At 73.2% G+C, this 54,833-nt stretch carries 61 protein-coding genes and 1 riboswitch (2 of these 62 cut by a window edge); of the genes, 22 read left to right on the top strand and 39 right to left on the bottom strand.

Annotation, left to right across the window (positions count from 1 at the left end; genetic code table 11):
- Positions 1-734 carry the 5' portion of a pyruvate, phosphate dikinase gene (ppdK, locus tag OG799_RS00555; RefSeq protein ID WP_406041959.1) on the bottom strand. It extends 1,975 nt beyond the left edge of the window, so only the first 734 of its 2,709 coding nucleotides appear in the window; it begins with the start codon at positions 732-734; its stop codon lies beyond the left edge, outside the window.
- A gap of 312 nt (positions 735-1,046) precedes the next feature.
- Between ppdK and OG799_RS00550 the strand changes: the two genes are divergently transcribed.
- Together OG799_RS00550 and OG799_RS00545 are read left to right on the top strand one after the other, a co-directional pair.
- Positions 1,047-2,876 (top strand): beta-N-acetylhexosaminidase, encoded by a 1,830-nt coding sequence (locus OG799_RS00550; protein WP_406041957.1) that lies wholly within the window; start codon positions 1,047-1,049, stop codon positions 2,874-2,876.
- Between the two features lie 811 nt (positions 2,877-3,687).
- Complete coding sequence (locus OG799_RS00545; RefSeq protein WP_406041955.1) at positions 3,688-4,341, top strand: C39 family peptidase; 654 nt, start codon at positions 3,688-3,690, stop codon at positions 4,339-4,341.
- A gap of 143 nt (positions 4,342-4,484) precedes the next feature.
- Here OG799_RS00545 and dusB read toward each other — a convergent pair whose 3' ends face one another.
- The 4 genes from dusB to OG799_RS00525 form a co-directional block, all read right to left on the bottom strand.
- Entirely contained in the window at positions 4,485-5,657 is a 1,173-nt protein-coding gene (gene dusB / locus OG799_RS00540) for a tRNA dihydrouridine synthase DusB (RefSeq protein WP_406041953.1), read from the bottom strand.
- Positions 5,658-5,720: 63 nt separating this feature from the next.
- Positions 5,721-7,100 carry a glycine--tRNA ligase gene (locus tag OG799_RS00535; RefSeq protein ID WP_406041951.1) on the bottom strand — a complete coding sequence of 460 codons (1,380 nt, stop codon included), beginning with the start codon at positions 7,098-7,100 and terminating at the stop codon, positions 5,721-5,723.
- Positions 7,101-7,212: 112 nt separating this feature from the next.
- A complete protein-coding gene (locus tag OG799_RS00530) occupies positions 7,213-7,773 on the bottom strand; it encodes a hypothetical protein (RefSeq protein ID WP_406041949.1) in 561 nt (186 codons plus the stop codon).
- Between the two features lie 25 nt (positions 7,774-7,798).
- Entirely contained in the window at positions 7,799-8,140 is a 342-nt protein-coding gene (locus tag OG799_RS00525) for an antibiotic biosynthesis monooxygenase family protein (protein WP_406041947.1), read from the bottom strand.
- 27 nt (positions 8,141-8,167) lie between these two features.
- Here OG799_RS00525 and OG799_RS00520 point away from each other — a divergent pair, with 27 nt between their 5' ends.
- The 8 genes from OG799_RS00520 to OG799_RS00485 are packed head-to-tail and all read left to right on the top strand — an operon-like array spanning position 8,168 to position 12,604.
- Entirely contained in the window at positions 8,168-8,425 is a 258-nt protein-coding gene (locus OG799_RS00520; protein WP_406041945.1) for a DUF6703 family protein, read from the top strand.
- Positions 8,426-8,479: 54 nt separating this feature from the next.
- Entirely contained in the window at positions 8,480-9,412 is a 933-nt protein-coding gene (locus OG799_RS00515) for a metal ABC transporter substrate-binding protein (protein ID WP_406041943.1), read from the top strand.
- Positions 9,409-10,170, top strand: a complete 762-nt coding sequence (locus tag OG799_RS00510; protein WP_406041941.1) for a metal ABC transporter ATP-binding protein — start codon at positions 9,409-9,411, stop codon at positions 10,168-10,170. The genes OG799_RS00515 and OG799_RS00510 overlap by 4 nt, the downstream gene beginning before the upstream one ends.
- A 1-nt stretch (position 10,171) precedes the next feature.
- On the top strand, positions 10,172-11,041 hold the full coding sequence (locus OG799_RS00505; RefSeq protein WP_406041939.1) for a metal ABC transporter permease: 870 nt from the start codon (positions 10,172-10,174) through the stop codon (positions 11,039-11,041).
- 43 nt (positions 11,042-11,084) lie between these two features.
- The gene (locus tag OG799_RS00500) at positions 11,085-11,384 is read left to right on the top strand and encodes a metalloregulator ArsR/SmtB family transcription factor (RefSeq protein ID WP_109803252.1); all 300 of its coding nucleotides are present in this window, start codon (positions 11,085-11,087) and stop codon (positions 11,382-11,384) included.
- A complete protein-coding gene (locus tag OG799_RS00495; protein WP_406041937.1) occupies positions 11,381-11,773 on the top strand; it encodes a Fur family transcriptional regulator in 393 nt (130 codons plus the stop codon). The genes OG799_RS00500 and OG799_RS00495 overlap by 4 nt, the downstream gene beginning before the upstream one ends.
- 48 nt (positions 11,774-11,821) lie before the next feature.
- A complete protein-coding gene (locus OG799_RS00490) occupies positions 11,822-12,427 on the top strand; it encodes a hypothetical protein (RefSeq protein WP_406041935.1) in 606 nt (201 codons plus the stop codon).
- Between the two features lie 9 nt (positions 12,428-12,436).
- Entirely contained in the window at positions 12,437-12,604 is a 168-nt protein-coding gene (locus tag OG799_RS00485) for a hypothetical protein (RefSeq protein ID WP_406041933.1), read from the top strand.
- A 215-nt stretch (positions 12,605-12,819) separates the two neighbouring features.
- Here the strand turns inward: OG799_RS00485 and OG799_RS00480 are convergent, their stop codons facing one another.
- The 5 genes from OG799_RS00480 to OG799_RS00460 form a co-directional block, all read right to left on the bottom strand.
- Positions 12,820-14,769: an acyl-CoA dehydrogenase family protein gene (locus OG799_RS00480; RefSeq protein ID WP_406046163.1), complete on the bottom strand. Its 1,950-nt coding sequence runs from the start codon at positions 14,767-14,769 to the stop codon at positions 12,820-12,822.
- Positions 14,770-15,024: 255 nt separating this feature from the next.
- On the bottom strand, positions 15,025-15,528 hold the full coding sequence (locus OG799_RS00475; RefSeq protein ID WP_406041931.1) for a DUF6328 family protein: 504 nt from the start codon (positions 15,526-15,528) through the stop codon (positions 15,025-15,027).
- Positions 15,529-15,656: 128 nt separating this feature from the next.
- Positions 15,657-16,406 carry a sugar isomerase domain-containing protein gene (locus OG799_RS00470; protein WP_406041929.1) on the bottom strand — a complete coding sequence of 250 codons (750 nt, stop codon included), beginning with the start codon at positions 16,404-16,406 and terminating at the stop codon, positions 15,657-15,659.
- Positions 16,403-17,215: an aminoglycoside N(3)-acetyltransferase gene (locus OG799_RS00465; RefSeq protein WP_406041927.1), complete on the bottom strand. Its 813-nt coding sequence runs from the start codon at positions 17,213-17,215 to the stop codon at positions 16,403-16,405. Before OG799_RS00465 ends, OG799_RS00470 begins: the two co-directional genes overlap by 4 nt.
- Positions 17,212-18,036, bottom strand: a complete 825-nt coding sequence (locus tag OG799_RS00460) for an alpha/beta fold hydrolase (RefSeq protein ID WP_406041925.1) — start codon at positions 18,034-18,036, stop codon at positions 17,212-17,214. Before OG799_RS00460 ends, OG799_RS00465 begins: the two co-directional genes overlap by 4 nt.
- 99 nt (positions 18,037-18,135) lie before the next feature.
- A riboswitch (TPP riboswitch) is annotated at positions 18,136-18,241 on the top strand.
- A 73-nt stretch (positions 18,242-18,314) separates the two neighbouring features.
- Between OG799_RS00460 and OG799_RS00455 the strand changes: the two genes are divergently transcribed.
- The 3 genes from OG799_RS00455 to OG799_RS00445 all read left to right on the top strand — a co-directional run bounded on the left by OG799_RS00455 (position 18,315) and on the right by OG799_RS00445 (position 21,280).
- Positions 18,315-18,896, top strand: a complete 582-nt coding sequence (locus OG799_RS00455) for an ECF transporter S component (RefSeq protein WP_406041923.1) — start codon at positions 18,315-18,317, stop codon at positions 18,894-18,896.
- A 109-nt stretch (positions 18,897-19,005) separates the two neighbouring features.
- Positions 19,006-20,421 (top strand): ABC transporter ATP-binding protein, encoded by a 1,416-nt coding sequence (locus OG799_RS00450; RefSeq protein ID WP_406041921.1) that lies wholly within the window; start codon positions 19,006-19,008, stop codon positions 20,419-20,421.
- Positions 20,422-20,479: 58 nt separating this feature from the next.
- The gene (locus OG799_RS00445) at positions 20,480-21,280 is read left to right on the top strand and encodes an energy-coupling factor transporter transmembrane component T family protein (RefSeq protein ID WP_406041919.1); all 801 of its coding nucleotides are present in this window, start codon (positions 20,480-20,482) and stop codon (positions 21,278-21,280) included.
- A 19-nt stretch (positions 21,281-21,299) separates the two neighbouring features.
- Here the strand turns inward: OG799_RS00445 and OG799_RS00440 are convergent, their stop codons facing one another.
- Both OG799_RS00440 and OG799_RS00435 read right to left on the bottom strand, forming a co-directional pair.
- Complete coding sequence (locus OG799_RS00440; protein ID WP_406041917.1) at positions 21,300-21,950, bottom strand: response regulator; 651 nt, start codon at positions 21,948-21,950, stop codon at positions 21,300-21,302.
- Positions 21,947-23,146 carry a sensor histidine kinase gene (locus OG799_RS00435; RefSeq protein ID WP_406041915.1) on the bottom strand — a complete coding sequence of 400 codons (1,200 nt, stop codon included), beginning with the start codon at positions 23,144-23,146 and terminating at the stop codon, positions 21,947-21,949. The genes OG799_RS00440 and OG799_RS00435 overlap by 4 nt, the downstream gene beginning before the upstream one ends.
- Positions 23,147-23,301: 155 nt before the next feature.
- Between OG799_RS00435 and OG799_RS00430 the strand changes: the two genes are divergently transcribed.
- Positions 23,302-23,997: a hypothetical protein gene (locus OG799_RS00430; protein WP_406041913.1), complete on the top strand. Its 696-nt coding sequence runs from the start codon at positions 23,302-23,304 to the stop codon at positions 23,995-23,997.
- A gap of 120 nt (positions 23,998-24,117) precedes the next feature.
- Here OG799_RS00430 and OG799_RS00425 read toward each other — a convergent pair whose 3' ends face one another.
- Complete coding sequence (locus OG799_RS00425; protein WP_406041911.1) at positions 24,118-24,366, bottom strand: hypothetical protein; 249 nt, start codon at positions 24,364-24,366, stop codon at positions 24,118-24,120.
- 241 nt (positions 24,367-24,607) lie between these two features.
- Between OG799_RS00425 and OG799_RS00420 the strand changes: the two genes are divergently transcribed.
- The gene (locus OG799_RS00420; protein WP_406041909.1) at positions 24,608-24,904 is read left to right on the top strand and encodes an MTH1187 family thiamine-binding protein; all 297 of its coding nucleotides are present in this window, start codon (positions 24,608-24,610) and stop codon (positions 24,902-24,904) included.
- A gap of 200 nt (positions 24,905-25,104) precedes the next feature.
- Entirely contained in the window at positions 25,105-26,547 is a 1,443-nt protein-coding gene (gene gndA / locus OG799_RS00415; protein ID WP_406041907.1) for an NADP-dependent phosphogluconate dehydrogenase, read from the top strand.
- A 6-nt stretch (positions 26,548-26,553) separates the two neighbouring features.
- Here the strand turns inward: gndA and OG799_RS00410 are convergent, their stop codons facing one another.
- The 6 genes from OG799_RS00410 to recO form a co-directional block, all read right to left on the bottom strand.
- On the bottom strand, positions 26,554-27,060 hold the full coding sequence (locus OG799_RS00410; protein WP_406041905.1) for an HIT family protein: 507 nt from the start codon (positions 27,058-27,060) through the stop codon (positions 26,554-26,556).
- A 34-nt stretch (positions 27,061-27,094) separates the two neighbouring features.
- Positions 27,095-27,862, bottom strand: a complete 768-nt coding sequence (locus OG799_RS00405) for a pirin family protein (RefSeq protein ID WP_406041903.1) — start codon at positions 27,860-27,862, stop codon at positions 27,095-27,097.
- A complete protein-coding gene (locus OG799_RS00400) occupies positions 27,859-28,080 on the bottom strand; it encodes a thioredoxin reductase (protein WP_406041901.1) in 222 nt (73 codons plus the stop codon). The genes OG799_RS00405 and OG799_RS00400 overlap by 4 nt, the downstream gene beginning before the upstream one ends.
- Positions 28,081-28,227: 147 nt before the next feature.
- Positions 28,228-28,413 (bottom strand): hypothetical protein, encoded by a 186-nt coding sequence (locus OG799_RS00395; protein WP_109943664.1) that lies wholly within the window; start codon positions 28,411-28,413, stop codon positions 28,228-28,230.
- A gap of 68 nt (positions 28,414-28,481) precedes the next feature.
- On the bottom strand, positions 28,482-29,258 hold the full coding sequence (locus tag OG799_RS00390) for an isoprenyl transferase (RefSeq protein ID WP_406046162.1): 777 nt from the start codon (positions 29,256-29,258) through the stop codon (positions 28,482-28,484).
- A gap of 32 nt (positions 29,259-29,290) precedes the next feature.
- The gene (gene recO / locus OG799_RS00385) at positions 29,291-30,133 is read right to left on the bottom strand and encodes a DNA repair protein RecO (protein ID WP_406041898.1); all 843 of its coding nucleotides are present in this window, start codon (positions 30,131-30,133) and stop codon (positions 29,291-29,293) included.
- A gap of 102 nt (positions 30,134-30,235) precedes the next feature.
- Between recO and OG799_RS00380 the strand changes: the two genes are divergently transcribed.
- Positions 30,236-31,045: a DUF4097 family beta strand repeat-containing protein gene (locus OG799_RS00380; protein ID WP_406041896.1), complete on the top strand. Its 810-nt coding sequence runs from the start codon at positions 30,236-30,238 to the stop codon at positions 31,043-31,045.
- On the opposite strand, the gene OG799_RS00375 is transcribed toward OG799_RS00380, so the two are convergent.
- From OG799_RS00375 to OG799_RS00340, 8 genes are all read right to left on the bottom strand, one after another.
- On the bottom strand, positions 31,032-32,261 hold the full coding sequence (locus OG799_RS00375; protein WP_406041894.1) for an acyltransferase: 1,230 nt from the start codon (positions 32,259-32,261) through the stop codon (positions 31,032-31,034). The two genes, OG799_RS00380 and OG799_RS00375, sit on opposite strands and share 14 nt — an antisense overlap.
- Positions 32,262-32,441: 180 nt before the next feature.
- The gene (gene era / locus OG799_RS00370; protein WP_406041892.1) at positions 32,442-33,338 is read right to left on the bottom strand and encodes a GTPase Era; all 897 of its coding nucleotides are present in this window, start codon (positions 33,336-33,338) and stop codon (positions 32,442-32,444) included.
- A 47-nt stretch (positions 33,339-33,385) separates the two neighbouring features.
- Positions 33,386-33,772, bottom strand: a complete 387-nt coding sequence (locus OG799_RS00365; protein ID WP_406041891.1) for a cytidine deaminase — start codon at positions 33,770-33,772, stop codon at positions 33,386-33,388.
- Positions 33,765-35,174, bottom strand: a complete 1,410-nt coding sequence (locus OG799_RS00360; protein WP_406046161.1) for a hemolysin family protein — start codon at positions 35,172-35,174, stop codon at positions 33,765-33,767. Before OG799_RS00360 ends, OG799_RS00365 begins: the two co-directional genes overlap by 8 nt.
- Positions 35,150-35,623: an rRNA maturation RNase YbeY gene (gene ybeY, locus OG799_RS00355; protein ID WP_406041890.1), complete on the bottom strand. Its 474-nt coding sequence runs from the start codon at positions 35,621-35,623 to the stop codon at positions 35,150-35,152. The genes OG799_RS00360 and ybeY overlap by 25 nt, the downstream gene beginning before the upstream one ends.
- Before the next feature lie 18 nt (positions 35,624-35,641).
- The gene (locus tag OG799_RS00350; RefSeq protein ID WP_406041888.1) at positions 35,642-36,700 is read right to left on the bottom strand and encodes a PhoH family protein; all 1,059 of its coding nucleotides are present in this window, start codon (positions 36,698-36,700) and stop codon (positions 35,642-35,644) included.
- A 135-nt stretch (positions 36,701-36,835) separates the two neighbouring features.
- On the bottom strand, positions 36,836-38,212 hold the full coding sequence (locus tag OG799_RS00345; protein ID WP_406041886.1) for a serine hydrolase domain-containing protein: 1,377 nt from the start codon (positions 38,210-38,212) through the stop codon (positions 36,836-36,838).
- A 22-nt stretch (positions 38,213-38,234) separates the two neighbouring features.
- Positions 38,235-38,585 (bottom strand): histidine triad nucleotide-binding protein, encoded by a 351-nt coding sequence (locus OG799_RS00340; RefSeq protein WP_406041884.1) that lies wholly within the window; start codon positions 38,583-38,585, stop codon positions 38,235-38,237.
- A 70-nt stretch (positions 38,586-38,655) separates the two neighbouring features.
- Between OG799_RS00340 and OG799_RS00335 the strand changes: the two genes are divergently transcribed.
- A complete protein-coding gene (locus OG799_RS00335; RefSeq protein WP_406041882.1) occupies positions 38,656-39,417 on the top strand; it encodes an SDR family NAD(P)-dependent oxidoreductase in 762 nt (253 codons plus the stop codon).
- Between the two features lie 280 nt (positions 39,418-39,697).
- Here OG799_RS00335 and OG799_RS00330 read toward each other — a convergent pair whose 3' ends face one another.
- The 3 genes from OG799_RS00330 to hrcA form a co-directional block, all read right to left on the bottom strand.
- On the bottom strand, positions 39,698-40,432 hold the full coding sequence (locus tag OG799_RS00330; RefSeq protein WP_406041880.1) for a 16S rRNA (uracil(1498)-N(3))-methyltransferase: 735 nt from the start codon (positions 40,430-40,432) through the stop codon (positions 39,698-39,700).
- A gap of 1 nt (position 40,433) precedes the next feature.
- Positions 40,434-41,579, bottom strand: coding sequence for a molecular chaperone DnaJ (gene dnaJ, locus OG799_RS00325; RefSeq protein ID WP_406046160.1), 1,146 nt, complete (start codon positions 41,577-41,579; stop codon positions 40,434-40,436).
- A 76-nt stretch (positions 41,580-41,655) separates the two neighbouring features.
- Positions 41,656-42,678, bottom strand: coding sequence for a heat-inducible transcriptional repressor HrcA (hrcA, locus tag OG799_RS00320; RefSeq protein ID WP_406041878.1), 1,023 nt, complete (start codon positions 42,676-42,678; stop codon positions 41,656-41,658).
- A gap of 232 nt (positions 42,679-42,910) precedes the next feature.
- Between hrcA and OG799_RS00315 the strand changes: the two genes are divergently transcribed.
- Complete coding sequence (locus tag OG799_RS00315; protein ID WP_406041876.1) at positions 42,911-43,534, top strand: DUF4870 domain-containing protein; 624 nt, start codon at positions 42,911-42,913, stop codon at positions 43,532-43,534.
- A gap of 43 nt (positions 43,535-43,577) precedes the next feature.
- Here OG799_RS00315 and hemW read toward each other — a convergent pair whose 3' ends face one another.
- A complete protein-coding gene (gene hemW / locus OG799_RS00310) occupies positions 43,578-44,801 on the bottom strand; it encodes a radical SAM family heme chaperone HemW (RefSeq protein ID WP_406041874.1) in 1,224 nt (407 codons plus the stop codon).
- Between the two features lie 19 nt (positions 44,802-44,820).
- Between hemW and OG799_RS00305 the strand changes: the two genes are divergently transcribed.
- Positions 44,821-45,630: an enoyl-CoA hydratase-related protein gene (locus OG799_RS00305; RefSeq protein WP_406041872.1), complete on the top strand. Its 810-nt coding sequence runs from the start codon at positions 44,821-44,823 to the stop codon at positions 45,628-45,630.
- 117 nt (positions 45,631-45,747) lie between these two features.
- Positions 45,748-46,611: a hypothetical protein gene (locus OG799_RS00300; protein ID WP_406041870.1), complete on the top strand. Its 864-nt coding sequence runs from the start codon at positions 45,748-45,750 to the stop codon at positions 46,609-46,611.
- A gap of 46 nt (positions 46,612-46,657) precedes the next feature.
- Here the strand turns inward: OG799_RS00300 and OG799_RS00295 are convergent, their stop codons facing one another.
- The 8 genes from OG799_RS00295 to OG799_RS00260 form a co-directional block, all read right to left on the bottom strand.
- Positions 46,658-47,302, bottom strand: coding sequence for an MOSC domain-containing protein (locus OG799_RS00295; protein ID WP_406041868.1), 645 nt, complete (start codon positions 47,300-47,302; stop codon positions 46,658-46,660).
- A 46-nt stretch (positions 47,303-47,348) separates the two neighbouring features.
- Positions 47,349-48,179, bottom strand: coding sequence for a carbohydrate ABC transporter permease (locus OG799_RS00290; RefSeq protein WP_406041866.1), 831 nt, complete (start codon positions 48,177-48,179; stop codon positions 47,349-47,351).
- Positions 48,176-49,162: a carbohydrate ABC transporter permease gene (locus tag OG799_RS00285; protein WP_406041864.1), complete on the bottom strand. Its 987-nt coding sequence runs from the start codon at positions 49,160-49,162 to the stop codon at positions 48,176-48,178. Before OG799_RS00285 ends, OG799_RS00290 begins: the two co-directional genes overlap by 4 nt.
- A complete protein-coding gene (locus OG799_RS00280; protein ID WP_406041862.1) occupies positions 49,159-50,448 on the bottom strand; it encodes a sugar ABC transporter substrate-binding protein in 1,290 nt (429 codons plus the stop codon). Before OG799_RS00280 ends, OG799_RS00285 begins: the two co-directional genes overlap by 4 nt.
- A 233-nt stretch (positions 50,449-50,681) precedes the next feature.
- Positions 50,682-50,966, bottom strand: a complete 285-nt coding sequence (locus OG799_RS00275) for a GlsB/YeaQ/YmgE family stress response membrane protein (protein WP_089013026.1) — start codon at positions 50,964-50,966, stop codon at positions 50,682-50,684.
- Between the two features lie 240 nt (positions 50,967-51,206).
- Positions 51,207-51,494, bottom strand: a complete 288-nt coding sequence (locus OG799_RS00270) for a GlsB/YeaQ/YmgE family stress response membrane protein (protein ID WP_406041860.1) — start codon at positions 51,492-51,494, stop codon at positions 51,207-51,209.
- Between the two features lie 308 nt (positions 51,495-51,802).
- Positions 51,803-53,680 carry a translation elongation factor 4 gene (gene lepA / locus OG799_RS00265; RefSeq protein WP_406041858.1) on the bottom strand — a complete coding sequence of 626 codons (1,878 nt, stop codon included), beginning with the start codon at positions 53,678-53,680 and terminating at the stop codon, positions 51,803-51,805.
- Between the two features lie 119 nt (positions 53,681-53,799).
- Positions 53,800-54,336 carry a DUF4240 domain-containing protein gene (locus tag OG799_RS00260; protein ID WP_406041856.1) on the bottom strand — a complete coding sequence of 179 codons (537 nt, stop codon included), beginning with the start codon at positions 54,334-54,336 and terminating at the stop codon, positions 53,800-53,802.
- 78 nt (positions 54,337-54,414) lie between these two features.
- On the opposite strand from OG799_RS00260, the gene OG799_RS00255 reads away from it, so the two are divergent.
- Positions 54,415-54,833, top strand: the start of a protein-coding gene (locus OG799_RS00255; RefSeq protein ID WP_406041854.1) for a phosphotransferase. It continues 571 nt past the right edge of the window; 419 of the gene's 990 nt are visible here — the first part of the coding sequence; it begins with the start codon at positions 54,415-54,417; its stop codon lies beyond the right edge, outside the window.

The following is a 54,833-nucleotide window of genomic DNA, read 5'->3' as shown; positions in this document are numbered from 1 at the left end:
ACGTTGACCGCGGTGCCCAGGTCGGCGGGGATGCGCTCCTGCCGGCGGTAGACCACCGCGCGCTCGGCGTTCCACGATTCGAAGACCGCGCGGATGGCCAGGTCGAGCTGCTCCCGCGGCTCCTGCGGGAACTCCCGCCCGGTGTGCTTGGCGAAGATCTTCTTGTACGCGTCGACCAACCCGCGCAGGTCGTCCGCGTCGAGGTCGAGGTCGTTCTTCGTGCCCTTGGCGCGCTTGGCGTCGTCGAGCGCGTGCTCGAACTCCTCGCCGGGCACCTCGCAGACGGTCTTGCCGAACATCTGGATGAGCCGGCGGTACGAGTCCCACGCGAAGCGGTCGTTCCCGCCGGCCTGGGCGCTGAGGCCGACCACGCTGCGGTCGTTGAGGCCGACGTTGAGGACGGTCTCCATCATCCCCGGCATGGAGAACTTGGCGCCCGAGCGGACCGAGACGAGCAGCGGGTCCTGCGGGTCGCCGAGCTTGCGACCCATCCCCCGCTCCAGGGACTCCAGGTGGGCCTCGATCTGACCGGCCAACCCGTCCGGCTCCCGGCCGGTCGCCAGGTACGCCTTGCAGGCCTCGGTGGTGATGGTGAAGCCGGGCGGAACCGGCAGGCCGAGGTTGGTCATCTCGGCGAGGTTGGCACCCTTGCCGCCGAGCAGGTCCTTGAGCTCCTTGTTGCCCTCGGCGAAGTCGTAGACGTACTTGTGATCGACCGAATCTTGCGCTGCCACCAGAGCCTCCCACGCGCGCCGGAATTGACACTTAACGAAGGTTCAGTTGCCTCATACCCCGGGGCCGACCGCCGGTAATCCCGGCGTCATCAGCGATCGGTGGGCGAAGGCTAAGCGAACATCGAGTGGCCTGGGACCGTTCGGTGACAATAGGCACAGCCATCACGACTATCCGCGTTCGTGCTGGTTTCTGGGAACGCTTCCACGCGCAGGATCACGCAACTCCGGCTCCCCTCGTACTCTTGACGGCACTGGTTTTGTCGAACCTCACCTTTGCCATATCCGACGCAAATACACCCCGGAGCCGTCGCCGTGCCGCCCATCCCCTCCACCACCCCCGCCACCGGTCCGGACCCCGTCGGACCGGACCCGACGGGGTCCGGACCGGCCGGACTCTCCGCCCACCAGCCGACGGCGGCCGACCTGGCCCGGGTCGCCGCGCGGGCGGCCGGTGACCTGCTCGCCCCGCCCGCCCCGGTCCGCCTCGCCGACGTGATCCCCGCGCCCGAGCGGGTGGCGCCGGACCCCACGGCCGACTTCGTGCTCCCCGCCGACGCCGCGATCCGGGTCAGCCTCGACCCGGCCGCCCGCGACGTCGCCGAGCAGCTCGCCGAGCAGCTCCGCCCCGCAACCGGCTACCTGGTGCCGGTGACCGACCTGGCCGAGCCGCGGACCCGCGACCTCCTCGTGCTCACCGTCGCCGGCGCGGCGGCACCCGCCGCGACCGAGGGCGCCACCGGGCTCGGAGCTGCCGAGGTCGGGGGCGGTGCCGCGCTGGGCGACGAGGGCTACCGGCTCGACGTGGCCGACGGCGGGGTGCGGATCACCGCCGCCACCGCGGCCGGGCTGTTCCACGGCGTGCAGACGCTGCGCCAACTGCTGCCGACCGCGATCGAGAGCCCCACCCCGGTGGCCGAGCGCTGGGTGGTGCCCGGTGGGCTGATCGTCGACCGGCCCCGGTTCCCCTACCGGGGCGCGATGCTCGACGTGGCGCGGCACTTCTTCGGCGTCGCCGACGTGCTGCGGGTGATCGACCACCTGGCCCGGTACAAGCTCAACCACCTGCACCTGCACCTCACCGACGACCAGGGCTGGCGGATCGCGGTCGACTCCTGGCCGCGGCTCGCCACCGTGGGCGGCACCACCGAGGTGGGTGGCGGCCCCGGCGGTTGGTACACCGCCGCCGACTACCGCCGTATCGTCCGGTATGCCGCCCGCCGGCACGTCACCGTGGTGCCGGAGGTCGACCTGCCGGGGCACACCAACGCGGCGCTGGTCGCGTACCCCGAGCTGGCGCCGGGGAAGATCCCGCCGCCGCCGTACACCGGCACCGAGGTCGGCTTCAGCTACCTGGACCCGGCCGACGAGCGCACGTACGACTTCGTCGCCGACGTGCTCGGTGAGGTGGCCGCGCTCACCCCGGGGCCGTGGCTGCACATCGGCGGCGACGAGGCGTTCAAGGTCAAGGGCGCGGCGTACACCGGCTTCGTGGAGCGGGCGCAGCGGATCGTCGCCGGGCTGGGCAAGACCGTGGTCGGTTGGCACCAGCTTGCGCCGGCCGCGCACCTCGACGGGCGAGTGCTCCAGTGGTGGGGCACCAACGGCGACGACCCGGACATCGCGGCGGCGGTACGCCGGGGCGCGAGGCTGATCCTCTCCCCCGGCAACCACGCCTACCTCGACATGAAGTACGCCCCCGACACCCCCATCGGGCACGACTGGGCCGGCCTGATCGACGTGCGCAAGGCGTACGACTGGGACCCCGGCACGCACCTGACCGGCGTGCCGGCGGCGGCGGTGCTCGGCGTCGAGGCGCCGCTCTGGACCGAGTCGGTGACCTCGCTGGCCGAGATCGAGTTCATGCTGCTGCCCCGGCTGCCCGCCATCGCCGAGCTGGCCTGGTCGCCTCGGGTGACCCACGACTGGGCCGGGTTCCGGGACCGGCTGGCCGGCCACGGCCTGCGTTGGGACCTCGCCGCGATCGCGTTCCACCACTCCCCGGAGATCCCCTGGCCCACCGAGGCGACGCAGCGGGCGGTGCCGCGTCAACCGACCGCCGAGACGACGGATCGGACCTCCGACCAGGTCCGCCCCGATCCGGCCGGGACGCCCGGGCCTCCGCCCGCCACGAACGGAGCGTGACGACCTGCGGCCGAACCAATCGCCGTACGCACAGTGACCGGTTTCCTGTGGATGCCGGCCACGCCGCCGCCCTTCCGACCCGCCACAGACCCTCTGAACAGGCAATCTTCGACTCGGCCGCCCCGACCGGCGACCACTCCTCGCCCCCGCTTTGCTCTGCTTCAGCGGACGCAACAGTTGCCGACCGTGCCTGTTGCCTATGGTGAAGCAGAGCAAAGCAGGCGATGGGATGGTTCATAGCCCGAGCGAGGGTGACCGTCCGCAACTGCGATGCGGGCAGCCGAACCTCGGGGCCGATGGCCCCATGTCCGGGTAGACCCGGCCGAAGCCACTCCCGGCTGCGCCCTGGCGCATGCGGCCTCACGCCCGCCCTAGCCCCGCGCGACGTAAGGAAGGTGTCGCCTCGGCGCGACGGGAGGCCGCACCCTCACCGAACGCGCGCGGATCTTGAAAGCGGACGGTCCGGGGGCGTGTGGCTCGGGTGTCCGAGTCGGGATGCGCCCCGCCGAGCGGGATGTCCGGTTCCGGGTGAGGTGTCCCGTGGTCGGGGCCACCCCGACGGTGGAATGGTGGCCGGGGTCGGGGCGTTGAACATGGCATACCACCGCGGGTCTCGCCCGGTGGTGGGGCCCGGAGCCCTGGCCGTGGGAACACCCGGCCGGCCGGCCCGGTTACATCCCCCGGACGCCCGAGCAGGTCCCCCCGGATCGCCGGGCCGATCCCCCTCAAGACTTTCCCCCCTTCTTGCGTGGCACCACCGCACCCCCGTGCGGGTGTCGTGCACACCCCCAGAGCAGAGGAGCACGCCATCATGCGTACCGATCTGATCCGCGCCACCGTTCTGACCGCCGCTGGTATCGCCGCCACCGCCGGTGGCATCGCCGGCCCCGCGATCGCCGCCCACGCCGCCGACACCAAGCCGGCCGCGCAGGTGCAGACCGACCGCAAGCACCACGGCGAGCGGGAACTCAACGTCCGCTACCAGGCCCAGCCGAACTTCTACTACTGCGGCCCCGCCGCCACCCGCAACGCCCTGTCAGTGCAGGGCAAGGCCATCGACGTCGACGCCATGGCCAAGGAAATGGGCACCACCGAGAACGGCACCAACAGCGTCAACGACATCACCCCGGTCCTGAACAAGGAAACCGGTAGCAACGTCTACCACAGCGTCGAAATCCGCAGCCCCAAGGCCGACGACACCCAGACCGACAAGCTGCGCGCCGACATCGTCCACACCGTCGACAACGGCCGGGCCGTGGTCGCCAACATCGCCGGCACCACCACCGACACCGACGGCAACACCCACTCCTTCGAAGGCGGCCACTACATCAGCGTCGTCGGCTACCGCGACGACGGCCACACCGTCACCATCGCCGACTCCGCCGACCCCAACATGGCCTCCTACCGCATCACCGTCGACAACCTCGCCGACTGGATCGCCACCCGCGGCTACACCGCCTCCTGACCCACCAGCACCAACCAACGAAAGGGCCGACCCCCACACGGGGGCCGGCCCTTTCGTCGTCTCTTCCCCACCGGCCGCGAGCCGGCCCGAACCCTGACGGCCGGACCATGCACGGGTGGCGGACCGGACCTGGCGTGGCGCGGTCAGCCGCCGGAGTCGTCCAGCTCGGCGCCGTCCGGCACGGTGTCGTCGTCCCGGCTGGCCAGCCAGCCGTCGGGCAGGAAGACCTTGCCCTGGGAGTTGGTGCGGCCGCGCGGCTGGCCGAGGGTGGCCACCGGGAACGGCTCGGCCGGGTCGAGCTTGCCGAGCAGGTCGTCGAGCTGGGCCAGGCTCTCGATCATGGCCAGGGAGCGGCGCAGCTCGCTGCCGACCGGAAAGCCCTTGAGGTACCAGGCGACGTGCTTGCGGAAGTCGGTGCAGCCGTCCCGCTCACCGCGGGCCGGGTTGCGCGCGCCGGCCACGAACTGGTCGACCAGCAGCTCGGCGTGCCGGCGCATGGTCAGCGCCACCTCGCCCAGGCTGGGCAGCCGCCGCTCCGGCCGGCCGTTGAACGCGGCCTCCAGGTCGGCGAAGAGCCACGGCCGGCCCAGGCAGCCCCGCCCGATCACCACGCCGTCCACCCCGGTGTGCACCACCATCCGCAGCGCGTCGTCGGCCTCCCAGATGTCGCCGTTGCCGAGCACCGGCACGTCGAGAGCCTGCTTGAGGGTGGCGATCGCGTCCCAGTCGGCGGTGCCCGAGTAGCGCTGCCCGGCCGTACGCCCGTGCAGGGCGACCGCCGCGACGCCCGCGTCCTGCGCGGCGAGCCCGGCCTCGACGTACGTCAGATGGTCGTCGTCGATGCCCTTGCGCATCTTCACCGTGACCGGCACCCCGGCGGGCGACGCGGCGTCCACCGCGGCCTTCACCAGCCGGGCGAAGAGCCGGCGCCGCCACGGCAGGGCCGCACCGCCACCGCGCCGCGTCACCTTCGGCACCGGGCAGCCGAAGTTGAGGTCGATGTGGTCGGCGAGATCGCGCTCCACCACGATCCGCACGGCGGCGGCGGTGATCTCCGGGTCGGTGCCGTAGAGCTGGAGGCTGCGCGGCTGCTCGTCCGCGCCGAAGGCGATCATGCGCAGCGTCTTCGGGTTCCGCTCGACCAGCGCCCGGGTGGTGATCATCTCGCAGACGTAGATGCCGCCGCCCTGCTCCCGGCAGAGGCGCCGGAAGCCGATATTGGTGATCCCGGCCATCGGCGCCAGCACCACCGGCGGCCACACCTGGTGCGGCCCGAGGGTCAACGGGCGCAGCGCGGGCAGGGTCGGGGCAGTCACCGGACAAGTGTACGGGGCCCTGACCGGCACTCCTCCCGCGCCGGTCAGGGCCCCGTCACCAGCTCAGCAGCCGGGCAGGCGCTCGATCAGGTAGCGCTCGACCTGGTCCAGGGAGATGCGCTCCTGGGCCATGGTGTCCCGGTTCCGCACGGTCACCGCGTTGTCGTCGAGGGTGTCGAAGTCGACCGTCACGCAGAACGGCGTGCCGATCTCATCCTGCCGCCGGTAGCGGCGACCGATCGCCTGCGAGTCGTCGAACTCGACCACCCAGCGCTTGCGCAGGTCGGCGGCGAGCCCCTTCGCCTTCGGCGACAGCGCCTCGTTGCGGGACAGCGGCAGCACCGCCACCTTCACCGGGGCCAGCCGCGGGTCGAAGCGCATCACGGTCCGCTTGTCCACGCCGCCCTTGGTGTTCGGGGCCTCGTCCTCGTCGTACGCCTCGAGCAGGAAGGCGAGCACCGCGCGGGTCAGGCCGGCGGCCGGCTCGATCACGTACGGCATCCAGCGCTCGCCCTTGGTCTGGTCGAAGTACGACAGGTCGACGCCGGAGTGCTTGCTGTGCGTGGACAGGTCGAAGTCGGTCCGGTTGGCGATGCCCTCCAGCTCGGCGAACTCGGTGCCGCCGAACTGGAACCGGTACTCGATGTCGACGGTGCGCTTCGAGTAGTGGGAGAGCTTCTCCTTGGGGTGCTCGTAGAGGCGCAGGTTGTCCGCCGACAGGCCGAGGTCGAGGTACCAGTTCCAGCGCTCGGAGAGCCAGTACTCGTGCCACTGCTCGTCCGAGCCTGGCTCGACGAAGAACTCCATCTCCATCTGCTCGAACTCGCGGGTGCGGAAGATGAAGTTGCCCGGGGTGATCTCGTTGCGGAACGACTTGCCGGTCTGCGCGATGCCGAACGGCGGCTTCTTGCGGGCGACCGTCTCGACGTTCTTGTAGTTGACGAAGATGCCCTGGGCGGTCTCCGGGCGCAGGTAGTGCAGGCCCTCGTCGCTCTCCACCGGGCCCAGGTAGGTCTTCATCAAGCCGTTGAACATCTTCGGCTCGGTGAAGGTGCCCTTGTTGCCGCAGTTCGGGCAGTTCAGTTCCTGAAGCGAGGTCAGCGGCTTGCCGTGCTTCTCGGCGTACGCCTCCTCCAGGTGGTCGGCGCGGAACCGCTTGTGGCAGAACTGGCACTCGGTCAGCGGGTCGACGAACTCGGCGATGTGGCCGGAGGCCTCCCAGACCTTGCGGGCCAGGATGACCGCGGAGTCCAGGCCGACGACGTCGTCGCGCTGCTGGACCATGGTCTTCCACCACTGCCGGCGGACGTTCTCCTTGAGCTCCACGCCGAGCGGACCGTAGTCCCACGCCGACCGGGTGCCTCCGTAGATCTCGCTGGAGGGGAAGACGAAGCCTCGGCGCTTGGCGAGGCTGACGACGGCGTCGATACGGTCGGCTGGCATGTTTCCTCCTACGCCGGCTGGCGGTCGGCGGGGGCGATGTGGATGGAACGGTCAGTTCGGGACAACGGTACGGCGACCGGAGGCCTGAGCCCAGCAGAATACCGGGGGCGGGTCAGCTCACCCCGCAGACCTCCATGCCACCGGTCTGCGGGTCGGCCGCCAGGGTCACCTGCTGGGCCTCCTGCCGGCCGCCGCCGAGGGTCACGTCCACCGGCACGGTGAGGGTCTGCGCGTCGACCTTGCCGACCCGGTACCCGGAGATGGGCGGCTCGGCGGCGACCCGCTGCTCGAACTCCGGCCGGGACTCGCGCCGCTGGGCGTCGTCGCAGAGCCGGTCGTACGCCCGGGACCAGTCCTTCTCCACCAGGGCCTGGTAGTAGTCGTCGGTCACCGTCCGGCCCTGCTCCTCGATCGCCTGGACGTTGCTCACCGCCAGTCCGACGATGGCCGCGCCGCCCCCGCCGCAGCAGAGCAGCACGGCGAGCGCCCCGACGCCGAGGCCGAGCCAGAGCCGGGCGCGGCCGCCCTCGGTGGGCGGGGCGGCGAACGGCGGGGCCACTCCGGGACCGGCGGGGACACCGGGCTCGGCGGGCGGCCCCGGGACCGGCGGCGCGCCACCTGCGCCGGGCAGCACGGGGTGCGGGGGCGGGGCTGCCGGTCCGGGAGCGGTCATACGCCAGAGGGTAGTGCCCCCGCGGTCAGCGGTAAGGGCCCGCGGCCCGATCACTGGCGACCACGACGATCTCCCCGTCGGGTGCGGCGCTGGCGAGCGTCTCGTACGCCGACGGCTCGTCGACCGACTCGGCCAGCAGCGGCACCGCCGTGATCTTGACGTCGAAGCCGCCCAGCGCCCGCCGGTACGCCCCGACCGACTCCCACTCGGTGACCAGACACCAGTACGTCGGGTCGTCGAGCGCGCGCAGCAGTTCCCCGCGCAGGTAGCCGGGGCGGGCGGCGAGCGCCGCGAGGGCGGCGTGGGCCCGGTCGGTGAAGCCGGGGGCGACCTCGGTGTCCACCACGAACCGGTTGGTGACCAGCACCGGCGTCCTCCTCGTAGAGTCTGTGGGATGCAGCGTACGCAGAGTCTCCTGCTGGCCCGTCTGGCCCGGGTCAACCCGACGACGGTGTTCCTGGCCACGCTGGTCCTGGTGCTGGTGGGGTTCTTCGCGCCCGGCCCGGTGGGCGGCGGGCTGTTGCTGGCGCTGGCCGCGGGGCTGGTGTGGCTGATGGTGACCACCTGGCCGGTGCAGCGGCCGGCGACCCGGGTGCTCCGCCTGGTGATGCTGACCCTGCTGGTCGCGGTGGCCATGGCCAAGCTGCTCTGACATGCAATCATGCGTTTTTGACAATCAATTTCGTTGTCGCGGACAGTTGAGGGCATGACCGTCCGCTCCGTTCCGCGCCTCCTGGCGGCCGCCACCGCCCTGCTCACCCTGGCCGGCGTCGTCGCCTGTTCCGATCAGGGCGCGGGCGCCGACCCGGACCGGGTCGACGTGGTGGCCGCCTTCTACCCGCTGCAGTTCCTCGCCGAGCGGATCGGCGGCGACGCGGTCACCGTCACCAACCTGGCCAAGCCCGGCGCCGAGCCGCACGACCTGGAACTGCACCCGCGCCAGGTGGGGCAGGTCGTCGACGCGGAGCTGATCGTCTACCTCTCCGGCTTCCAGCCGGCCGTCGACGAGGCGGTCGAGCAGAACGGCGGCGACCGGGCGTTCGACGTGGCCGGCGTGCAGCCGCTGCGCGACGCGGCGGCCGGCGGCCACGAGCACGAGGGCGAGGCCGGTCACGAGAAGACCGGCGGCAAGGACCCACACCTCTGGCTCGACCCCACCCGGCTGGCCACCGTCGGCGACAAGCTCGCCGAGCGGCTCGGCAGGGCCGACCCGGCCCGGGCCGCCGACTACACCGCGCGGGCCGCGGCCCTCCGCGCCGACCTGACGAAGCTCGACACCGAGTACGCTGACGGGCTGAAGACCTGCCAGCGCCGGGAGATCGTGGTCAGCCACACCGCGTTCGGCTACCTCGCCGAGCGCTACCAGCTCGAACAGGTCGGCATCACCGGCCTCACGCCGGACAGCGAGCCCTCCCCGCAGCGCCTCGCCGAGGTGGCGAAGGAGGCTCGGGAGCACCAGGCCACCACGATCTTCTTCGAGTCCCTGGTCAGCCCGAAGGTCGCCCAGACCGTGGCCCGCGAGGTCGGGGCGACGACCGCCGTGCTCGACCCGATCGAGGGTCCACCCGCCGACGGGGACTACCTGTCGGCGATGCGCGCCAACCTCCAGACCCTGCGAACCGCGTTGGACTGCTCATGAACGCACCTGTGCTCCAGGTCGACCACGCCGCCGTCGGCTACGACGGCCGCCCCGTGCTGCGGGACGTCTCGCTGACCGTCACCGGCGGCGAGGTGGTCGCCGTGCTCGGCGCCAACGGCTCCGGCAAGTCCACGCTGATCCGGGCGGTGCTCGGGCTGGTCCCGCTCAGCTCCGGGTCGGTCACCCTCTTCGGCGCCCCGCAGCGCCGCTTCCGGCAGTGGCACCGGATCGGGTACGTCCCGCAGCGCCTCGGCGCCGGCAGCGGCGTACCGGCCACGGTGGGCGAGGTGGTGTCCTCGGGGCGGCTGGCCCGCCGGGGCGTGCTGCGCCCGGCGGGGCGGGCCGACCGCGCGGCGGTGGCCGCCGCGCTGCGCGCCGTCGGGCTCGCCGACCGGGCCGCTGACCCGGTCGCCACCCTCTCCGGCGGCCAGCAGCAGCGCACCCTGATCGCCCGGGCCCTGGCCGGCGAACCCGAACTGCTGGTCCTAGACGAGCCGACCGCCGGGGTCGACGCGGAGAGCCAGGAGGCGTTCGCCGGGGCGCTGCGCGGCTTCCGCGGCGACGGCGGGACGGTGCTGCTGGTCGCCCACGAGCTGGGCCCGCTGCGACCGTTGATCAGCCGGGCGGTGGTCGTGCACGAGGGTGGCATCTGTCACGACGGCGCGGTGCCGGAGCCGGCCGGGCACCACGCGGAACCCGACCACGACCACGTGCACCCGCACTGTGACGAGGAGCCCGCCGGGCTGTGGAGCATCTGACATGGACCTCTTCCTGCACTACGACTTCATGCTGCGTGCCCTGGTCGGCGCGCTGGTCATCGGGCTGGCCGCGCCGGCGCTCGGGATCTACCTGGTGCAGCGGCGGCTGGCGCTGATCGGCGACGGGATCGGGCACGTGGCGCTCACCGGCGTCGGCGCCGGGCTGCTGCTGAACCGTTCCCCGGTGCTGGTGGCGGTGATCGCGGCGATCCTCGGCGCGGTCGTCATCGAGCTGGTCCGCTCGCGCGGCCGCACCTCCGGCGACCTGGCTCTGGCGCTGCTCTTCTACGGCGGCATCGCCGGCGGCGTGATGCTGGTCGGGCTCTCCGACGCCAGCAGCGCGGCGCTCAACTCCTACCTGTTCGGGTCGCTGACCACCACGTCGCCGGCGGACCTGGCCACGATCCTGGTGCTCGGCGCGACGATCCTGGTGCTCATGCTGGCGCTGCGCCCGGCGCTCTTCGCGGTCTGCCACGACGAGGAGTACGCCCGGGTGTCCGGGCTACCGGTCCGGGCGCTCAATCTGCTGCTGGCGGTCACCACCGCGGTGACCGTGACGATCGCCATGCGGGCGGTCGGCGTGCTGCTGATCAGCGCCCTGATGGTGGTGCCGGTGGCCACCGCTCAGCAGGTCACCCGGGGCTTCCGCAGCACCATGACGGCCGCCATGGCGCTGGGGCTGTTCGCCGCCGGGGCGGGCATCTGGGTGGCCGCCACCGCCGACACCGCGCCGGGCGCCTCGGTGGTGCTGCTGGCCATCGCCTCGTTCCTGGTGGTGGCGCTGGCCGCGGCGGGCTGGCGGGCGCTGCGCCGGCGGACCAGCCCGGCGCCCGCGCCGGCCCCCGAGCCGCACGAGGTGGTGCTCCGGTGAGCCGCCCCCGACCGACCCTGCTGGCATTGGTTACCGTTACGGGATGACGGGCACGAATGGGTACGACGCCTTCGAGGGCGCGGGTGACCTGCTGCGTGCGCTGTCCGCGCCGATCCGGCTGGCCATCGTGACCGAGCTGGCGCAGGGTGAACGGTGCGTGCACGAGCTGGTGGAGAAGCTGGGCGCCCCGCAGCCGCTGGTCTCCCAGCACCTGCGGGTGCTCCGCGGCGCCGGCGTGGTCCGTGGCTCCCGGCGCGGCCGGGAGATCGCGTACGCCCTCGTGGACGAGCACGTCGCACACATCGTGGCGGACGCGGTCAGCCACGCCGGGGAGGGACCGTGACCGAGGGGACGTTGCGGAACACGCGGCAGCGGGCGGCCGTCAGCATGCTGCTGGCCGAGGTGGAGGGCTTCCACAGCGCCCAGGACCTGTACGCGATGCTGCGCCAGCGGGGCGAACGGGTGGGCCTGACCACCGTCTACCGAACGCTGCAGGGGCTCGCCGACGCCGGCGAGATCGACGTGATGCGCCCGCCCGGCGGCGAGCACCTCTACCGGCGGTGCAGCGAGGGACACCACCACCACCTGGTCTGCCGGGCCTGCGGGCGGACGGTGGAGGTGGCCGGGCCGGCGGTGGAGAGCTGGGCGGAGCGGGTCGCCGCCCAGCACGGCTACGCCGAGGTCAGCCACACCCTGGAGATCTTCGGCACCTGCCCGGCCTGCGTCGGCTGAGAATTCTCCCCCGTGCCCCGACGGCCGGGCCGTGGCACGCTGTCCGGCGTGAAGATCTACGCCGACCGTTTTCCCACCGCCCTCCGCCAGCTTCTCACCGACCTCCTCGTCGTCGTCTGGGTCTACGCGGCGATCCGCTTCGCGCTCTGGCTGCACGACCTGGTGCAGAAGCTGGCCGTACCCGGGCAGAAGCTGGAGGGGGCCGGCGGCGGCCTCGCCGACAACCTGGCCGAAGCCGGCGGCAAGGTCGGCCGGGTGCCGCTGGTCGGCGACGAGCTCACCGCCCCCTTCAACCGGGCCGCGGACGCCGCCCGGGCGGTCGCCGAGGCGGGCCGCGACCAGCAGGAACTGGTCGGCCAGCTGGCCCTCGCGCTCAGCATCGCGGTGCTGGTCTTCCCGCTCGGCCTGGTGCTCTTCGGTTGGCTGCCGCTGCGGGTGCGGTGGATGCGCCGGGCCGGCGCGGCGAAGGCCCTCGCGACCGCACCCGCCGGCCGGGACCTGCTGGCGCTGCGGGCCCTCGCCGGTCAGCCGCTCGGCAAGCTGACCCGGATCGCGCCCGACGTGGCCGAGGCGTGGCGCCGGGGTGACGACGCCACCGTCGACGCGCTCGCCGCGCTGGAGCTGCGCAGACTGGGACTGCGGGCCGGCCGATAAGGTGTGGCGGTGCTGGTCTTCCTGATCGTCGTCGCCGTGCTGCTGCTGGCGTACGCGGGCGTCCTGGTGAGCTTCGTCCGCAGGGGTCGCAAGATCCCGCCGCAGGCGTACCTGGTGCTGGCCCTGCTCAACGGACTCATCCTGGCCGCGGTGCTGGCCTGGGCCATCGCCCGCTGACGCCGGCTCCCGGCTCCCGGCTCCCGGCTCCCGGCTCCCGGCTCCCGGCTCCCGGCTCCCGGCTCCCGGCTCCCGGCTCCCGGCAGCATATGCCCGACGAGCGATATGCCTGAGAGGCATATTAATGACTCTCAGGCATATCGCTCGGTGGTGCCTTCGCACCCCGGCGGCGCACGGCGCGACCGGCGACCGGCGGTCGCCGGGAGTCAGCCGGGTCAGTGCACCGGAGGGATACGGCGGCGGACGTCCTCGGCCGTGGACGGGCCGGGGGTCCAACGGGCCACCCAGGGCGCGTCCGCCGGCGGGGTCGCCACGCCCTCCTCCACGGCGGCGTACCGGCCGGCAAGGATCCGCTTCGCCGCCGCCACGTCCACCGCGTCGGTGTTCGACCACAGGCCGGTGAACAGCTCCTCGATCCGCAGCCGCGCCTGCCGGCAGAACAGGTCGGCCAGCTCGACGTTCTCCGGACGGGTGTCCCGCTCGGCGTACGCCCGGACGCAGACCGCGGACATCGCGAACAGCTCCGCGCCGATGTCCACCACCCGGCCGAGGAACGCCTGCTTGCGCTCCATCTTCCCCTGCCAGCGGGACATCGCGTAGAACGTGGATCGGGCCAGCTTGCGGGAGGTCCGCTCGGCGTGCCGCAGGTGGCCGGCGAGCGGGCCGAACTCGGCGTACGCCCCGGGCGCCTGGCCCTTGCCGACGGCGAGGGTGGGCAGCCACTTCGCGTAGAAGACGCCGGCCCGCGCGCCGGCCTTCGCCTTGCGGGCGAGCCCGGCGTCCGGGTCGATGATGTCGCCGGCGACGGAGAGGTGCGCGTCGACCGCCTCGCGGGCGATCAGCAGGTGCATGATCTCGGTGGAGCCCTCGAAGATCCGGTTGATCCGCAGGTCGCGAAGGATCTGCTCGACGGCGGCGGGACGCTCACCCCGGGCGGCGAGGGAGTCGGCGGTCTCGTAGCCGCGGCCGCCCCGGATCTGGATCAGCTCGTCGGCGATCTTCCAGGCCATCTCGCTGGCGTAGAGCTTGACCAGCGCGGCCTCGATCCGGATGTCGTTGCGGTCGTCGTCGGCGAGCAGGCAGCAGAGGTCGAGCATGCTCTCCATGCCGTACGTGGTGGCGGCGATGAAGGCCAGCTTCTTGGCGACCGCCTCGTGCTCGCCGACCGGCCGGCCCCACTGGACCCGGTCGGCGGCCCACTCCCGGGCCACGTTCAGCGACCACTTGCCCGCCCCTACGCACATCGCCGGCAACGACAGCCGGCCGGTGTTCAGCGTGGTAAGGGCGATCTTCAGGCCCTTGCCCTCGCCACCGATCACGTTCTCCCTGGGCACGAAGACGTCGTGGAAGCGGGTGAGGCTGTTCTCCAGGCCGCGCAGGCCGACGAAGGCGTTACGGCGCTCCACCGTGATGCCCTCGCTGTCGCCCTCGACCACGAAGGCGGTGATCCCGCCGCGCCGGCCCTCGGTCGCCGGCACCTGGGCCATCACCACCAGCAGGGTGGCGACCGTGCCGTTGGTGGCCCAGAGCTTCACCCCGTTGAGCCGATACCCCGTGCCGTCGGCCGTGGGCTCGGCGGTGGTGGCCAGCCGGGCCGGGTCGGAGCCGACGTCCGGCTCGGTGAGCAGGAACGCGGAGACCTCACCGGCGGCGAGCCGGGGCAGGAAGCGCTGCTTCTGCTCCGGGGTGCCGAACATCTTCAGCGGCTGCGGCACGCCGATCGACTGGTGCGCCGAGAGCAGCGCGCCGATGGCCGGGCTGATCGAGCCGGCCCGCATCAGCGCCCGGCAGTAGTGCAGGTTGCTCAGCCCGAGCCCGCCGTACTTCCGGTCGATCTTCATGCCGAAGGCGCCGAGCCGGGCCAGGCCGTGGAAGACCTCGTCCGGGATGTACGCCTCCCGCTCGATGGCCGCGCCGTCCACCTCGGCGTCCAGGTACGCCCCGAACGCGCCGAGGAACTCCTCGGCCCGCGCCACGTCGTCCGGGTCGGATTGCGGCCAGGGGTTGACCAGGTCGAGCCGGAACCGGCCGAGGAACAACTCCTTGCCGAAGCTGGGCCGATCCCAGGCCGACTCCCGGGCCGCCTCGGCGACCTGACGGGCCTCCTTCTCGGACACCTGCCCCGCCTCGGCGGGCAGCGGGGCCGCGCCGCCGGCCGCGCCGATCGCGGCGGCGGTGCCGGCCGCCTCGCCCGCCGGCGTCGCGGGAGCGGTGTCCGGGTCGTCGATCGGCGCCACCCGTCCGGTGGGTCCGCCCGCGCCCGGCGTTCCGTCCGGTCGGTTGTTCTGTGTCGTGGTCACGGCTGCCCCCTCGAACCTCGGTCCGGCTGCGTCAACGTGCTCGACGAAAACGACGTTACCCCCGGGTGTTACCCAGGGGTAGCGTTCTTGGCACGTCCGATTTGGCGGGCCGCCCGCGGATCAGTCGCCGGCGAGCACCTGCGGGTCGTCGTCATCGTCGTCGATGCCGTCGTCACCCCAGCTGCGTCGGGCGAACGGCAGGATCACCCAGAAGACCAGGAACCAGACCGCGGTGACCGCGCTGAGCAGGAAGGCGATCGGCCGGCTGAGCACGAAGTCGGTGACCAGCAGGACCGCGCTGACCATGGAGATCAGCATGAAGGCCAGGCCGCCGCCGGCCATCCGGTGGGCGAACCGGACCAGCTCCGGCTTGCGGCCCTGCCGGAACAGCGCCTGGTGGAAGGCCACCGGCGAGATGATCATGGCGGTGGCCGCCGCGGCGGCCAGCAGCGCGACGACGTAGACGTCCTTCTGGAACTCGGTGGTCCGGGTGAAACCGTTGCTGAACGGCAGGGTGAGCAGGAAGGCGAAGAGGATCTGCACCCCGGTCTGCGCCACCCGCAGCTCCTGCAACAGGTCGGCGAAGTTGCGCTGCCAGCGCTGCTTCTCGGTTTCCCTGGACACCGGCTACCTCCGCGAAAACGGTACCGCCGGCGAGGAGCACCCCGTCGGCAGCAGAGCCTTTGCCCCGTCGGGCGTGCCGTGAAACCGCCTCGCGATCACGCGCGCCGGGGCCCGGCCGGGGAACCGCCTCACGCCCCCCGGCGGATCCGACCGGCGTACCGGGCCTCCAGCTCGGCGTTGTGCTCGTCGCCGCCGGTGATGTTGGCCGACAGGTAGACCGGGGGCCGCTCCCCCGCGGCCAGCAGCCGGGCCACCACCTCCGCCACGATTTGCTGGGCCAGCAGCGCGGCCGTGATCGAGGAGACCGCGCCGACCGCGCCGCCGTCGGGCAGCGGCAGGGTGGCGTCGCCGTACGGGGCGCCGTTGTCGAGCACCACGTCGGCGAAGTCGGCGAGCTTGCGCCCCGACGGGTGGCGGGACGTCATCCGTCCCGAGTGCGCGGCCGAGGTGATCGCCACCAGGGCGTGCCCCCGCTCCTTGACCAGGGACGCGAACTCCACCATGGCCCCGTTCACGCCCGAGTTGGAGGCGAGCACGAAGACGTCCTGCGGGCGTACCGGGGCCAGCTCGTAGAGCCGGTGCGCCACGGCCGGGTCGCGTTCCAGCTTCGGGCCGAGGACGTCGGCCGGCTCCTCGCCGTAGAGGACCAGGTCGCGCAGCGCGATCCGGTTGGTGGGCACCAGCCCACCGGCCCGGCCGGCGATCTCCATCGCCAGGGCCTCGGAGTGGCCGGTGCCGAACGCGTGCACCACCCCGTCGGCGCGCAACGCCTCGGCGATCAGGTCGGCGGCCCGACCCACCCCCTCGCGCTGACCGGCGGCCACCCGACCCATCGTCTCGGTCACCACCGCCAGGTACGCCTCGGCGCTCACCGTCATGCTTCCTCCGTCCGTCGGTTGCGGGCCAGCCACTCCACCGCGAAGTCGACCGCCGCCCGCTGCCTCATCAACCGGCCCGTCCCGTCGCCGACCGGCCCCAGCCGTACCGCGCCGGTGGCCTCGAAGTCGGCGCCGAGCCGGGCGAAGTCGCTCTCGTCCAGGTCCACGTCGTCCCACCACACCCACTCCCGGCCGTCGTCGCCGGTGCGCACGGCGGCCCCCACCCGCGCCCTCGGCGCCGCCGGCCAGCGGTACTCGGCCAGGTGCAGGGAGGTGTTCGAGCCGTGGTCGACGCCGAGCAGCAGCACGTCGGCGTCGAGGTCGTGGAGCCGGGCCAGCGGGGAGCCCTCGCCCAGCATGTCGGTCAGGGTGTGGTCGGCGACGATCCGTCCGGCGGCCGGGCCGAGCGCGGCGAAGGAGACCTGCGGGTGGTCGCTGCGCAGCGCGCCCGGCCAGGTGCGCACCTGCTCCGCGAGCGTGCCCATGAACCGGCTCGGCGTCAGCGCCGGGTCGAAGCCGGGCAGCTCCGCCCGGATCACCGGCCACCAGTCCTGCGGCACGGGCGGGTTGTTCCAGCCGGCCGGGTCGCTGTTCTCCGGGGTGTGGGTGGGCACGACGACCGTCCCGTCCGGGCCCAGCACGTCCCGCAGGGCCCGCACGATCGCCTCCGGGCCGCCGCAGACGAAGCCGAGGGGGCGCAGCGCCGCGTGCACCAGGAGCACACCGCCGGGGCGTACGCCGAGTTCGTGGAACTGCGCGGCGAGCGACGCGCGGGTGTGCGGCCGGGCCGGCGCGGGCGTCGCGATCACGCGGCGGCCCGGGCGAGGATCGCCTCGGCGAGCGGGCCGGGCGCCTCGTCGGGGATCCAGTGGGTGACGCCGGCGAGTTCGACGAAGCGGTAGTCGCCGGTGACGTGGGTCGCGCAGGCCTCGGCGGCGGTCCGGCCGATCGCGATGTCCCGGTCGCTCCAGACGAAGGTGGTCGGCACGGCCACCGGGCCGACGGCCTTCATGTCGGCCCCCGACATAGCCCGGTACCAGTTCAGCGCGACGGTCAGCGCGCCCGGCTCGCGCATCGGGTCGGCGTAGCGGGCCACCCGCGCCGCGTCGCCCACCCCGCCGAGCAGCTTGCGCAGCGCGGCGGCGTTCAGGGCGAGCAGCACCTTCTCGGCCTTGCCGGGCTTGCGGAACAGCGCGATGTAGGACGACCGGGCCTTCTGCCGCGGGTCGGTGGCGAGCGCGTGCCCCATCGCGGCCGGGTGCGGCACCGAGACCGCGGTGAGGGTGCGTACCCGCTCCGGGTGCACGGCGGCGAGACCCCACGCCACGATCGACCCCCAGTCGTGCCCCACCACGTGTGCGGACGCCACCCCCAGCGCGTCGAGCACCGCCGCCGCGTCGGCCACCAGCTCCGGGATCCGGTACGCCTCGACCGCCGCCGGCCGCGCGCCCGGTGCGTAACCCCGCTGGTCCAGCGCGTACGTCCGCAGCCCGGCGGCGTGCAGCGCGGGCACCACGTCGTCCCACTCGCCGCCGTGCTGCGGGAACCCGTGCAGCAGCAGGACGGGTACGCCGCCCTCGGGACCGCCGGTGCGTACCTCGAACGTCATACCTCGCGCGTCGACCCGCATGATCGTCACCCTACCCAGCGGGCCGGGCGGCGGCCGGAGGCGCGACCGCCCTGCTGGGCCGACACCCCCGGTCGGTGCTAGCGTCTGCCGAGACAACTTCACATCCGACAGGGGAGCGCACAGCGCTGAGAGTGCGGGCACCGCCCGCAGACCCTCGAACCTGATCTGGGTAATGCCAGCGCAGGGAGTTCGGTCGACCTCCAGCCGCGCCGCCGTCCGGTGACACCGGGCGCGGCGTGCGTCTTCTCCTGGTTCGTTTCACTGGACTGGGAGCAACCATGGACAACACCGCCAACCGGTGGCGCACCATCGACATCGTCATCGCCTCGGTGCTCGGGGTGGCCTTCGGCGTCATCTTCTGGGCCTGGGGCCTGCTGTGGAACGGGCCGGCGGACGCCATCCCGCTGCCCGGCCGGGCCGTCCTGTACGGCGTCTGGCTGGTGCCGGCCGTGCTCGGCGCGCTGATCATCCGCAAGCCCGGCGCCGCGTTCTTCACGCTCACCTTCGCCGCCCTGGTCTCCGTGGCGCTCGGCAGCAGCTGGGGCTGGACGCTGGTCGTGCAGGGCCCGCTGGAGGCGGCGGCGGCCGAACTCGCCTTCGCGGCCTTCGGGTACCGCAACTACCGGCTGCCGGTGGCGCTGCTCGGGGCCACCCTCGCCGGGCTCGCCGCCTCGATCTACGACGTCTTCGTCTGGTACCCGGACACCGCCTGGGGCAGCTTCCGCCTCCCCTACATCCTGATCACCGCCGTCAGTTCCCTGATCGTGGCCGGCCTCGGCAGCATCGCCCTCACCCGCGCCCTCGCCACCACCGGCGTCCTCGACCGCTTCCCCGCCGGCCGCGAACGCGCCGCCGTCTGACCGCCACCCGCCACCCGGAGTCCGCGTTGATCATGAAGTTGTTGTCCTCCGGCGCGGCGTGTCGCGACGACAACTTCATGATCACCGGACCGGAGGGGGTGGGGCGCGGGTGAGTGCGGTGGAGCTGCGGGGGTTCGGGTGGCGGCACGCCGGGCGGAAGGCGTGGGCGGTGCGGGGGGTCGATCTCCGGGTCGAGGCCGGGGAGCGGGTGCTGCTGCTCGGGCCGTCCGGGGCGGGGAAGAGCACGCTGCTGGGCGCGCTGGCCGGGCTGCTGGCGGAGGACTCCGGTGAGCAGGAGGGCACCGTCGAGGTCGACGGGCTCGACCCGCGCAAGGCCCGGGAACGCGTCGGCATCGTCTTCCAGGACCCGGAAACCCAGCTGGTGATGGCCCGCTGCGGCGACGACGTCGCGTTCGGGCTGGAGAACCGCGGCGTACCGGCCGACGAGATCTGGCCCCGGGTGGACGAGGCGCTGCGCCGGGTCGGCTTCCCCTACCACCGGGACCGGCCCACCGCCGCGCTCTCCGGCGGCGAGCAGCAGCGGCTCGCCCTGGCCGGGGCGCTGGCCCTGCGGCCCACGCTGCTGCTGCTCGACGAGCCCACCGCCAACCTCGACCCGGCCGGCGGGGCGCTGGTCCGCCGGGCCGTCGCGGCCGCCCTCGACGCCGACACCACGCTGATCCTGGTCGAGCACCGGGTCGCCGAGGCGCTGCCGCTGGTCGACCGGGTGGTCGTCCTCGAACCCGGCGGCGGGGTCCGCGCCGACGGACCGCCCGCCGCGGTCTTCGCCGCGCACGGCGACGCGCTCGCCGCCGAGGGCGTCTGGGTGCCGGGTCGGACCGTGCCGCCCCGGCACGCGACCGCGCCGGCCGGCGAGCCGCTGATCACCGCCGACCGGCTCGGCCTGCCACCCCGGCTGGCCCCCGCCGACCTTTCCGTACGGGCCGGCGAGGCGCTCGCCGTGCTCGGCCCCAACGGCGCCGGCAAGTCCACCCTGGCCCTGCTCCTCGGCGGCCTGCTCCGCCCCGGCACCGGCACGGCCACCGCCACCGCCGCCCTCACCGGTCGGGACGCGGGCACTCCCCCGCACCGCTGGCGGGCACCCGCCCTGGCCGGGCGGATCGGCTCCGTCTTCCAGGACCCGGAGCACCAGTTCGTCACCGGCACCGTCTTCGACGAGCTGGCGCTCGGCCCCCGCCGGACCGGCCAGCCCGAAGCCGCCGTCAAGGCCACCGTGGACACGCTGCTGGAGCGGCTCCGGCTGGCGAAGCTGGCCCGCGCCAACCCGTACACCCTCTCGGGTGGCGAGGCACGGCGGCTGAGCGTGGCGACGGCCCTCGCCACCGCGCCCCGCCTGCTCATCTGCGACGAACCCACCTTCGGCCAGGACCGGCGGACCTGGCGGGAACTGGTCGACCTCTTCGCCGAGCTGCGCGACGCCGGGCACGGCGTCGTCACCGTCACCCACGACCCGGACTTCGTCGCCGCACTGGCGGACCGCACCGTCACCCTGGAACGCCGATGACGACCGGCGCCGCACCCAACACCAGCCCCGACCGCACCGTCACCCTGGAGCACCCGGCATGATCGTCATCGAGCCGGTCGCCGCGCCCGGGGCGCCGCTGGCCCGGCGCAATCCGGTGGCGAAGCTGGCCGCCGCGCTGGTCTTCTCGGTCGTCCTGATCGCCACCCTGGACCCGGTGGCCCCGGCGATCGCCATCGCGATCGAGCTGGCCGTGCTGCCGCTGTTCGGCGTGCGTTACCGGGTGCTGGCCCGGCGGGCCTGGCCGCTGCTGGCCGGCGCCGCCGGCATCGTGGTCACGCTGGTGCTGTTCGCCGCGGACCGGTCGGGCCGGGTGCTGGTCGAGGCCGGGCCGGTGACGGTGACGTCCGGGGTGCTGCTGACCGCGCTCGGGCTGGTGCTGCGGATGCTCGCGGTGGCGCTGCCCGGCGTGATCGTCTTCGCCACCACCGACCCGACCGACCTGGCCGACGCGCTGATTCAGAACGCGAAGGCGCCAGCCCGGTTCGCCATCGGCGCGCTGGCCGCGTTCCGGCTGGTGCCCCTGCTCGGCCAGGAGTGGCAGATGATCAGCATGGCCCGGCGGGCCCGGGGCGTGGACGCCGGCCGCAACCCGCTGGCCCAACTGCGGCTCTTCGTCTCGACCGCGTTTGCGCTGCTGGTCGGGGCGATCCGCCGGGGCACCCGGCTCGCCGTGGCGATGGACGCCCGCGGCTTCGACGCCGGCACCCCGCGCACCGTCGCCCGCCGGCAGCGCTTCACCACGGCGGACGGGCTGCTGATCGCCGGGGCGGCGGTGCTGGCCGGCGGCGCGCTCGCGGCCAGCATCCTGCTCGGCACCTTCCGCCCCCTGCTCGGCTGACGACCCCGGGAGCCGTCCTTCACCGCCGGAGCTGCGCCACGCCGGCCTGGTACGCCAGCACGACCGCCTGCACCCGGTCCCGCACCCCCAGCTTCGCGAAGATGCGGTTGACGTGCGTCTTCACGGTCGCCTCGCCGACGAAGAGCTGGCCGGCTATCTCGCGGTTGGACAGGCCGAGGGCCATCATCCGCAGCACCTCGCTCTCCCGGAGAGTCAGGTCCGCCAGGCCGGGGCTGCTGGCGACCGGCGCCGTCGCGGTGTAGTGGTCGATCAGCCGACGGGTGATCGACGGGGAGAGCAGGGCGTCGCCGCGGGCGGCCGTCCGCAGGGCCTCGGCCAGATCCTTCGGCGGGGTGGTCTTGAGCATGAATCCGGACGCGCCGGCGCGCAGCGCCCGGTAGACGTACTCGTCGAGGTCGAAGGTGGTCAGCATGATGATCCGCACGTCGGCGCGCGCGGCCAGGATGCGCTCGGTCGCGGCGATCCCGTCGCGCCGCGGCATGTGGATGTCCATCAGCACGACGTCGGGCTGGAACCGGGCAGCGAGCAGCACGGCATCCTCGCCGTCGGCGGCGTCGGCGACCACCTCGATGTCGGGCTGCGCACCGAGGATCATCCGCAGCCCGCCACGGACCAGCGCCTCGTCGTCGGCGATGAGGACCCGGATCACGTCGTGGTCCCGGTCGTGGAGAGCGCGGAAGCCGACGCCTCGGGATCGAAGGGCAGTTCGACCCGCACCTCGAAGCCGCCGTCCACGCGGGGGCCGGCGGTGACCGTGCCGCCGAACAACTCCGCCCGTTCCCGGATCCCGGTCAGTCCGTGACCGGTGCCGTTGCTTCGGCGGCCGGGGCCCGGTCCGTCGTCGACGACGTGCAACCGCAGGGCGTTACCGCCCACGTCGACGGAGACGTCGACGGTCGACCCCGGCGCGTGCCGGGCGGCGTTCGTCAGCGCCTCCTGCAGGATGCGGTAACCGCTGACGTCGGCGGCCACCGGGACCGTCGTGAGGTCGCCCGTGACGCGCACGTCGACCCGGCCGCCGGCGATGCGTACCGCGGCGGTCAACGGGTCGATCCGCCGCAACGACGGGAGCCCTTCCGGGGCGGCCTCCGCGCCGCGGAGGATGACGAGCAGCCGGCGCAACTCGGTGACCACCTCGCGCCCGACGTCCTGCACGGCCTCGAGCGATTCGCGGGCCTGGTCGGCGTCCGAGTCGAGCACGGCCTGCGCCGCGCCGGCCTGCAGCACCATCACCGAGACGCCGTGGGAGACGATGTCGTGCAGCTCCCGGGCCACCCGCAGCCGCTCGTCGGTCCGGGCGGCGGCTTCCCGCTCGGCCGCGAGCGCGACCAGCCGGGCGGCCTGCGCCCGACGCATCCGCACGGCGTAGCCGGGGCCCAGCACGGCGAGGCCGACGAAGAGGATGAACATCCAGTCGGAGTCGCCCGCGGCGAGGTTCTCGATCCCGAGCGAGCCGAAGTAGCTGACCGCGGCGACCGCGGGCGCGGCGCGCCCACCGACGGCGATACCTGCGAAGCAGGCGGCGACCAACGCGAGCAGCGGCACGACCGGCCACTCCGGAAGCACGGGCGTGAAGCTCTGCGCGGTGAAGCAGGCGCCGGCGAGGACGGCTGCCGCCCGTGGGTACGCCGTGCAGCCCGCCACCGCGAGGCCGTAGCCGACCAGCAGCACGGTGAGCACGGCGAGCCAACCGCCGGGCAGCGCGGCGATGTCCGGCCCCTCGCCTTCGACGTAGCCCGCCAGCGGGACGTACAGCTCGGCCAGGCCGAACGCGAACAGCGCGACACCTGCGACGGCGACGGCGACACGGCGCCAGCGGGACCGGACGTCGAGGGCGGCTGACATGGTGGGAAGGGTATCGGCGGAGCCGGTGGCCCGGCGTCCACCCACGGGTGTAGAAGGGCCGGCCGGGACTCCACCAGCGGATCAACTTCGCGGCGGACGACCCGCCCGGACCCGGCTCCTAGCGTCCATCACACAGCTTCGAGAGGGAGATTCTGATGGATGACAGGACCGGATCGCGGTACGGCCGGCGGCTCACGGCGATCGCCCTGACCGCGGGCGGCGTGCTGTACGGCGTCGCGAACGCCTTCTACTGGGTGATGTTCCCGGACGACGTGTCCGAGACCGCCGGCAACGTGGCAATGGCCGCCGGGAACCTCGGGGCCTGGCGGGCGGAGACCATCCTGTTCGCACTGGCGCATCTGCTGCTGCTGCCGGCGATGGCCGGACTGGCCGCCGCCCTCGGCCGGCGCAAGCCGCTCGTCGCCGCCATCGGTGGCACCGTCACTCTGCTCGGCCTCTACTTCTCCACCGTCCACCTCTGGCATTACAACGCCTTCTTCGGTGCCCTCGCCGGTGCCAACGTCGACGCGGACGCCGCCCGGCCGGTCGTCAACGCCCTCGACAACGATCCGTTCGTGATGGCGTCGTTCGCCGTGTGGCTGCTGGGCTGGCTGATCGGGCTCCTCGTGCTGGCCTTCGGCGCCTGGCGCGCCGGCCTGGTGTCGCTGTGGGTGCCGCTCGTCCTCACCGGCGGGCAGGTGCTCGACTTCGTCACCGAGGGCGCCCCGCTCAAGATCGCGGTCAGCGTGCTGATGGTGGCCGGGTTGTTCGGCCTGGCCCGCGGTGTCGACCGCCGTCGCCCCGCCGACTCCCCCGGTGAGGCGAAGGCCGCGGTGGCCGCACACCCCTGAACCGGGGGTGGGGGGACGTGGGCGGGGTTGCGCCAGCATCGCGCGGCCCCGCCCACGTGCGTCCCGTCCCGGCCATGTGACGGGCCGGGACCCTCGGCCCGCCGCCGGCCGCCGTGCCGGTCAGCTGCGGCGGAAGGCGTACCGGCGGGTCTGGCCGGCGCGCTGGCTGCGCCCGGCGAACCGGGCGTCCCGACCGGCCGGCGGGCCGGCCTTCGGCGGTGGCGGGGTCTCCGCCTGCGTCGACGCCGGCAGGGCGACCGGCGCGGCCGGCGCCACCGCGGGCATGTCGACGTCGGGCAGGGCCACGTCCACCAGGGACGGCCCGGAGGACGGCTTGCGGGACTTCTTCGGATTGCGTTTGGCGGGCATACGCTGCCTCCTGACTAGCGGGGCGCGGGTGGCGCGGCGAGCGGGGAACGGGGCTGCCCCGGCGGGCCCGACCACGGAGGACGCCGCGACGACGGCGGCGGGTGGCATGCGGACGCCCGGAGCAGCGGCCCGCGGCGACGGCGGCGGGCCAGCTTCCGAGAGAGGGCGTCAGTTACGCATACCCGCAGGCTATCCGACGGCCCGGACGACCCGCAGCCGAATTACTGGCACGATCGGCGACATGCTGATCGCGTTCTCGATCACCCCGCTCGGCGTGGGTGAATCCGTCGGTGACCTGGTCGCCGAGGCCGTCCGGGTGGTCCGCGACTCCGGGCTGCCGAACCGGACCGACGCCATGTTCACCACCGTGGAGGGTGAGTGGGACGAGGTGATGGCGGTGGTGAAGCGGGCCGTCGACACCGTCGCCGCCCGGGCGCCCCGGGTCAGCCTGGTGCTCAAGGCGGACGTCCGGCCCGGGGTGACCGACGCGATGCACGCGAAGGTCGCCCACGTCGAGGCCCGCCTGGCCGAGGGCTGACCGCCGGACCGGCGCCACCGAGCCCGCCCCGACTGCCGGCTGTCCGCACCTGCCACCCCGCCACCCGGACGGCCGCCGGCCGGCCGGCGGCGTGACGCCGCGCTGACGGTCCGCTCACCCGGCGTCGATGAGCCGGCCCGAACCGCCGCCGAGCGCGATACGGTCGCAGGACGGGCAGCCGACGAGAGGTGGCGGTACGGATGGCACAGCAGGCGACCGCGCAGATCGGCGTGACCGGTCTGGCGGTGATGGGCCGCAACCTGGCCCGGAACCTGGCCCGCAACGGCTTCACCGTCGCGGTGCACAACCGCTCGCCGGAACGCACCCGCAGCCTGGTCGCCGAGCACGGCGACGAGGGGGCCTTCGTGCCGTCGGAGTCCATGACGGATTTCGTCGCCTCGCTGGAGCGACCCCGCGCGGTGATCGTCATGGTGAAGGCGGGCGTCCCGACCGACGCGGTGATCGACGAACTGGTTCCCCTGCTGGATGAGGGGGACATCGTGGTCGACTGCGGCAACGCGCACTTCGCCGACACCCGCCGCCGGGAGGAGGCGCTGCGCGGGCACGGCCTGCACTTCGTCGGCACCGGCGTGTCCGGCGGCGAGGAGGGGGCGCTGCTCGGCCCGAGCATCATGCCGGGCGGTTCGGCGGAGTCCTATCAGAAGCTCGGCCCGATGTTCGAGAAGATCGCCGCGCAGGTCGAGGGGACCCCGTGCTGCCGGCACATCGGCCCGGACGGCGCCGGCCACTTCGTGAAGATGGTCCACAACGGCATCGAGTACGCGGACATGCAGCTCATCGCCGAGGCGTACGACCTGCTGCGGGCCGGGTTGGCGGCGAGCCCGGCGGAGATCGCGGAGATCTTCCGGGAGTGGAACGGCGGCGAGCTGGAGTCGTTCCTGATCGAGATCACCGCGGACGTGCTGGCGCACGCCGACGCCGCGACCGGCAAGCCGTTCGTCGACGTGGTGCTCGACCAGGCGGAGCAGAAGGGCACCGGCCGCTGGACCGTGCAGAGCGCCCTCGACCTGGGCATCCCGATCACCGGCATCGCCGAGGCGACCTTCGCCCGGTCGCTGTCCGGCCACGCCGACCAGCGCGAGGCCGCCCGCCGCGCCTTCGCCGACGCGGGCGAGAAGTGGCAGGTCGACGACCGGAAGACGTTCGTCGAGGACGTGCGGCGCGCGCTGCTGGCCAGCAAGATCGTCGCGTACGCGCAGGGCTTCGACCACATCCGGGCCGGCAGCCGGGAGTACGACTGGGACATCGACCTGGGCGGCACCGCCACCATCTGGCGGGGCGGCTGCATCATCCGGGCCCGCTTCCTGGACCGGATTCGGGAGGCGTACGACGCCGAGCCGGAGCTGTCGACGCTGCTGGTGGCGCCGTGGTTCGCCGACCGGGTGCGCGACGGGGTGCCGGGCTGGCGGCGGGTGGTGGCCGACGCGGCCCGGGCGGGCGTGCCGACCCCGGCGTTCTCGTCGTCGCTGGCCTACTTCGACGCGCTGCGGGCGGAGCGGCTGCCGGCGGCGCTGATCCAGGGGCTGCGGGACAACTTCGGCGCGCACACCTACCACCGGGTGGACCGCGAGGGCACCTTCCACACCGTCTGGGCCGGCGACCGCTCCGAAGTGGGGGCCTGAGGCGGCTCAGTCCGCCAGCAGGCCGGCCAGGCGCGAGCCCAGCCGGTCGGCGAGGTCGGCCTGTTCCTCGGCCGGCACGTCCAACCAGCCACGCTCGGTGCCGAGGGCGGCGAGCTGCTGCTCCTCGTACGGCACGCCGGGCGGCAGCGGCACCAGGTGCCAGTGCACGTGCCGGTTGCCCTGTTGGCTGCCCAGGCTGAGCACGTAGAGCCGCTCGGTGGGCAGCTCCCGCTCCAGGGCGAGCCCGGTGGCGTGCAGCACCCGGTGCAGCCGCAGGTAGTCGTCGACCGGGAAGTCACCGACGACCCGTTCGAGGTGGCGTACCGGCGCGACCAGGACGTGCCCGGCCAGCCAGGGCCAGCGCGGGAGGAAGACCACGGTGGCGTCGTCCCGGTACAGCACATGGTGGTGGTACTCGGGATTGCCGGCGAGCGTCTCGCAGACGAAGCAGGCGGCGCGGACCCGGCGCAGGTAGGCGTCCTCGTCCCACGGGGTCCGCTGCTGGTCCGGCACGGGACCAGCCTGCCAGAGACGGTCGGCGGCGGTGTCAGGCCAGGGTGGCGTGCATCTCCCAGACCAGGATCTCCGCCGGCTCGGTGGCCGACACCCGCTGCCCGCCGGTCATGGTGATCCGGGCGGCGTCGCCCTCGCCGAGCCGGCCGCTGCCCTCCAGCATGACGGCGCCGACCGGCACGTAGAGGTGCAGGAAGGGCGCGTCCGGCAGCGTCACCTCGTCGCCGGGGGCGAGTCGGGCGGCGTGCAGGGTGGCGTACCGGTTGCGGATCCGGATCGCGGACGCGCCGTCGTACCGGTCCATGCCGGAGGCGACCGGGACGAGGCCGCCGCGGAGCAGCTCGTCGCCGATCTCCAGCTGCTCGTAGCCGGGGTCGACGCCCTCAGTGTCCGGGATCACCCACATCTGGACGAAGTGCACGGGGTCGGTGTGCGGGGTGGTGCCGGCCAGCCGCCAGGCGTCGTTCTTCTCCGAGTGCAGGATGCCGGTGCCCGCGCTCATCCGCTGGGCCAGGCCGGGGTAGATGACGCCGGAGTGGCCGGTGGAGTCCTGGTGCACCAGCGAGCCCCGCAGCACCCAGGTGACGATCTCCATGTCCTGGTGGGGGTGCGTCTCGAAGCCGGTGCCCGGGTGGACCACGTCGTCGTTGTTGACCAGCAGCAGCCCGTGATGGATGTTCGCCGGGTCGTAGTGCCGGCTGAACGAGAACGAGTGCTTGGAGTCGAGCCAGGACAGCCGGGTGGCGAACCGGTCGGCGGCCCGCCGGACGTCCACGGCGGGGGCCGGGGCGACGGCGGTCACCAGGCACGCTGCCCGGTCTCGGTGGGCGCCCAGGTCAGCGCCGGCTCGCCGGTGGCCAGCTCGGCGATCTCACCGGAACGCACGCTGGGCGTGTGCCCGAGTTCGGCGCAGTGCTGCTCGGCGATCTCCGCACAGATCTCGGCGACCTGCTCGCAGATCGGGCTGCCGAGGTCGGCCGCGTTCAACGCCATGATCATCTTGTACCGCAGATCCGGCATCCCCACCCCCGTGGCGGGCGCGTCCCGGCGGCGCGCCCTGCGCCGATCGTATGCGCGAGCGCCCCGCCGCCGGCTGAGAAAGCCGGAAGCGGGGCGCGGTCCGCGGGCACGGTCGGCGCCGCCTCGTCGCGGCGCCGACCGTCGACGTCACCAGAACCGGCGACGCTTGGCCTTCTGCGGCCGCAGCATGTCGGCGCCCTTGGTGAGCAGTCGGCTCACCCCGGACGGACCGCGCCGGGCCTCGAGAGTGTGGCTGAGCCGACGGGCGCCGGCCGCCGCCAGCGGCACGGCGACCGCCATGACCGCCCACTGGGCAATCCGCTTCTGAATCATGTGGGTTCACCTCCGCGATTGGCTGCTGTCCGGATTGGTACCCAGCGCGCCGCGTCGGTAAGCGTGGCTCAGATCCGGGGCGCGACCGGGTTGGGCAGCGCGCCGCCGAAGCGCCGGTCCCGCTGGGCGTACAGCTCGCAGGCGTACCAGAGGTGGCGGCGGTCGAAGTCCGGCCAGAGCGTGTCGAGGAAGACCAGCTCGGCGTACGCGCTCTGCCAGAGCAGGAAGTTGGAGGTGCGCTGCTCGCCGGAGGGACGCAGGAAGAGGTCCACCTCGGGGACCTCCGGGTGGTACAGGTATTTCCCGATGGTCTTCTCGGTGACCTTGCCCGGGTCCAGCCGGCCGGCGGCCACGTCGCGGGCGATCGCGGCGGCGGCGTCGGCGATCTCCGCCTGACCGCCGTAGTTGACGCAGAACTGGAGGGTCAGCGTCGAGTTACCCCGGGACATCTCCTCGGCGGTCTGCAGCTCGGAGATGACGCTCTTCCACAGCCGGCCGGCCCGCCCCGACCAGACCACCCGGACACCCAGGTCGACCAGCTGGTTGCGGCGGCGACGGATGACGTCCCGGTTGAAGCCCATCAGGAAGCGGACCTCGTCCGGCGAACGCCGCCAGTTCTCGGTGGAGAAGGCGTACGCCGACAGGTAGGGAATGCCCAGCTCGATCGCGCCCTCGATGGTGTCGAAGAGGCTGTGCTCGCCCTGCTCGTGGCCCTTGGTGCGGGGCAGGCCACGCTCCTTGGCCCACCGGCCGTTGCCGTCCATCACCACGGCGACATGCTTCGGCAGCGCCTCGGCGGGCAGCGCCGGGGGCCGGGCACCCGACGGGTGCGGGGTCGGTGGCACCGGCTCGCGCCGGCCGGCCCTGGTCGATCGGATCACTCGGTCTTCTCCCTGTTCACACCGTCCGCCTCCGCGACCGCGCCGACCGGCGGCGGGACCGCGGTGGCCGCCGGGGCACCCCGGTCGACCAGCGGCAGCGAGCGTAGCGCGCGCTCCAGGTGCCACTGCAGGTGCGCCGCGACCAGGCCGCTGCACTCCCGGCGTACGCCGGTCCCGGTGGCGTCGGCGAGCACCCAGTCGCCGGTGGTGAGCGCGGACATCAGGTCGATGGTGGCCGGCGCCGGGTGGGCCGCGCCGGGCGGCCGGCAGTCCGGGCAGACCGCGCCCCCGGCCGGTACGGAGAACGCCCGGTGCCGGCCCGGCGTGCCGCAGACCGCGCAGGCGGTCAGGGCCGGCGCCCAGCCCGCGAGGGCCATCCCGCGCAGCAGGTACGCGTCGAGCACCAGCGTGGTGGCGTGCTCGCCGCGGGCCAGGGACTTGATCGCGCCGAGGGTGAGCTGAAACAGCCGCAGCGACGGCTCCCGCTCGACTGGGGTGAGCCGCTCCGCCGTCTCCGCGATTGCGCTGGCCGCGGTGTAGCGGGGGTAGTCGCCGAGGAACCGCTTGCCGTACAGGTCGATCCCCTCGACCTGACTGACGGTGTGCAGCGAACTGCCGTGTTCGCCCTTCGGGTCGCCGGCGAGCTGGAGGTCGACGTGGCCGAACGGCTCCAGCCGGGCCCCGAACTTGCTGGTGGTACGCCGGATCCCCCGGGCGACCGCGCGCAGCCGGCCGTGCCGACGGGTGAGCAGGGTGATGATCCGGTCGGACTCGCCGAGCTTCTGCACACGCAGGACCACCGCGTCGTCGCGGTAGAGCTGTCGGCGGTACCCGGCCATCCGGTCATTCTCCCTCGGGGTGCGATCTCAGGGTCGGTTCGGGGTGGACGGGCGGTCGGACCCCGATGTGCCGGCCCCCGGTCCGGCCGTAGCGTGCTGGCCATGGCTCTGCACCAGACCCTCGCTCCGTCCCGGAGCACCGCACTGCGCCGGACCACGGTCGCCGCCACCGCGGCCACCCTGATCCTGCTCTCCGGGTGTGACACCCTCTCGTTCCGCCGGCTCGACTTCGACAACACCGAGGCGGTGAAGATCACCCGGATCACCGTGCTGCCGGGATCCGGTGACGTCACCGTCCGCGCCTCCGGCACCGCCGCGGAGGTACGGATCAAGCGGATGCTGCGCTACCAGGGCGGCCAGCCCGACGCGCGGTACGAGATCAAGGGCGACGAGCTCGTGCTGGACGCGGACTGCGGGAACCGGTGCAGCGTCTCGTACGAGGTGACCGCCCCGGAGGGGGTGACGGTCCGCGGTGAGACCGGCGCCGGCAACGTGGAGCTGACCCGGGTCGGCCCGGTGGAGATGAAGGTCGGCTCCGGCGACATCAGGGTGACCGGCGCCGCCGGCCCGGTCCGCGCCGAGACCGGCTCCGGCAACATCGAGGTGGTCGACGTGGCCGGCCGGGTGGAGCTGCGCGCCTCCTCCGGCGACATCAGCGCCCGGCGGCTCGGCGACCAGGTGGACGCGGAGGCCAGCTCCGGCAACGTCACGGTGGAGCTGGATCGACCGGCGTCCGCCCGCGTCCACGCCTCCAGCGGAGACGTCGAGCTGACGGTGCCCGCCGGCCGGTACCGGGTGCGGTCCAGCACCGGCTCCGGGGACGCCGACCTGGGGGTCGCCGACGACCCGACCGCGTCCCTGCTGCTCGATGTCGGCACCGGCAGCGGGAACGTGACACTCAGCCAGCGCTGAGCTCCGTGCCGGCGGCCTCCCGCGCGCCCCGCTGGGCGGGGATCCGGCCACGGACCGGGCCCCCTCGGGGCGCCGACGGGACCGGCGACCGCCGCGCGGCCGGCGGGTCGCCGAGGCGGGCAGCGGCCCTCCCCACCCCGACCGCGACCGGCTCGGCCGCGGCTCCGGCCCGGGCGGGGCTGGCCGGGGCGACGGCCCGGCGGGCCGGCGTCGAGCGGGAACCTCCCGGTAGCCACTCCGGCGGGCGGCGGGCCGCCACGTCCTCGACCCAGCCCACCAGCAGGGCGACCAGGCCGACCAGGGCGAAGACCAGCACCACCCGGATCGCCAGGCCGAGCGGGTCGCGGGGGCCCCAGCCGACCAGGCCGACCAGTGGGGTGAGCGCCACGACGAACGACATGTGCCAGAGGTAGACGGTGAGCGCCCGCCGGTTCAGCACCGTCACCGCCCGGCCGAGGGCGGGGATGCGGTCCACCCACTCGGCGCGGGCCGGCGCCCGGCCGATCACCACCAGGATGAACGCCGCGGACCAGAGGGCGTTGCCCAGGTGGATGTCGTTGAGGTCGTAGCCGCGTGGGCCGGGATGGGTGACGATCCAGCCGATGCCGGCGCCCCCGAGGGCGACCGCCACCATCACCAGCACCCGGTTGGCGAGCCGGGCCAGCAGGCCGTCGTGGTGGGCGAAGCCGAGCAGCCACGCGCCGAAGTAGAGGCCGAACTCGCGCAGCACGGTCGGCGCGGCCGGCAGCACGCCGAACTCGATCGCCGCGAGCAGGGCGTACGGGGCGAGGAGGGTGGGCAGCGGGACGCGGCGGAACAGCCACCGGGCGAGCGGCGAGGCGAGCACGAACCACAGGTAGTCCCGCAGGTACCAGATCACGCTCAGCGCCACCGCCCCCCAGCCGTTGGCCGGCGGGTCGCTGACCGGGAGGAGCCAGAGCAGCACCTTCGGGGTCAGCGGCAGACCGGTGAGCAGCATCGCCGGTACGAAGACCGCGGCGAGGACCCAGAGGGACGGCAACAGGCGGCGCAGCCGGCGCAGGACGGCCGCGGGGCCGGTCCGGTCCAGGGAGGCGGCCATCAGCGAGCCGGCGAGCGCGAACATCACCGACATCGCCGGGAAGATCAGGGTCAGGGCCGCCAGGCCGGTGACGTGGTAGACGACGACTCGGACGATGGCCAGGAAGCGGAGCAGGTCGAGGTATCGATTTCGCATCAGCCTGCATCTATGTCGGGGGCGGGGGTAAGCGTCCCCTACCCTCCGACCGGCCCCGACGAAACGGCGAGCGGGCGGGGCGAAAAGTGAAACTTGCCATAAGCTCGACCGATCCCGACCCACGCCGGACAACGCCGAAACCGCCGGCCCCGGAGGTGGGACCGGCGGTTCGACGTACGGTCAGAAGCCGAGCTTGCGGAGCTGCTTCGGGTCGCGCTGCCAGTCCTTCGCCACCCGGACGTGCAGGTCCAGGTAGACCCGGGTGCCGAGCAGCTCCTCGATCTGCTTCCGGGCGGTGGTGCCGACCGCCTTGAGCCGGCTGGCCCGGTGCCCGATCACGATCGCCTTCTGGCTGGGCCGCTCGACGTAGACGTCGGCGTAGATCTTCATGACCTGGCCCTCGGGGATCATCTCCTCCACCACCACGGCGATGGAGTGCGGCAGCTCGTCCCGGACCCCCTCCAGTGCCGCCTCCCGGATCAGCTCGGCGACCAGCACCTGCTCCGGGTCGTCGGTGAGCATGTCGTCCGGGTAGAGCTGCGGCGACTCGGGCAGGTAGCCGGTCATCACGTCGACCAGGGTGTCGACCTGGTGGCCGGAGACCGCGCTCACCGGCACCACGGCGGCGAACTCGCCCATCTCGTTCACCGCGAGCAGCTGCCCGGCCAGCTTCTTCTTGTCGACCAGGTCGGTCTTGGTCACCACGGCCAGCACGGTCGCCTTCAGCTCGGCCAGCTCACCGGTGATGAACCGGTCGCCCCGGCCGATCGGCTCGTCCGCCGGGATGCAGAGGCCGATCACGTCGACCTCGCTCCAGGTGGAACGGACCAGGTCGTTCAGGCGCTCGCCGAGCAGCGTCCGGGGACGGTGCAGGCCCGGGGTGTCGACCAGGACCAGCTGCGAGTCCGGGCGGTGCAGCACGGCCCGGATGATGTGCCGGGTGGTCTGCGGCTTGTTCGAGGTGATCGCGATCTTCGTGCCGACGATCGCGTTGGTCAGCGTCGACTTGCCGGCGTTCGGCCGCCCGACAAAGCAGGCGAAACCCGCCCGATAGGGACGGGGCTCCAGGTCACTCACGCGAGGCGCCACGCTGCGGTGTCTGATGGTTCGCTCGCTCCGCTCGCTCACTCGACCACCGTGCCGAGGACGGTGCCGTCCGGCGCGGCCACGTGGATCGGCGCGTCGACGGCGAGGTCGCGAACCGCGGCATGCCCGGCGCCGTCCAGCGTCGACGCCTCGGTCACCACCACGGCGGCCTCCAGCCGGCTCGCGCCCGCGGCCACCGCCGAGGCGACCGCGAGCTGCAGCGCGGTCAGGGTGAGCGAGGGCAGGGCCACGCTGGCCGCCGCGTACGTCCGGCCGTCCTGGTCGCGGACCGCCGCGCCCTCCACGGCGCCGACCCGGCCGCGGGCGCCCCGGGCCAGGATGACCAGCTTGCCGTCCTCGGCGCTCAGCTCGGCCGGATCGGACGGGGTGGGCCGGGCGGCCGGCACGGCGGGTGACTCAGGCATCGGCGGTTTGCCTCTCCTCGGATCGGTTCTGGGTGCCGCGGGACTCGGCGTGCTCGCCGCGCCCCGCGCTGTCCTGCGCATCGGTCGGCTCGATCCGGCTCACCAGCACGGTGTCTATCCGGTTGCGCCGACCGGTGGTGCCCTCGGCGATCAGCCGCAGCCCGGACACCTCGGCCTCGGCCCCGGGGATCGGGACCCGGCCCAGCGACTGGGCGAGCAGACCGCCGACCGTCTCCACCTCGTCGGTGGGGAGTTCGGTGTCGAAGAGCTCGCCGAGATTCTCCACCGGGAGGCGGGCGGCGACCCGGACCGCCCCGTCATCCAGGCGTTCGACCGGTGGGCGTTCGACATCGTACTCGTCGGTGATCTCGCCGACGATCTCCTCGAGGATGTCCTCGATGGTGACCAGGCCGCCGGTGCCGCCGTACTCGTCGACGACGATGACCAGGTGGTTGCGGGCCGCCTGCATCTCCGACAGCAGGTCGTCGACCGGCTTGGACTCCGGCACGAACGTCGCCGGGCGCATCAGCTCCGACACCGGCAGCTCGTCGGCGCGCGGGTCGCCGCCCTGGGTACGCCGGATCAGATCCTTCAGGTAGAGCACGCCGAGCACGTCGTCGACGCTGTCGCCGATCACCGGGATGCGGGAGAAACCGGAGCGGAGGAAGAGCGCCAGCGCCTGGGAGAGCGTCTTGCCCTCCTCTATCCAGACCATCTCGGTACGCGGCACCATCACCTCGCGGGCGATGGTGTCACCGAGGGCGAAGACCGAGTGGATCATCTGCCGCTCGCCGTGCTCCACGACGCCGCGCTGCTCGGCCAGGTCCACCAGCTCCCGCAGCTCCACCTGGGTGGCGAAGGGCCCCTCCCGGAAGCCACGCCCCGGGGTGACCGCGTTGCCGATCAGGATCAGCAGCGAGGCGAGCGGGTTGAGCGCCCGGCCCAGCCAGCGCACCAGCGGCGCGACCGCGCGGCCCACCGCGTACGCGTGCTGCCGGCCGAGGGTGCGCGGCGCGACGCCGACCACCACGAAGCTGACCACGGTCATCGCGCCGGCGGTGACCAGGGCGGCCCGCCAGCCGGCGCCGAAGGTGTCCACCGCGACCAGCGCCACCAGCGTGGTGGCCGTCAGCTCGGCCAGCAGCCGGAGCAGGAGCAGCAGGTTGAGATGGCGGACCACGTCACCGGCGACCGCCTGGAGGGCGCGGGCGCCGCGCGCCCCGTCCCGGGCCAGTTCGGCGGCCCGGGCCGGGGAGACGGCGGCCAGCGCCGCCTCGGTCATCGCGATGAGGCCGGCGAGCACCACCAGCCCCGCCGCGAAGACGATGAGCTGGAGGTCAGGCAGGCCGGCGGTGGGAGCCGCCGCCAGGATGGTCATCACCGGGACCGGGTCGACCGCCAGCTGGACAGCAGGCGGGCCTGGAGCGCGAACATCTCCCGCTCCTCCTCCGGCTCGGCATGGTCGTACCCGAGCAGGTGCAGCACGCCGTGCACGGTGAGCAGGTGCAGCTCGTCGGCGGGCGAGTGACCGGCGGTGGCCGCCTGCTTGGCCGCCACCTCCGGACAGAGCACGATGTCGCCGAGCAGGGCCGGCTCGCCGCCGGCCGAGGCGGTCTCGCCCGGGCCGTGGTCGACGCTGCCCTCGTCCATGGGGAAGGCGAGCACGTCGGTGGGACCGTCGCCGCCCATCCAACGATGGTTCAGCTCGGTCATGTATTCGACGTCGACCAGCAGCACGGAGAGCTCGGCGAGGGGGTTGACCCCCATCTCGTCGAGGGCGTGCCGGGCGACGGCGAGCACGGCGTCGGTGTCGACCTCGACACCGGACTCGTTGGCGATCTCGATGGACAACTGTCTTCCTCTGATGGATTAGCGGCGCCGGCCGGCCCGACCGCCCTGGGCGGTCCGCCCCGGTACGGCGTGCACGCTCTGCGCCTGCTGGTTCTCCCGCTCGGCGTCCCAGCGGGCGTACGCGTCGACGATCTCCCCCACCAGCCGGTGGCGGACCACGTCGGAGCTGGAGAGCTGGGCGAAGTGCACGTCCTCGACGTTCTCCAGGATCTCCCGGACCACCCGCAGGCCGCTGGTCGTCCCGCCGGGAAGGTCCACCTGGGTGACGTCACCGGTGACCACGATCTTGGAGTTGAAGCCGAGCCGGGTGAGGAACATCTTCATCTGCTCGGGCGTGGTGTTCTGCGCCTCGTCCAGGATGATGAACGCGTCGTTCAACGTACGCCCCCGCATGTACGCCAGCGGCGCCACCTCGATGGTGCCGGCCGCCATCAGCTTCGGGATGGTCTCCGGGTCGAGCATGTCGTGCAGCGCGTCGTAGAGCGGACGCAGGTACGGGTCGATCTTCTCGTTGAGCGTGCCCGGCAGGAAGCCCAGCCGCTCTCCCGCCTCGACCGCCGGCCGGGTCAGGATGATCCGGTTGACCTGCTTGGCCTGGAGCGCCTGGACGGCTTTGGCCATCGCGAGGTACGTCTTGCCGGTGCCGGCGGGGCCGATGCCGAAGACGATGGTGTGCGAGTCGATGGCGTCGACGTAGCGCTTCTGCCCGAGCGTCTTGGGCCGGATGGTGCGCCCGCGCCGGGACAGGATGTTGAGCGTCAGGACCTCGGCGGGCCGCTCCGCGCTGCCCTGCTCGAGCATGCCGACGGTACGCCGGACGGCGTCAGTGGTCAGGGTCTCGCCTTTCTCGATGAGTTCGAGGAGCTCACTGAAGAGGCGCTCGGCGAGGGCGTTGTCCGCGGGGGCGCCGGTGATGGTGATCTCGTTGCCACGCACGTGGACGTCGCTGTTGACCGAGCGTTCGACGAGTCGCAGGATCTCGTCGCCCGCGCCGAGCAGGTTGACCATGATCTTGGCGTCGGGGACGGTGATCCTGGTCTGCACCCGGGGCGGGCCGGGAGGTGGGGTGCCGGTCATAGATCGGGCCCGTCGGGCCCTGCGCCACCTGCTTCCGATTTCGGCGCCGGGCCCTGCTGGCGCGGCGGACGGACGTTACTCCCATCGTATCGGGTCAACACCGTACGCACCTCGCCCATTTCCCGTGGTCAGTGATCAACTCCCGGTGCGGAAGTCGTACCCGTCGAAGGTCTCCTGGCAGCGGGTGAAGCGGTAGGTGGCCCAGTGCATCCGGACCACCACGCCCCGGTCGTCCCGGGTCAGCCGGAGCAGCTCGCCCACCTCCCGGCCGGCGACGGTCCGGAACACGTCGGGCCGGTCCGGCAACGGCGCGAAGACGGCCGGCGGCTTGCCCGCCGGGTCGTCCGCGCCGCGGGCCCGCAGCGCCCCGTCGTGCCAGGAGAAGACGTACTCGAAGCCCTCGCCCCACCAGCGGCCGAGCAGGCCGCGCAGGTGTTCGGGGGCGGGCCGGCCGGGCCGCCACGGCTCGATCTCGGCGGGGTCGTGCTCGGCGGCGGCGGCGAGCAGCTGGTGCGGCAGGTCGAAGACCTCGACGCCGGTACCGGAGGAGCCGAGCACCGCGCAGCCCATCGCGCCCGCCGTGCCGTCGCCGCCGCGCCGGCCGTAGACGGCGGCCAGGAAACCGGGCATCGCCCCGTCGTGCCCCACGTGCAACACCCGCTGCGGCTGCGGCACCAGGATCAGGCCGAGCCCGAAGCCGGCCGCCCAGAGCGTCTCGTCGGTGGTGGTCAGCGGCCAGCGCATCTCGTCGAGGGTGGCCGGGGCGAGCACCGCGCCGGCCGGGTCGAGCGCCGCCGGGTCGGCGAGGAAGGCGGCCCAGCGGGCCATGTCCGGCGCGGTGCTCCACAGCTGGGCGGCCGGGGCCACCGCCCCGAAGTCGGTCGGCGGCTCGGGGTGGGCCTCGTCGGAGTACGCGTCGACCAGGAACCCGGTCGCGGCCCGGCCGCCGGGCGTCGGGCCCGTGGCGGTCAGCCCGAGCGGGACGAGCACCCGCTCGGCCAGCACCTCCGCCCAGGTCCCGCCGCGCAGCCGGCCGACCAGCTCGCCGAGGAGCGCCATGCCGAGGTTGGAGTAGTGGTAGCGCCGGCCGGTCGGCAGCACCCGCTCCACCCGGGCGAGGTCGGCGAGGAGCTCGTCGACGCCGGGGGCGCGCAGCGAGTCCCAGACGTCGCCGTGCGGCTCCCGTTGCAGGCCCGCGGTGTGCGACAGCAGCCGGCGTACGGTCAGCTCGCCGTGCGCCGGCAGGTCGAGGTGCCGCCCGATCGGGTCGTCCAGGTCCAGCAGGCCGTCGTCCCGGCACTGCATGACCAGCACCGAGGTGAAGGTCTTGGTGACCGAGCCGATCCGGAACACGGACTCCGGGCCGAGCGGGGTGTCGTTGCCCGTGTCGCCCACCGCGCAGGTCCAGAGCGGGCGGTCGGCCCGGTGCAGGGCGGCCGATATCGCCGGCACCCGGCCCCGGACCTGCGCCTGCCGCACCATCCGGCCGAGCCGGTCGTTCACCGCGATCATGGGTTGCAGTCTAGGGAGGGGCTCAGCGGCAGAGCATCGGGCCGAGCGGGGCGCCGCCGAGCAGGTGCGCGTGGGCGTGGAAGACCTCCTGGCCCCCGTACGGCCCGGTGTTGAACATCAGCCGGAAGCCGTCGGCGAGCAGCCCCTCCTCCTCGGCCACGACGGCGGCCGCGGCCAGCACCTCGGCCGCCAGGCCCGGGTCACCCTGGGCGAGGGTCGCCACGTCCGCGTAGTGCTCCTTCGGGATGACCAGCACGTGGACGGGCGCCTTGGGGCCGATGTCCCGGAAGGCGAGGGTGGTGGCGGTCTCCCGCACGATGGTGGCCGGGATCTCCCCGGCGACGATCCGGCAGAACAGGCAGTCGGTTCCCATTCGGGCATGCTAAGCGCTGTACCGGAACCAGGCGGCGCCGCCACCGGCCGGGCCGGGCATGATGTCCGGCGTGACTTCTCGGGCGGTACTGGTGACGGGGGCCTCGCGCGGCATCGGCCGCGCGGTGGCCCGAGCTTTCGCGGCGGGCGGGGACCGGGTGGCGGTCCACCACCGGGACTCGGCGGAGCTGGCCGAACGGCTCCGCGACGAGCTGCCCGGCGACGGCCACGTGGTGGTCCGCGCCGACCTGGCCGACCCGGACGCGGTCCGGGCGATGGTGGACGAGGCCGCGGCCCGCCTCGGCGGGCTGGACGTGCTGGTCAACAACGCCGGTGTGTACGGGCCGCGGGAGCTGGCCCACCCCGTCTTCGGCAACACCTACGAGCAGTGGCGCGAGCAGTGGCGGCTGGTGCTGGAGACCAACCTGACCGGCGCCGCGAACGTGACCTGGTGCGCCGCCCAGCACATGCGGGAGCGGGGCGGCCGGATCGTCAACGTCTCCTCCCGGGGCGCGTTCCGCGGCGAGCCGGAGCAGCCCGCGTACGGCGCCAGCAAGGCCGGGCTGAACGCGCTCGGGCAGTCGCTGGCCCTGGCCCTCGCCCCGTACGGCATCGCGGTGGCGACCGTCGCGCCCGGCTTCGTGGAGACGGACATGACCACCACGCACCTCAGCGGCGAGCGGGGCGACGCGATCCGCGCCCAGAGCCCGTTCAACCGGGTGGCCCGCCCCGAGGAGATCGCCGCCGCGGTCCACTGGCTCGCCAGCCCCGAGGCGGAGTGGGCCTCCGGCACCATCGTCGACCTCAACGGCGCCTCCTACCTGCGCACCTGACGTCGGCGCGCCGCCGCGTCGGCGTGGCCGGGCGTCCTTGCTCGGCCTCGGCGTGTCGGCGCACCCCGAACCACGTGGCGCGCTCCCTTTGCTCTGCTGCAGCGGACGCAACGAGTGTTGCCTCCGCTGCAGCAGAGCAAAGGCGGCCGAACATGGTGTGCCGAGCCGGCTGGCGGCCCAGCGGCTCCACGCGCCGACCGGCTACCCCAGGTGGATCTGGCCGCCCGGCCCCACCGAGGGGTCAGCCGGCCGAGGGGCCAGCGGCGCGGGGCGCGAAAGGCTACCAGCGGTCCAGACGGGCGGAGAGGACGCTCAGGGCGGCGACGCCGGCGGTGGAGGTGCGCAGCACCGACGGGCCGAGGCGGACGGTACGGGCGCCGGCCTCACGGAAGGCGGACAGCTCGGGCGCGGCGATGCCGCCCTCCGGGCCGACCACCAGCACGATCTCGCCTGTCGCGGGGAGCTCGGCGGTGGTCAGCCGCTCCACGGCCTCCTCGTGCAGCACGAACGCGGCGGCCGCGCCGGCGATCCGGCGGACCGCCGTCTGGGTCGACTCGTCCGGGGACCCGGCCACCACCGGCAGCCAGGCGCGGCGGGCCTGCTTGGCCGCCTCCCGGGCGGTCGCCGCCCATTTCTCCCGGGCCCGTACGCCCCGCTCGCCGCGCCACTGCACCACCGAGCGGGACGCCGCCCAGGGCACGATCTCGTCCACCCCGACCTCGGTCATCGCCTGCACGGCCAGCTCGCCCCGGTCGCCCTTGGCGATGCCCTGCACCACCACGAGCCGGGGGACGGACGCGTCGACGTACCCCCGGGAGGTGACCTGGAGGTCGAGGCTGCCCCGGCCGACGGCGGTGACCACGGCGGCGGCCGTGCCGCCCCGGCCGTCGGCGAGCAGCAGTTCCTCGCCGACCCGCAGCCGTTGCACGGTCGCCGCGTGGTGCCCCTCCGGGCCGTCCAGGGTCAGCGCGTCACCGGTGGGCAGCGCCTCCACCAGGAACAGCGGCGCGGACACCTCAGGCGTGCCCGTTGAAGGCGTCGCGCATCCGGGAGAAGAAGCCACCCTGCTTGGTCAGCTCGGCGACCTCCTCGCCCCGGGTCTTGGCGAAGTCGCGCAGCATCTTCTCCTGGTCGGCGTCGAGCTTGGTCGGGGTCCGCACGTCCAGGTGGACGTAGAGGTCGCCCCGGCCGGTGCCGCGCAGGTGCGGCACGCCCCGGGCGCGCAGCCGCAGCGTGCTGCCCGGCTGGGTGCCCGCCTTGACGTCGACCGTCTCCTCGCTGTCCAGGGTCTTGATGGTCAGCCGGGTGCCCAGCGCGGCGGCCGTCATCGGCACGGTGACCCGGCAGTGCAGGTCGTCGCCCTTGCGGGAGTAGACGTCGTGCGGCCGCTCGTGGATCTCCACGTACAGGTCGCCGGCGGTGCCGCCACCCGGGCCGACCTCGCCCTGCTGGGCCAGCCGGATCCGCATGCCGTCCTCGACCCCGGCCGGGATCTTCACGGTCAGCGAGCGACGGGTGCGCACCCGGCCGTCACCGGCGCAGGTCGGGCAGGGGTGCGGGATGGTGGTGCCGTAACCCTGGCAGACCGTGCACGGCCGGGCGGAGACCACCTGGCCGAGGAAGGTCCGCTGCACGGACTGGACCTCGCCCCGGCCGCCGCACGCCTCACAGGTGGCCAGGTGGGTGCCGGCGGCGGTGCCCGCGCCGGAGCAGGTGGTGCAGAGCACGGCGGTGTCGACGGTGATCGGCGCCTCGACGCCGAACGCGGTCTCGTGCAGGTCCAGCTCCAGGCGCAGGATCGCGTCCGCGCCCGGCCGGGTCCGCGGCCGCGGGCCCCGGGCGCCGCCGGCCGCGCCGCCGAAGAAGGCGTCCATGATGTCCTGGAAGCCGACGAACGGGCCGGCCCCGCCGGGACCGCCCGGACCGCCCGCGCCCCCGCCGCCCGGGGCCAGCGGGTCGCCGCCCAGGTCGACGATCTGCCGTTTCCGGTCGTCCGAGAGGACCTCGTACGCGGCGTTGATGTCCTTGAACTTCTCCTGTGCCTCCGGGTCCGGATTGACGTCCGGGTGGAACTGCCGCGCCAACTTGCGGTAGGCGCGCTTGATCTCGTCGTCGGAGGCCTCGCGGCTCACGCCGAGAATGCCGTAGTAGTCCCTGGCCACTGCGTTCGGTGTCCTCATGTTCGTCTCGCGTTGCGCCGGTCGTCGGCAGGGGCCGGTCGCCGGCCCCTGCCCTGGATCAGTTCTGGGCCAGCAGCTCGCCCACGTAGCGTGCCACGGCCCGCACCGTGGCGATGGTCCCGGGGTAGTCCATCCGGGTGGGGCCGAGCACGCCCAGACCGCCGACGATGGTCGCGCCCGGGCCGTACCCGGTGCTGACCACGGAGGCGGCGCGGAGGTTGTCGACCTCGTTCTCGTCGCCGATCAGCACCCGGGTGGTGCTCGGCTCGGCCTCGCCGATGAGCTTCAGCAGCACGACCTCCTCCTCGAGCGCCTCGAGGATGGGACGCAGCGAGCCCTGGAAGTCGAGCAGGCCACCGCGGGTGAGGTTGGCGGTGCCGGCCAGCGCGATCCGCTCCTCGTGCCGCTCGACCAGGGTCTCCAGCAGCACGGTGGAGAGCGTGGTCATCGCGCCGCGCAGGTGCGGGGCAGACTCCTCGACCAGCGCCTGGACCAGCGGCGGGGTCTCGGACAGCCGGCTGCCGACCAGCTTCTCGTTGACCAGCCGACGCAGGTCGGTGACGTCCTCGGCGGGGACCGGCACGGGCAGCTCGACCAGCCGCTGCTCGACCCGGCCGGTGTCGGCGATCATGACGAGCATCAGCCGGGTGGTGGAGATCGGCACCAGCTCCAGGTGCCGCACCGAGGAACGGGCCAGCGACGGGTACTGCACCACGGCGACCTGCCGGGTCAGCTGGGCCAGCAGCCGCACGGTGCGGTGCACCACGTCGTCGAGGTCCACCGCGCCGACCAGGAAGCGCTCGATCGCCCGGCGCTCGGCCGGGCTGAGCGGCTTGACCCGGGAGAGCCGGTCCACGAAGAGCCGGTACCCGCGGTCGGTGGGCACCCGGCCGGCACTGGTGTGCGGCTGCCGGATGTAGCCCTCCTCCTCCAGCACGGCCATGTCGTTACGGACGGTCGCCGGGGAGACGCCCAGCTGGTGCCGCTCGACGAGGGCCCTGCTGCCCACCGGCTCCTGCGTGGCGACGTAGTCCTCGACGATCGCGCGCAGCACGGCGAGCTTGCGGTCGTCGAGACCCATATCCCCACCTCCTGAAGCACCCTCGACCCGCCGCCGGCGCGGCAGCGGCCGGGCAACTGGCACTCGACTGTAGCGAGTGCCAGTCTACGTCGGCGGCACCCCGGACGCGATGATCAGCGACGGACCACGGGTGCGGGCCGCCGCACAGCCGCCGCGCCAGGGCCGTTCAGCCGGACATCCCGGGCGATGTCGCTCTGGTGCCACGTTGCGGGCAACCCCTACCGTGACGTTCATGACTGAACCACCTCGCCCTCCCGGAGCGGGGGACGCCGGCGCCCAGCCGCCGGACCCGACCCCGCCGTCGGCACCGTACGGCTCGTCGGCGGACGAGCCGCCCACCGCACCACTGTCCGGGGCGCCGGGCGCGGGGGGCTATCCCCCGCCCGGCGGCTATCCGCCGCCCTCCGGCGGTCAGCCGCCGTCGGGTGGCTACCCACCTCCGGGCGGCTACCCGCCGCCGGGCACCGGCTACCCGACCGGCGGGGCGTACGGCGCCCCGAGCGGCGGCTGGGCCAACAACGAGGACAAGACCTGGGCGCTGGTCGCGCACTTCGGCGGCGCGGCGGCGATGTTCGTCAGCGGCGGCGTGCTGGGCTGGCTGCCGCCGCTGGTCGCCATGCTCGCCCGGGGCAACCAGTCGCCGACGGTGCGCCAGCACGCGGTCGCGGCGCTCAACTTCCAACTGCTCTGGTCGATCGTCGGCCTGGTCGGCTGGCTCCTGGCCTGCATCGCGATCGGCTTCATCGCGGTCGGCGCGGCGGTCATCCTCGGCATCGTGTTCGGCATCCTCGCCGGCGTCAAGGCCAACGAGGGGCAGCTCTACCGCTATCCGATGAGCATCAGCCTGGTGAAGTGACGCCCCGCCCGGCCGGCCCACGGGTCGGCCGGGCGACCGGCGGTCAGGGCAGCAGGTCGCGGACCACCGCGTCGGCCAGCAGCCGGCCGCGCAGGGTGAGCACCGCCCGGCCGGCCGCGTACTCCGGCGCGGCCAGCAGCCCGCCGGCCAGGGCCCGCTCGGCCCCGGCCCGGCCCGCGTCGTCGAGCACGTCCAGCGGCAGCCCGGAGGCCAGCCGCAGCCGCAGCATCACGTCCTCCATGTGCGCCTCGTCGGGCGTGAGCAGCTCCCGGGCCAGGCCGGGCGACTCCCCGGCGGCGAGCCGCTGCGCGTACGTCGTCGGGTGCTTGACGTTCCACCAGCGCACCCCGCCGACGTGGCTGTGCGCCCCCGGCCCGAGGCCCCACCAGTCCGCGCCGGTCCAGTAGAGCAGGTTGTGCCGGCACCGGGCCGCCCCCGAGCGGGCCCAGTTGGAGACCTCATACCAGGAGAAACCCGCCGCGTCGAGGGCAGCCTCCGCGGCCAGGTAGCGGTCCGCCGCCACGTCGTCGCTCGGGTACGGCAGCTCGCCGCGCCGCATCCGCGCGGCCAGCCGGGTGCCGTCCTCCACGATCAGGGCGTACGCGCTGACGTGGTCGACCCCGGCCGCCACCACCTGGTCCAGCGAGGCGGCGAAGTCCTCGGCGCGCTCCCCCGGCGTGCCGTAGATCAGGTCGAGGTTGACGTGGTCGAACCCGGCGTCGCGCGCCTCCAGGGCGGCGGCGGTGGCCCGGCCGGCGCTGTGCGTGCGGTCGAGGATCGCCAGCACCCCCGGCGCGGCGGACTGCATGCCCAGCGAGATCCGGGTGTAGCCGGCGGCCCGCAGGGTCTTCAGCGACCCCGGGGTGACCGACTCGGGGTTGGCCTCGGTGGTCACCTCGGCGTCGGCGGCCAGCCCCCAGACCCGGTCGATCCCGTCCAGGATCCGGGCGAGGTCGTCGGCGGGAAGCAGGGTCGGCGTGCCGCCGCCGACGAAGACGGTGTCCACCCGTGGCGGCGGGGTGTCGCCCAGCACCCGGCCGGCGAGGGCCAGCTCGGCCAGCACCGTGTCGGCGTACGACTCGCGGCTGGCCCCGCCGCCCAGCTCCGCCGCCGTGTAGGTGTTGAAGTCGCAGTAGCCGCAGCGACTGGCGCAGAACGGGACGTGCACGTACACGCCGAAACCGCGCGCACCGACTGTGCGGGTGGCGGCAGCGGGCAGCGATCCGTCGCGGGGGACGGATTCGCCTTCTGGAAGAGCGCCGGGCATGGCAACTAGTGTGCCCGGCATGACCTCTCCGGACGCTCTCGTGCGGGTCGCCACGGCCCGTGGGGTGACCACCCTCACCCTGGACAGCCCGCACAACCGCAACGCGCTCTCCACCCCGCTGATGACCGAGCTGCTGGCCGGGCTGGCCGCGGCGGTCGCCGACGACGCGGTCCGCGCGATCGTGCTCGACCACAGCGGCCCGGTCTTCTGCTCCGGCGCGGACCTGAAGGAGACCGCCGCCGCGTACGCCAGCGGCACCGTGCCCGCCGGGATGCTGGGCGACGTGCTGGCCGCCGTGCGGGAGTGCCCGAAGCCGGTGCTGGCGAAGGTGGCCGGGCCGGCGCGGGCCGGCGGGCTGGGCCTGATCGCCGCGGCCGACCTGGCGGTCTGCGCCGACGAGGCGACCTTCGCGTTCACCGAGGTGCGGATCGGGGTGATCCCCGCGGTCATCTCGGCGACCGTGCTGCCCCGGCTGCACCCCCGCGCCGCCGCCGAGCTCTATCTGACCGGGGACACCTTCGACGGCCGGCGGGCCGCCGAGATCGGCCTGGTCACCGCGGCCGTGCCGGCGGACGGGCTGGACGCGGCGGTGGCGCGGTACTGCGCCTCGCTGGTCCGGGGCGCGCCGCGGGCCCTGGCCGGCGCGAAGGAGCTGCTGCGCCGGCCGGCCGCCGCCGACCTGCGCGCCGAGATCGCCGAGTTGGCCGCGCTCTCCACCGGGTACTTCCTGTCCGACGAGGGCCGCGAGGGCGTCCTCGCCTTCCGCGAGAAAAGATTAGCCGGATGGGTGGCCGCTCTGGACGGTGGTTCAGGAGAGGGTGCGCGCTAGGAACCGTCACCGACAGGTGCTTTCGGTGGCCGGGTGGTGACGGAACGGGAGGCAACCGGTCGGACGACCCGGGCGGCGCTCGGGGGGACGTACGCTTGGCGGACTGTCGAACAGGAGGTGCGGGTGCGAACTCGGGCAATCGGGGCAGCCGGTGTGGTGGTGGCGATCATCGCCCTCCTCGGGATCTGGTTCGTGGCCCGGCACGTCAGGCCCGAGCTGCGCCTCCCGACCGCCAGCCGCACCTGCACCGTCCAGGCGGACGGCCGGGTCGTGCTCGGCGCCGACCAGATGGCCAACGCGGCCACCATCGCGGCGATCGGCGCGCAGCGGCAGATGCCCGAGCGGGCCGTGGTGGTGGCGCTGGCGACCGCGTACCAGGAGTCGCACCTGAAGAACCTCGCCCACGGCGACCGGGACTCGCTCGGGCTGTTCCAGCAGCGCCCCAGCCAGGGCTGGGGCACCGCGGAGGACATCCAGGACCCGCGGTACGCGGCGAACCGGTTCTACGCGGCGCTGAAGAAGGTCAAGGGCTGGGAGCGGATGCGGGTCACCGAGGCCGCCCAGCGGGTGCAGCGGTCGGCCTATCCCGAGGCGTACCAGAAGTGGGCGGACGAGTCGCAGGTCCTCACCCGCGCGCTGCTCGGCCACGCGACGGGCGCCGTGGCCTGCACGGTCGGGCCGACGCCGGCGATGCGCGGCCAGGCCGCCGCGACCGCGCTGATCCAGGGGCTGACCCTGGACTGGGGCCTGCCGGGCGTGGCCTCGCCGACGGACCTGACCGGCCTGGCGGTGTCGGCGTCGGACAGCCGCAACGGCTGGCGGTACGCCCACTGGCTGGTGTCGCACGCCGACGACCACGGCGTGAAGCGGGTTCGCTTCGGCGGCCTGGAGTGGACCGCCGAGCAGGGCACCTGGGCGAAGGTGGCCGACGGGCCGGCGGCACCGACCCAGGTGCTGGCCGAGGTCTTCGCCGACACGTAGGCCGACCCGCGGCCCGGGCCCGGGCGGGCGGCAGGGCCGCCGGGCGTCAGGGGCGGCTGCCGGAGAGCCGGCGGCGGGCCTTCTCCCGGATCGGCTCGGGCAGCTCCGGGGCGTCCAGCAGCCGGGGCAGCAGCTCCGGCTCGAGGCTCATCGCCCGGAACACCTGGCCGATGGTCACCCCGTGCGCCGGGCGCTCCACCACCTCGACCGGGTCGCCGGCGCCGACCTCGCCCTCCCGCAGCACCCGCAGGTACGCCCCGGGCGCGGCCCGCGCGGTGAACCGCTTGATCAGGTCGGGCATTCCCCAGAAGCCGGCGAAGGTGGTGCACGGCGTGCGCGGCTTGGTGACCTGGAGCAGCGCGTCGCCGATGGCCCACTGCTCGCCGATCACCGCCCCGGTGACGTCCACCGCGTAGGTGCTGAGGTTCTCGCCGAAGCCGCCGGGCCGGATGCCCCGGCCCAGCTCGGCCGCCCACCAGTCGGCGTCCTCCTCGGCGTAGGCGTAGATGGCCTGGTCGGGGCCGCCGTGGTGGGCCCGCTCGCCGATGAAGTCGCCGGCCACCCCGTCGACGCGCAGCAGCACCGGCCCGTCGACCGGGCGTTTGTCGATCCCGGTGCGACCACTCGGGTCGCCCGCCCATTCCGCCTCGGTGACCACGCCGAGGTTCACCGCCGCCAGCCTGCCCGTCATGGCGGTGAGCCTAGCCGGGCGGAAACCCGGCCGGGCACCCCCGGGATCAGCCCTTGACCGCGCCCGCCACCAGGCCGGCGACCATCCGGCGCTGCACCAGCAGGAAGAAGACGATCACCGGCAGGGTGAACAGCGTCGAGGCCGCCATCACCGACCCCCACGCGGTGTCGTCCCGCCCGAAGAAGAAGGTCATGGCCACCGGGAGGGTGTACTTGTCCTGGTCGTTGACGAAGGTCAACGCGAAGATCAGCTCGTTCCAGGCGGTGATGAAGGAGAAAATGCTGGTGGCCACCAGGCCCGGCGCGACCAGCGGGAAGAGGATCCGCCGGAAGGTCTGGACTCGGCTCGCGCCGTCGATGGCCGCCGCCTCCTCCAGTTCCTTGGGCACCGCCGCCACGAAGCCGCGCAGCATCCACACCGCGAACGGCAGCGAGAAGCCGAGGTAGGTCAGGATCAGGCTGGGCAGGGTGTTGTAGAGCCCGAGCCGCTGGATCATCAGGAAGAGCGGGATGACCAGCGCCTCCAGCGGGATCATCTGCACCACCAGCAGCAGGATCAGGAACGTGGTGCGCAGCCGGAACCGGAACCGGGCCACCGCGGTCGCCGCGAGCAGCGCGACCAGGCCGCTGAGCAGCACCGTCGCCAGCGCGACCAGGGCGCTGTTGAGGAAGAAGTCGGCGAACGTCACGCCCGGGATCAGGTTGCCGGTGAGGATTTCCCGGTAGTGCTCCAGGGTGGGCTCCGCCGGCACCGGGCGCGGCGTGGCCGAGAAGATCTCGCGGTTCGGCTTCAGCGAGGTGGCGATCATCCAGTAGACCGGGAAGGCCGCGAAGAGCGCGACCAGCAGGCCGGCGCCGTTGAGGGCGAACTTCTTCACGACTCGTCCTCCTGCCGGAGCACCATCCGGACGTAGACACCGGTCACCACGAGCAGGATCAGGGTGAGGATGACGGCGATGGCCGCCCCGAGGCCGTACTTGGGTGGCGGCGAGAACGCCTCCGCGTACGAGTAGATGGAGAGCATGAACGTCGGCCGGTCCTGGGTGCCGCCGGCCAGCACGAACTGCTGGGTGAAGACCTTGAAGTCCCAGATCGTGGAGAGCACGACCAGGATGCCGAAGACCGGCCGCAGGGTCGGGAAGGTGACCGACCAGAAGACCCGCCACGGCCCGGCCCCGTCCACCCGGGCGGCCTCCTGCAACTCGCTGGGCACGCTCTTCAGGCCGGCCAGCACGCTGACCGCGATGAACGGGAACGAGTGCCAGACCACCACCAGGGTCAGGATCGAGAAGAACAGCAACGGGTCGTTGAACCAGCCGTAGCCGGTCCAGTCGGTGCGCCCGAAGACCGCGGTGGAGAGCCCGTCGGGAAGCTTGTTGAACAGCCAGGTGACCAGGCCACTGGTGTCGTCGAAGATCCACTTCCAGACGATGGTGCCGGTCAGCGCCGGGGTGGCCCAGGCCAGCATCACGCAACTGGCGACGAAGGTGGCCATCCGCTTGCCGAGCCGGTTGAGCAGCAGCCCGACCAGGGTACCGAGGATCATCGTCAGCACCACGTTGGCCGCGGCGAAGAGCACCGTGTTGCGCAGCACCGTACGGAAGAACGGGTCACCCAGGATCTGGGTGTAGTTGGCGAACCCCACCCACGGCCACTCGCGGTCCCCGCGCAGCTGCCGGACGCTGTCCAGCTTGAAGAAGGACATGCCCACCACCTGGCCCAACGGCCAGACCAGCAGCACGCCGATGATCACCAGGCAGGGCAGGAGCAGCAGGTAGGGCAGGCGGTCCACACGGCGACGCCGCCGCGCGGGGGTCTCCCGCGCGGCGGCCGTCCCGGTGGCCTCGATCAGGGTGCTCACTTGGCGTTGAGGATGCTTTCCATCTCGGTGGCCGCGTCGGCGGTGGCCTTCTCGACCGTCTTCTGGCCCTTCATGACCGAGCTGTTCATCGCCTGGGTGACCGTCTTGGTCCGGCTGACCTCGACCCACTTCGGGGTGAGCGGGGTCAGCTTGGTGTTCTGCATGGTGGTGGCGAACGCGGCCATCACCTTGTCGTTGGCGTAGTTGCCGCCACCGACCAGGTCCTTGTAGACCGGGAAGAAGTTCAGGCTGCTGGCGAACTCCTGGTCCTTCTGCTTGCTCAGCAGCACGGTCAGGTAGTCCCAGGCCAGGGCCTGCCGCTTGCTGTCCTTCCAGAGGGCGATGTCGGAGCCGCCCGCGAAGGCCGGGGCCGGCTTGCCGTCCGGGCCGGGGATGGGGAAGGTGCCCCAGACCTTCTCGATCTCGGGGTTGTCCTTCTTCATCGCGCCGCCCTGCCAGCTGCCGGCGAAGGCCATCGCCGCCTTGCCGGTCGCGAACTGGGTGCGGGCGTCGACCTCGTTCCAGCCGGCGGCGGCCGGCGGGGCGACCTTGTGCACGGTGACCAGGTCGGTCCAGAACTTGACCGCCTTCTGGGCCTCCGGCGTGTTGTAGCCGGACTTCCAGGTGTCGCCGTCCTTGGTGGCGATCTCCGCGCCAGCACCCCAGAGGAAGGAGTAGAACGGCAGCTCGGAGTTGCCCGGCAGGGCGATGCCGTAGGTGCCGGGCTTCTTCGCCTGGACGGTCTTCGCGGCGGTGACCAGCTCGTCCCAGCTCGTCGGCGGCTTCACGCCGGCCTCGGCGAACCAGTCGGTGCGGTAGTAGATGGCCCGCACGCCCGCATACCACGGCACGCCGTACTGCTTGCCGTCGAGCTGGGCGTTCTTGACCAGGTCGGGAAGGATGTCCTTGCCCTCGGACCAGCTGCCGAACTTGTCGGTGACGTCGGCGAGTGCCTCCTGCGCCGCCCAGCCCTGGGTCTCGGTGTTGCCGAGCTCGGTGACGTCCGGCCCCTCGCCGCCGGCGAGCGCCGCCTGGAACTTCTTCGGCGCCTCGAGCCAGGGGATGTACTGGACGACCACGTCGGTCTCGGGGTGCTTCTTCTTGAATTCGGCCTCGACGCCGTCGAGGAACTTGGTCTGGGCGTCGCCGCCCTCACCCATCATCCAGACCGTCAGTTTGCTGTTGTCCGCGGCCTTGTCGTCGCCCGAGCCACCGCAACCGGAGAGCACCATCGCGGCCGAGGCCACGATGGCGGTGACCGGCGCCAGCCGCTTCCACCTGTTCACGCCCATATCTCCCTCGCGCCGTTTGGCACTAACCTTCTCCGCCGCACCTTAGTAGGAAAAATTCCTTTACGACAGGGGGTAACCGCGCTGGCCGGAGCGAGGCGACCGTATCGCAGGGTGCGGGGGCGGGGGCAAGCGCGCCGTACGGGCAGGTCGCGGGCATCCGGGGCGCACGCACGACGCGGGCGCCCGACCGGAGGGTCGGACGCCCGCGTCAGCAGACGAGGTGCGGATCAGTACCGGGAGACGCTCCGGCGACGACCCACGCCGGCCACCAGGGCCACGGCGATGGCGGCGAACAGGACCTGCAGCAGCAGCTCCCGCCAGTCGATGCCGGCGGTGTCGGCGAAGCCGGAGGCCCGCGCGACGATCGTGCCGAGCAGCGCGGCGCCGACGCCGATCAGCATGTGCAGCCACATCGGCATGTTCTGGCGGCCCGGAACGACCAGGCGGCCCAGAGCGCCGACGATGAGACCAACGATGAGCGCGGTGATGATGCCCCAGACGGTGAGCTCCACGGTCGCTCCTCCTTCAGTAATCGAGTCACACGGTGTCGTGTGGTTCCTGTCGTGACCGCTAAATGCCCGACCGGGCGAAATTCCAAACCGACTCCGGTGACGAACGGCGCGACAGGCCTCCGAACAGGACCGTCACGCCCCGGCGACGCTCACCGAGGCATGACGCGGCGGCCGGCCGGCACGACGCGAAGCGGGCGCCCGACCTTCGGTCGGGCGCCCGCTTCAACGGTTCAGGGTGTGTCAGTACCGGGAGACGCTGCGGCGACGGCCCACGCCGGCCACCAGGGCCACGGCGATGGCGGCCACCACGACCTGGACCAGCAGTTCCATCCAGTCGATCCCGGCGGTCTCGGTGGCGATGCCCAGTGCCCGGGCGATGACCGTACCGAGCAGCGCGGCGCCGATACCGATCAGCATGTGCAGCCAGATCGGCATGTTCTGGCGACCCGGAACGACCAGGCGGCCCAGAGCGCCGACGATGAGACCAACAACGATGGCGGTGATGATGCCCCACACGGTGAGCTCCACGGTCGCCCTCCTTCTCAAGAAGTTTTCACACGGTGTGTGTGGTTCCTGTCGTGACCGCTAAGTGCCCGACCGGCCGGAAATCCAAACCGACTCAAGCCCCCGAAGGTCGCGGAACGTCGATGTCCACACCGCGCGTCGATTCGCGCCAGCGGCGGCCGCCCGCAGGTGGGAGCGGGCGCCGGCCGGTCCGGCGGCGGCGGCCCGGACCCAGGAAAATCATCGACGGTACGGCCGGGAACGGCCGACGCCCCGCGTGGAGGACCCGGGTTGCGGGTCGCTCCGGCGGGGCGCCGGGTCGCGGGTGACGACTACTTCTTGCCGGGGGCCTTGCCGTCCCCGGAGTCGGAGGAGAGCGCGGCGATGAAGGCCTCCTGCGGGACCTCCACCCGGCCCACCATCTTCATCCGCTTCTTGCCTTCCTTTTGCTTCTCCAGCAGCTTGCGCTTCCGGCTGATGTCACCGCCGTAGCACTTGGCGAGCACGTCCTTGCGGATCGCCCGGATGGTCTCCCGGGCGATCACCCGGCTGCCGATGGCGGCCTGGATCGGCACCTCGAACTGCTGGCGCGGGATCAGGTTGCGCAGCTTCGCCGCGATGCTGACGCCGTAGTTGTACGCCTTGTCCTTGTGCACGATCGCGCTGAACGCGTCCACCGGCTCACCGTGCAGCAGGATGTCCACCTTCACCAGGTCGGAGGCCTGCTCGCCGGAGGGCTCGTAGTCGAGCGAGGCGTAGCCCTTGGTCCGGCTCTTGAGCTGGTCGAAGAAGTCGAAGATGATCTCCGCGAGGGGGAGGGTGTAGCGCAGCTCCACCCGGTCCGCGGAGAGGTAGTCCATGCCGAGCAGGCTGCCCCGGCGGCCCTGGCACAGCTCCATCACCGCGCCCACGTAGTCGTTCGGGGTGAGCACGGTCGCCCGCACCACCGGCTCGTACACCTCGGCGATCTTGCCGGTCGGGTATTCGCTCGGGTTGGTCACCACGATCTCCTGGCCGTCCTCGGTGAGGGCCCGGTAGACCACGTTCGGCGCGGTGGAGATCAGGTCGAGGTTGTACTCCCGCTCCAGCCGCTCCCGGATGATCTCCAGGTGCAGCAGGCCGAGGAAGCCGCAGCGGAAGCCGAAGCCGAGCGCCCCCGACGTCTCCGGCTCGTAGTCGAGCGCGGCGTCGTTGAGCTTGAGCTTGTCCAGGGCCTCGCGCAGGTTGGGGTAGTCGGACCCGTCGATCGGGTAGAGGCCGGAGTAGACCATCGGCTTCGGGTCCTTGTAACCGCCCAGGGCCTCCGTCGCCGGCCGGGAGTTGATGGTGACGGTGTCACCGACCCGGGACTGGCGGACATCCTTCACGCCGGTGATCAGGTAGCCCACCTCGCCGACGCCGAGCGCGCCGGCCTTCTGCATCTCCGGCGAGATCACCCCGATCTCCAGCAGCTCGTGCACCGCACCGGTGGACATCATCTTGATCCGGTCCCGGGCACTGATCAGGCCGTCGATCACCCGGACGTAGGTGACCACGCCCCGGTAGACGTCGTACACCGAATCGAAGATCATCGCCCGGGCGGGCGCGTCGGCGTCGCCGACCGGCGGCGTGAACTGCCGGACGATCTCGTCGAGCAGGTACGGCACGCCCTCGCCGGTCTTGCCGGAGACCCTGATGCAGTCGGCCGGGTCGCCGCCGATCAGGTGCGCCAGCTCCTCGGCGTACTTCTCCGGCTGGGCGGCCGGCAGGTCGATCTTGTTGAGCACCGGGATGATCTTCAGGTCGTTCTCGAGCGCGAGGTAGAGGTTGGCCAGGGTCTGCGCCTCGATGCCCTGCGCGGCGTCAACCAGCAGGATCGCGCCCTCGCAGGCCGCCAGGGACCGGGACACCTCGTAGGTGAAGTCGACGTGGCCCGGGGTGTCGATCATGTTGAGCACGGCCTGCTCGCCGGCCCGGTCACCCTCCCGGATGGTCCACGGCATCCGGACGGCCTGGCTCTTGATGGTGATGCCGCGCTCGCGCTCGATGTCCATCCGGTCGAGGTACTGGGCACGCATCTGCCGGGGGTCGACCACGCCGGTGAGCTGCAGCATCCGGTCGGCCAGCGTCGACTTTCCGTGGTCGATGTGGGCGATGATGCCGAAGTTCCTGATGCGCGCCGGGTCGGTGGCACCAGGAGCGTTCGCGCCGGGATCGAGCGTCGGTGGCACAGCGGTCCGTTCTGGTCGGCTGACGTGAGCGGGCCGGCACGCCGCCGGCCCCCTCTATGTTCCCACGTCGCTCCGGACGCGGTCCGATCACTCCTGGGTGCCGCCGAACCCCGGACCGGTCACTCCTCGGGCGGCTCGACGAAGAGGGCGGCGAGCCGGGGCAGCCGGCGACGGGCCTCCTCCTCGTCGTCGAAGTCCCAGAAGTCGTTCAGGTCGGGCACCGGCACCGGGTCGCGGCCCGCCGGCAGCTCCGCCGCGGTCGCCTTCCGGTACGCCTCCCAGGGCACCGCGAGCATGGCCTCGCACCGGAACTCCTCGCCGCTGAGCGCGGCGGACCGGACCCGGGGCAGCTCCGCCAGGGAGTCCGGGTCGGTGACCGCCGGGGCGAACACCGCCCGGCCCTGGGTCATCAGCCAGCCGCGGAAGAACTCGAAGCCGTCGTCGGAGGCGCCCCCGTTGATCAGGTAGGCCGCACCCCACAGGTCCACCCGGTAGGAGGCGGCGAGCACCCGCCGCTGGTGGTGGGCGTACCCGACGATGTCCTCCGGGTCCCGCTCGGCCAGCAGGGCGACCGCCCGGGCGGCGACGGCGTCGGGCTCTCCCCCGCCACCCTCCCGGGCCCGGTCGATCAACTGCCAGAAGTCGTCGGTCCGCATGGCTGGCAGTCTGGCAGAGCCGACCGACAGGCGACGGTCGGCACGACCGGGCGGGCGCCGGTCGGGCAGCATGGGCGGGTGCCCGCGATCTCGCTGCCCCCGGTGCCGTACGACGCGACCGCCGTCCGCCCCGACTGGGCCGCGCTGCCGGCCGGCCTGCGGGACGCGGTCGCGGCGCGGCTCGGCGGCCCGCCGGTCGCGGTCCGGGTGGCCGGCGCCGGCTTCACCCGCGGCTTCGCCGCCGTGCTGGCGACGGCCGACGGCACTCGCGCCTTCCTGAAGGCGGCGTCGCTGACCGAGCAGCGGCACCTGGTCGACTGGTACGGCCACGAGGCCGCCGTCCTGGCCCGGCTCCCCGCCGGTTTGCCGGTCCCCCGCCCGCGCTGGGCGCTGGCCGAGGCCGGCTGGTACGCGCTCTGCCTCGACGCCGTCGACGGCGCCCCGCCCCGGCTGCCCTGGGACCCCACCGAGCTGGCCGCCACCCTCGCCGCGTACGC

The organism is Micromonospora sp. NBC_00898 (assembly GCF_045207895.1).
GTDB lineage: Bacteria > Actinomycetota > Actinomycetes > Mycobacteriales > Micromonosporaceae > Micromonospora.
The sequence above is the reverse complement of the archived record's forward strand: the minus strand, read 5'-3'. Positions and strand labels throughout refer to the sequence as shown.

What these genes read in the sequence shown, in the direction of transcription:
- OG799_RS00545 (WP_406041955.1), top strand. Translation starts at nt 3,688, where the DNA reads ATGCGTACCGATCTGATCCGCGCCACCGTTCTGACCGCCGCTGGTATC.
- hemW (WP_406041874.1), bottom strand. Translation starts at nt 44,801, where the DNA reads ATGCCCGGCGCTCTTCCAGAAGGCGAATCCGTCCCCCGCGACGGATCG.
- OG799_RS00460 (WP_406041925.1), bottom strand. Translation starts at nt 18,036, where the DNA reads ATGCGGGTCGACGCGCGAGGTATGACGTTCGAGGTACGCACCGGCGGT.
- OG799_RS00435 (WP_406041915.1), bottom strand. Translation starts at nt 23,146, where the DNA reads ATGTCAGCCGCCCTCGACGTCCGGTCCCGCTGGCGCCGTGTCGCCGTC.
- OG799_RS00505 (WP_406041939.1), top strand. Translation starts at nt 10,172, where the DNA reads ATGGACCTCTTCCTGCACTACGACTTCATGCTGCGTGCCCTGGTCGGC.
- OG799_RS00375 (WP_406041894.1), bottom strand. Translation starts at nt 32,261, where the DNA reads ATGCGAAATCGATACCTCGACCTGCTCCGCTTCCTGGCCATCGTCCGA.
- OG799_RS00340 (WP_406041884.1), bottom strand. Translation starts at nt 38,585, where the DNA reads ATGGGAACCGACTGCCTGTTCTGCCGGATCGTCGCCGGGGAGATCCCG.
- OG799_RS00445 (WP_406041919.1), top strand. Translation starts at nt 20,480, where the DNA reads ATGATCGTCATCGAGCCGGTCGCCGCGCCCGGGGCGCCGCTGGCCCGG.
- OG799_RS00345 (WP_406041886.1), bottom strand. Translation starts at nt 38,212, where the DNA reads ATGATCGCGGTGAACGACCGGCTCGGCCGGATGGTGCGGCAGGCGCAG.
- gndA (WP_406041907.1), top strand. Translation starts at nt 25,105, where the DNA reads ATGGCACAGCAGGCGACCGCGCAGATCGGCGTGACCGGTCTGGCGGTG.
- OG799_RS00430 (WP_406041913.1), top strand. Translation starts at nt 23,302, where the DNA reads ATGGATGACAGGACCGGATCGCGGTACGGCCGGCGGCTCACGGCGATC.
- OG799_RS00305 (WP_406041872.1), top strand. Translation starts at nt 44,821, where the DNA reads ATGACCTCTCCGGACGCTCTCGTGCGGGTCGCCACGGCCCGTGGGGTG.
- OG799_RS00535 (WP_406041951.1), bottom strand. Translation starts at nt 7,100, where the DNA reads ATGCCAGCCGACCGTATCGACGCCGTCGTCAGCCTCGCCAAGCGCCGA.
- hrcA (WP_406041878.1), bottom strand. Translation starts at nt 42,678, where the DNA reads ATGGGTCTCGACGACCGCAAGCTCGCCGTGCTGCGCGCGATCGTCGAG.
- OG799_RS00350 (WP_406041888.1), bottom strand. Translation starts at nt 36,700, where the DNA reads ATGACCGGCACCCCACCTCCCGGCCCGCCCCGGGTGCAGACCAGGATC.
- OG799_RS00295 (WP_406041868.1), bottom strand. Translation starts at nt 47,302, where the DNA reads ATGACGGGCAGGCTGGCGGCGGTGAACCTCGGCGTGGTCACCGAGGCG.
- OG799_RS00500 (WP_109803252.1), top strand. Translation starts at nt 11,085, where the DNA reads ATGACGGGCACGAATGGGTACGACGCCTTCGAGGGCGCGGGTGACCTG.
- OG799_RS00425 (WP_406041911.1), bottom strand. Translation starts at nt 24,366, where the DNA reads ATGCCCGCCAAACGCAATCCGAAGAAGTCCCGCAAGCCGTCCTCCGGG.
- OG799_RS00380 (WP_406041896.1), top strand. Translation starts at nt 30,236, where the DNA reads ATGGCTCTGCACCAGACCCTCGCTCCGTCCCGGAGCACCGCACTGCGC.
- OG799_RS00470 (WP_406041929.1), bottom strand. Translation starts at nt 16,406, where the DNA reads ATGACGGTGAGCGCCGAGGCGTACCTGGCGGTGGTGACCGAGACGATG.
- OG799_RS00420 (WP_406041909.1), top strand. Translation starts at nt 24,608, where the DNA reads ATGCTGATCGCGTTCTCGATCACCCCGCTCGGCGTGGGTGAATCCGTC.
- OG799_RS00395 (WP_109943664.1), bottom strand. Translation starts at nt 28,413, where the DNA reads ATGATTCAGAAGCGGATTGCCCAGTGGGCGGTCATGGCGGTCGCCGTG.
- OG799_RS00520 (WP_406041945.1), top strand. Translation starts at nt 8,168, where the DNA reads ATGCAGCGTACGCAGAGTCTCCTGCTGGCCCGTCTGGCCCGGGTCAAC.
- OG799_RS00515 (WP_406041943.1), top strand. Translation starts at nt 8,480, where the DNA reads ATGACCGTCCGCTCCGTTCCGCGCCTCCTGGCGGCCGCCACCGCCCTG.
- OG799_RS00315 (WP_406041876.1), top strand. Translation starts at nt 42,911, where the DNA reads ATGACTGAACCACCTCGCCCTCCCGGAGCGGGGGACGCCGGCGCCCAG.
- OG799_RS00260 (WP_406041856.1), bottom strand. Translation starts at nt 54,336, where the DNA reads ATGCGGACCGACGACTTCTGGCAGTTGATCGACCGGGCCCGGGAGGGT.
- recO (WP_406041898.1), bottom strand. Translation starts at nt 30,133, where the DNA reads ATGGCCGGGTACCGCCGACAGCTCTACCGCGACGACGCGGTGGTCCTG.
- OG799_RS00455 (WP_406041923.1), top strand. Translation starts at nt 18,315, where the DNA reads ATGGACAACACCGCCAACCGGTGGCGCACCATCGACATCGTCATCGCC.
- OG799_RS00530 (WP_406041949.1), bottom strand. Translation starts at nt 7,773, where the DNA reads ATGACCGCTCCCGGACCGGCAGCCCCGCCCCCGCACCCCGTGCTGCCC.
- OG799_RS00400 (WP_406041901.1), bottom strand. Translation starts at nt 28,080, where the DNA reads ATGCCGGATCTGCGGTACAAGATGATCATGGCGTTGAACGCGGCCGAC.
- OG799_RS00510 (WP_406041941.1), top strand. Translation starts at nt 9,409, where the DNA reads ATGAACGCACCTGTGCTCCAGGTCGACCACGCCGCCGTCGGCTACGAC.
- OG799_RS00365 (WP_406041891.1), bottom strand. Translation starts at nt 33,772, where the DNA reads ATGCCTGAGTCACCCGCCGTGCCGGCCGCCCGGCCCACCCCGTCCGAT.